The sequence below is a fragment of the Faecalibacterium sp. An122 genome, from assembly GCF_002160895.1.
Lineage (GTDB): Bacteria > Bacillota > Clostridia > Oscillospirales > Ruminococcaceae > Faecalibacterium.
On sequence record NZ_NFLL01000001.1, the window covers coordinates 230,687 to 288,019 of the forward strand.

Genomic DNA, 57,333 nt, shown 5'->3' on the forward strand with positions numbered 1-57,333 from the left:
CAGCTCGATCCCTCAGGTCGAGGAGCCGGACGATCTGGCCAACCACTATCAGGTGGACACCCAGTCCTCCGCTCTGCTGACCGAGACGGCAGACGCCGGAGAGGCCTACCTCAATGACACCCTGTTCCTGGGCGATTCCAACACCGTTCGTCTGTACAACAACGGCCTGATCACCCTTCAGCAGTTCTGTGCCAAGGAGGGCATCGGCATCCAGAGCGCCCTCTCGGAGGAGCTGGTCACCTTTAAGGGGACCGATCAGCGCTACACCATGGCCCAGGCCGTGGCGATGATGAAGCCCCGCCATGTGGTTATTACCCTGGGCACCAACGACAACGCCATGGAAGTGGAGACCTTCATCGGCTATTATTCGCAGCTGATCCAGGATATCCAGGCCAGCTATCCTTATACCGATATTATTGTCAACACCATTCCGCCAGTCCCCCAGGCCCACTCCAACTATCCCTCCATCTCGCAGCAGAAGATCGATGACTTCAACATGGCCCTGCTGACCATGTGCGAGAACCTGGGTGTCAAGTTCCTCAACAGCGCCGAGGTGCTGAAGGATCCCTCCACCGGCTTTGGTCTGGATGACTACTATATCGGCGGCGATATCCACCTCAAGAGCAGCGGCCTGAAGGCAGTTCTGAACTACCTGACCACCCATGCTTATGAGACCGAGGACCGCCGTCCCGATACCAGCAACATTCCCACCCGTACCCTGGAGTACACCAGCAATCCCAGCGATCCGGTTGCGTCCAGCTCTTCCGAGGCGACCGACGGCGAGACCTTTGAGGCCCGCTACCGCATCGACCAGACCGGCGGCACCCTGACCAGCGGCGATTCCTCTGGCCAGACCTCTCTGCTCTTCAATGTGTCTGCGGATGAGTCTGTCACCGTGACGGCTGTCCCGGCCGAGGGCTACTTCTTTGTCAACTGGAGCGATGGCGTCACCAGCCGCACCCGTACCGACAGCGGCTTCAAACAGAATCTGGATGTGACCGCTGTGTTCTCCCGCGCCTCGGTGGAAATCTCCGGGCAGGGCTCCGGCATCTTCGGGATGAACTACACCCTGAAAGCCAAGCTGAGCGGCCAGTATGCCAAGGCCGAAAACCTGCGCTGGTATGTCAACGGCGTTGAATCGGAGGATGCCGCCGGCAAGACCTCCATCACCTTCATTGTGGACCCCGTTCTGGCCAACCAGACCTACAGCGTCTATGCTGTCCTGACCTACAACGACAGCCAGGTGGTCAGCAACACCCTAAACATTTCCTTTGACAGCGGCGTGAGCTCTGGTTCTAGCTCGAGCTCCAGCTCCAGCAGCTCTTCCAGCTCGTCGAGCTCGTCCTCTAGTTCTTCTGGTTCTTCGTCCAGCTCGTCCGGGTCCTCCAGCTCGTCGTCTGAGCCCTCGGAGGAGGCTTCCGCTTCTTCGTCCACCAGCTCCAGTTCCAGCAGTTCTTCGTCGAGCAGCTCCTCTTCTTCCGGCAGTTCGTCCAGCTCCGGCAGCTCCAGCAGCAGTTCGAGCTCTACTAGCTCCAGCTCCAGTTCCAACTCTGGTTCAAGCTCCGGGTCCAGCTCGACTTCGAACTCCAGCTCCAATTCCAGCAGCAAGCCTTCTTCCAGCAGTTCCTCGTCCAGCTCCCAGGCAAGCTCGGTCAATGACGATCCCGAGGCCCCGCGGCCCGGTTCGTCCTCCAGCAGCTCCGCCTCCCGGGGCGACAGTTCGGATTCTTCCGACAGCGTGCTGGGTGAAGTGATGGACGGCCTGTTCCGGGTGGACTGATTCCACAGGCACCTCCTGGCTCCTGCCTGCATAGGCTGAGGTATATCCGGATGGCGTCCCCGCAAGGGTGTACAGCCATCCCCAAAGCCCTGTAGGAGAGGAGGAACCCCAAGGATGCAGCAGGAAGATTTTGTCGTCAGCAAGCCTGGCTTCGGCAATGTGACCGACGGCAGCGTCGATTTCTATGAGATGGAATGGGAGATTGTAGATCCCGGCCCCATCGAGGATGATGGCTGCGGCTGTGGCGGCGAGACACCCGTGGATCGCCGCTGCATTGACAACCGGCCCCAGCAGACCGACGATGCGGGCGGGTACGCGATGGTAAACGAGTGATACGACAGGGCCAGCTCTGCGTAAACGGGGCTGGCTTTGCCTTGTAAAAGACATTTGAAAGAGAGGGAAGACGTATGGCAAAATACTACTGCATTTTATTCGATGCAGACAACACCCTGCTGGACTTTGATGCGGCCGAGAGCAAGGCTCTGGCCGAAACCCTGGCCCAGTACAACATTGAGCCTTCCAACGAGAACGTACAAAAGTACCGCGAAATCAACGAGGGCCTCTGGCGTCAGCTGGAAAAAGGCCAGATTCGCCGCGACAAGCTGATGAATGAGCGTTTTACCCGCTTTTTGAAGGAGATCGGCGCAGCCGGCAACGGCGCAGAGATGAACCGCTATTATCTCAATCAGCTGTCCACCCATCCCGACCTGATGCCGGGCAGCGTTTTGGATGTGCTGCATGAGCTGGCGGAGGTGTCCACCCTGGCCATCGTCACCAACGGCTTTGACAAAGTCCAGAGCCGCCGTGTGAAGGAGTCCGGCGTGGCGGCTTTCATGGAGGAGGTCTTTGTGTCCGAGCGGTCGGACAGCGAAAAGCCCAATCGCAAGATTTTTGATACCTCCCTCAAAACCCTGGGGGTGGAGAACCGCGAGCACGTGCTGGTGGTGGGCGACAGCCTGACCAGCGATATCCAGGGCGGCATCAATGCCGGGCTGGATACCTGCTGGCTCAACCGGGCCCATGCGGAAAATCCGGGCCAGGTCAGCCCGACCTATGAGATCGACGCCCTGGAGCAGCTCTATCCCATCGTCATGGAACCGGATGAGCTGGCCCGCGTGGGGCAGAAAAACCGGCGTCATCAGGTCTGAGGTTTCTGAACACAGAACCCCGGACCCCGACGCAGAGTGTGGGGAAGAAAAACGATGTTGATGAATCTGGAACATATCGGCAAGACGTTTGGGGAGAAGATCGTGCTGGAGAACGTGACGGCCAGTGTCGAGCGGGAAGACCGCATCGGCATCGTGGGCCAGAACGGCGCCGGCAAGACCACCCTTCTCAAAATCCTGACCGGTGAATACACCGACTATAACGGCGAGTTCAGCCTGACTCACGGCGTCACCCTGGGGTATCTGGCCCAGAACGCCAAGCTGGACAACACCCTGGATGTCTACGGCGAGATGCGCTCCACCTTTGCGCCAGTGCTGGACGCCATGGCGCAGATGCAGATTGTGGAGAAAAAGATGGCCGTCAACCAGACGGACCCGGCCCTTTTGGAGCAGCACGCCGCCCTTCAGGCGGTGGTGGACGCCGCCGACGGCTACCACATGGATGTAAACATCAAGAAGGTGCTGGGCGGCATGGGATTTCCTCAGGATACCTGGGGGAAGAACGTAGGGGTCCTGTCGGGCGGCGAGCTGACCCGTCTGCGGATTGCAAAGCTGCTGCTGGAAAAGCCCGACATCTTGATCCTGGATGAGCCCACCAACCACCTGGATTTCACCACCATGGAGTGGCTGGAAAATTACCTGAAAGGCTATTCCGGCGCGGTGCTGGTGGTCAGCCATGACCGCTATTTCCTGGACAACGTCTGTACCAAGATCTGGGAAGTCTCGGGCCACAGCATGACCACCTATAAGGGCAACTTCTCGGCCTATCTGCCTCAGAAAGAGGCTGCCGATGCCCTGCGCCAGAAGCAGCACGACGCCGACGTAGCCCTGGCGGAGAAACTGCAGGACTATATCGACCGGAACCTGGTACGGGCCTCCACCACCAAAATGGCCCAGAGCCGCCGCAAACAGCTGGAGAAGCTGGAGATCACCGAAGCGCCCAAAGACGAAACCAACAAGCTGAATTTTCGCTTTGAGTACGACGTGGAGCCCTGGAACGAGCTGGTCATCCTGAAAAACCTGACCATCCGCATCGGGGACCGGGTTTTGCTGGAACCCTTTACCTATACCGTCTGCCGCGGCCAGCGTCTGGTGATTGCCGGCCCCAACGGCGCAGGCAAGTCCACCCTGATGCAGGTGCTGGACGGCCGCCGGCGTCCCTCGGGCGGCATGGTCCGTCTGGGCACCGGTGCACGGCCCAGCATCTTTGAACAGCAGCAGCACCGCGCCGGCGCAGGCCGAGTGATCGACGCCATCTGGGACAAATACCCCCAGATGACCGAGCTGGAAGTCCGCAGCCACCTGGCGCGGCTGGGCTTCCGGGGGGAGAACGTCTTTAAGGACTGCGCTTCTCTGTCGGGCGGCGAGCTGGCCCGTCTCCGCTTTGCGGAGATCGTGCTGGAGCGGCCCAATCTGCTGTTCCTGGACGAGCCCACCAACCACCTGGACATCTACACCCGTGAGAACCTGACCGAGGCCCTGATGGCCTATACCGGCACCCTGCTGCTGGTCACCCATGACCGTCACCTGATGAACAGTCTGGCCTGCCCCATCCTCTATCTGGAGGACGGCAAAGCCACCCTCTATCCCAGCTACGACGCCCTGATGGGCCGTGCCGCCCCGGCTGCGCAAGTCCAGGAAAAGGCCGACACTGTGAAAGTCGGCTACGGCAAAGAGCAGCGCCGCCGCCGTGCCGAGCTGCGGGCCAAGATCAAGGCCTGTGAAGAGGAGATGGAGAAGTGCGGCGCCCGCGAGGTGGAGCTGGACAACGAAATCAACTCGCCGGAGGTCTACAACGATCCCCAGCTGCTGCGCCAGAAGAGCGACGAGCTGGAAGATCTGCGTTTCCATCAGGAGGAGCTCTTTGCCGCCTGGGAGGCCGCCGTCGAGGAGCAGGAGCAGTATGAACGTTCGCTTGAATCAACCGAGAGCAGCGGGGACTGATGCCCCGCAGGAGGCAGCCCATGCGTAGGCAGGAGAGAAGTAAAGCCAAACAGATTGCCCTTTCGGGGATGCTCTTTGCCCTGGCCATGGCCCTTTCTTTCGCCGAGGGCACCCTCACCATCCCGGGCCTGCTGCCCGGCATGAAGCTGGGTCTGGCCAACGTGGTGGTGATGTACGCCCTGCTGTTCATGGGCCCCAAACAGGCCCTGATTCTGGATCTGCTCAAGGCGCTGTTTGTCTTTCTGGTTTCAGGTCCCACGGCGGGATTCCTCTCCCTGTGCGGCGGCCTGCTGTCGCTGCTGGTGATGTGGCTGCTGTACGATGTGCTGCCGCTGCGTCCCACCTGGTTCATCCTGTCGGTCTGCGGCGCCTTTGCTCACAATGTAGGCCAGCTGCTGGGGGCGGGAGTGATTATTTCCTCCTCCATGTCCCTCTACTATGCGCCGGTGATGCTGGTGCTGGGCTTGGCGATGGGCGCCCTGACGGCCCTGATTCTGCGGGCCCTGTTGCCGGCACTGGACAAGCTGGGCTATAATATAAGGGAACGGAAGCAAGGATAAAGAAGGCTGCGGCGGATGGAAAAACTTTGCGGCCCCGCTTCGCTGGCAAAAGCAGTGGGACCCATTGCAACCGCCGCCGCAACCCGTTATAATACAGGGACAAGGCAGCACACTGCTGCCGGACCCTGCAAAAGAACAAAAGGCTGTGCCCATTGTCAAACCGGGGCACAGCTTTGGGAGGTTCACAATGTCTGAGAAAGTAACGATCAAGGTGGAGCGGCAGACGCTTCATCTTCCTGCCATTGCCCTGCGCGGGCTGGTGGTCTTCCCAAACAACCTGGTTCACTTTGAAGTGGGCCGTGAAAAGAGCATCGCCGCCATTGAGTGGGCGATGAGCAACAATTCCAATGTATTTCTGGTCGCCCAGAAACGGATGGACACCGACGAGCCCACCCACGACGACCTGTTTACTTATGGCGTGGTGTCCGAGATCAAGCAGATTCTGCGGGTTTCGGACGACCTGGTCCGGGTTCTGGTGGAGGGCAAGTACCGCGCCAAGATGATCGACCTGGACAGCGACGGCAAGTTCCTGCTGGCAGCAGTCCAGCAGGCCCCGGTCCGCGGCGCCAAGGAGGAGAACGCTCTCCAGACCGACGCCCTGGTCCGCACCCTCAAAAGCGTCTTTGACGAGTACCTGTCCCTGAACCAGCGTCTGGCCAAGGATGTGGTGTTCGCCATCGTCTCCAACGACGACCCCGTCTTTTTGAGCGAATATGTCCCCGCCAACCTGCTGCTCCGCTATGAGGACAAGCAGGCGGTGATGGATGAAAACACCCTGACCGGCCGTCTGGAAAAACTGATCGAGCTGCTGCGCCGGGAGTGCCAGGTCATGCAGATCGAAAAAGAGATCTCGGACAAGGTCAATGAGTCCATGGACAAAAACCAGCGGGACTACTACCTCCACGAGCAGTTGAACATCATCAGCAGCGAGCTGGGGGAAGGGGATGACACCCACGCTGAGGCCGACGAGTACCGCCGCCGGATCACCGAGCTCCATCTGGAAGCCGACAGCGAGAAAAAGCTGCTGAAAGAGGTAGACCGTCTGGCCAAGATGCAGGGCAGCAACCAGGAGGCAACCGTCATTCGCACCTACCTGGACACCTGCCTGGATCTGCCCTGGAACACCTTCACCGAGGACGACCTGGACATCGTCAAGGCCCAGCAGATTCTGGACCACGACCACTATGGCCTGAAAAAGGTCAAGGACCGGATTCTGGAGCTGCTGGCCGTCCGTAAACTGGCCCCCGACGTCAAGGCTCAGATCATCTGCCTGGTGGGCCCTCCGGGCGTGGGCAAAACCAGCATCGCCCGGTCCATTGCCTCCTGCCTGAACCGCAAGTATGTCCGCCTGAGCCTGGGCGGCGTGCGGGATGAGGCGGAAATCCGCGGCCACCGCCGCACCTACATCGGCGCCATGCCGGGCAAGATCATCAGCGCCATGATCACCGCCAAGAGCCAGAATCCCCTGATCCTGCTGGACGAGATCGACAAGCTGGCCGGGGATTTCCGCGGCGATCCGGCAGCTGCCCTGCTGGAAGCTTTGGACCCCGAGCAGAACAACACCTTCAAGGATCATTTCCTGGATATTCCCTATGACCTGAGCCACGTTCTGTTCATCACCACCGCCAACGACCTGGGCAGCATTCCCGGCCCGCTGCGGGACCGTATGGACGTCATTGAGCTGCCCAGCTACACCCGCGTGGAGAAGTACAACATTGCCCGCCGCCATCTGCTGCCCAAGCAGCTGGAGCTCTGCGGCCTGACCGGCAAGGTGACACTGTCCCAGGGTGCGCTGTACGGCATCATCGACGGCTACACCCGGGAAGCAGGCGTCCGCAGCCTGGAGCGCACCATTACCAGCGTCCTGCGCAAATGCGCCCGCAAGATTGCCGCAGGGGAGACCGAGAGCGTCTCGGTGACCACCTCCATGCTGGAGGAACTTCTGGGACCCCGGATGGTCAAGCCGGAGTTCCTCAACCGGGACAACGCCGTAGGCATCGCCAACGGCCTGGCCTGGACCAGCGTGGGCGGCGAGACCCTGCCCATTGAGGTACAGGTCATTGAGGACGGCTCGGGCAAAATCACCGTCACCGGTTCTCTGGGCGACGTGATGAAGGAGAGCGCTCAGCTGGCCATCACCTACGCCCGGGTTCACGCTGCAGAGTACGGCATCGACACCGAGAAGCTCAAGAAGTGCGACCTGCACATTCACGCCCCCGAGGGCGCCATTCCCAAGGACGGGCCTTCGGCCGGCGTCACCCTGACCACGGCTCTGATTTCCTGCCTGTCCGGCCGGCCGGTGCGGGGCGATGTGGCCATGACCGGCGAGATCACCCTGCACGGCAACGTGCTGGCCATCGGCGGCCTGCGTGAAAAGAGCATGGCAGCCTACCGCGAGGGGATGAAGCTGGTGCTGATCCCCAAGGACAACGAGAGCGACCTGTACGATGTGGACGACGAGGTCAAGGAGAATATCCAGTTCATGCCGGTTTCCAACCTGAAACAGGTGCTGGACACCGCCCTGCTCAAGACCCCTCAACCCATGCCCGCACGGCGCACCCGCGCCCGCAAAACCAAAACCCCGGACGCCATCCTGCCGCCGGCGGACAAGACGCCGCAGCCGGGAGTCGTCTGCTGAACCAGACCGGATGAGGAGAGAATATGAACTACAACAAAGCGGACTTTCTGGCCAGCTATGGCATTTCGAGCCAGCTGCCTGCCAGTGACCGGCCGGAGATCAGCTTTTCGGGCCGGTCCAATGTGGGCAAATCCAGCTTGATCAACAAGCTCTGCAACCGCAAAAACCTGGCCCGCGTGTCCAGTACGCCGGGCAAAACCGCCACCATCAACTTCTATGGGGTGGATAACTGCTACTTTGTGGACCTGCCCGGGTACGGCTACGCCAAGGTCAGCAACGCCGACCGCCAGCGCTGGGACGAGCTGATCAACAGCTATTTTGATGCAGCCCGCCACCACACCCTGCTGGTCCAGCTGATCGACTGCCGCCACGACATCAGCGCCGACGATGCCCAGATGCTGCGGTATCTGCACTATCATCGGATTCCCTATGTGGTGGCCCTGACCAAGGGTGACAAGCTGAAAAAGAGCCAGATGGAGTCGACCCGCCAGGCCTTTGAAAAGGTCTGTCTGGCCTATGGCTGCCAGGCGGTGGTCCTGACCAGCGCCGAGAGCGGCAGCGGCATTCCTGAGCTGCAGGCAATTCTGGACGCCGCCGTGACCGGCGCTCTGGCGGATGGGGAGCAGACCGATGGCGTATAACGAGTTTGCCTATTTCTACGACTCCTTCAACGAGGACGCCGACTACGAAACCCTGTACCGGCACGTCCGGCAGGAGCTGGAAAACCACGGCATCTGGGACGGCATTCTGGCTGACTTGGGCTGCGGCACCGGAGAACTGACCCTCATGCTGGCCCAGGCCGGCTATGAGATGATCGCCATTGACCAGTCGGAAGAAATGCTCTGTGTGGTCCGGGACAAGGCCGACCAGCTGGAGCTCACCAATCATCTGCTGCTGCTCCAGCAGGATCTGTGCAGCCTGGATCTGTACGGCACCATCCGGGGCGCGGTGTCCACCTTTGATACCTTCAACCATCTGCCGTCGCTGGATGCTGCCATTGCCAACGCCGCCTTTTTCATGGAGAAGGGCGGGGTACTGCTGTTCGACATGAACACCCCCTACAAGCATCAAAACGTTCTGGGCAACAACACCTTCACCTTTGAAGGGGAGGAAGCCGGCTGTGTCTGGCGCAACCAGATCGAGGACGGCGGCAAGCGGGTCCGGATTTCTCTGGACATCGACGACCGCGAAAACGGTGAATCCTTCCATGAGGAATTCTGCGAGTACACCTACGAGCTGGCCGAGATCCGCGCCGCGCTGGAGCGGCACGGCTTCACTTTGGAGTCGGTCTGCGATGGGGAGACCTTCGGCCCCCTGACCGAGACCAGCGAACGGTACTTTTTCTGCGCGGTCAAAAACTACACACAGCTGGAGGGAGAAGAATGTCTGAACTGATTCGCGGCCTCTCTGAAAACGGAGGCGTTGTATTTTGCGGCATAGATTCGACGGATATTGTCTGTAAAGCAGAACAGCTTCACAAGACCAGCGCCACCTGCAGCGCCGCACTGGGTCGTCTTTTGACGGGGGCTTCTCTGATGGGCGCCATGCTCAAGGACAGCCGGGACAGCATCACCCTGCGGGTGAATGGCGGCGGCCCTGCCGGCCTGGTGATTGCCTGTACCGATGGCACCGGCAACGTCAAGGGCTGCATCGACCACCCCCTGGTGGAGCTGCCGCCCCGGGCCGACGGCCACCTGGATGTGGGCGGTGCTGTGGGCAAAGACGGCGTCCTCACCGTCATCCGGGACAACAAGCTTCAGAAAGAGCCCACGGTAGGCCAGGTGCCGCTGGTGTCGGGCGAAATCGCCGAGGATCTGACGGCGTACTATGCCTACAGCGAGCAGATTCCCACCGTCTGCGCTCTGGGTGTTCTGGTGGACCCGGACCTCACCATCCACTGTGCGGGCGGATATATGGTGCAGCTGCTGCCCGGCGCCACCGACGCCGAGATCACCCAGCTGGAGCAGAACATCGCCGCCATGCCCTCGGTGACCGAGATGCTGCGCGCCGGCGCCACCCCCAAGGACATGATGGAAAAGGCTCTGGCAGGCTTTGCACCGTCGGTGCTGGATACCCGCCAGGTGTCCTATCGCTGTGACTGCAGCGAGGAGCGCACCAAGGCCATGCTGCTCAGTCTGGGCCGCAAGGAGCTGGAAAAGCTTCGGGACGAGGACCCCCACTGCGAAGTGGTGTGTCACTTCTGCCACAGCAAGTACAACTTTGATTTGAACCAACTTTTGAAGGAGCTGCCGGAGACCTCCGAGGCCGCCCCTGAGGAAGCACAGTAAACCCCATACATAAGAAAACGGCTGACCCCGCTGCAGAGCACGGGCCGGCCGTTTTTGTGTGCGATATTATCCCTCTACAATATTGTCCAGCAGGGTATAGGTGACAGCATAGTGCAGCTGGTGCGCCTTTCGTTCTACCGTTTCCTGCTGGGCCACAATTTCAGCCCCCGACCATTCCTCTTCCAGTTCCTGCAGGCAATGCAGCCGGGCCATGGCCAACGCCAGGTCATCCGAGTAGTTCACCGATCGGGTCCGCCGTTGATAGCGGACGGTTTCCTCCACCGCTATGGGCAGCGGCAGGCCCCCCAGCTCCATCTGGACGTGACGGGTGATTTCCACATCGTTGGAGGTCGGCCCCACCAGCCCGCCGTCCAGCCCCGGAAGGGTCAGATGAAATCCCCCGCAGGACAGGCGAAGCTTGGTGTGGGTCCGGCCGGTCAGAAGGGGCACTTCCTCCGTCAGAGACTGGTCGTATTGGGCGCTCCACTCAAACCGGGCCATCACCACGCCGGCAGCCGGGGCAAAAATGGGCGTTCCGTCCCGTTCGGTGCGGCTTGTACCGATGAGCGGCTGACCCGTTTCCACCTGCTGGCCCGGCACCACCAGAGCGGTGCCGCTCTTCAGATTGACCTCGGTTACAACGCCGCCAATCCGGGCGCAGAGGGTTTGCAGCTTGCCCGAAAAGATAGCGGGCACCTGTTTGGCGGCTGCGGCCTCCACTTCCAGACGGCCGCCGAAGAAATTGAGGCTTGCCCAGGAGAATTCGCCGCTCTTTAAAAGTGCGTATTCGCCCGCGGTCAAGAGATCCTGGGTCACACGGACGCCGGGTTCCAGGCCGGTTTCCTCCCGCAGAACCAGCGCCGCCCGGGCCTGCTGCCCGGCGGTCAGGCTGCCATAGTCCACCGACCAGATCAGTCCCCGGCTCCAGAGCAGAAGCGGCACAAAAACCACCAGTCCAGCCCACAGTCCTTTCCGGCGAAACAGGGGCCTCAGACGGAAAAACAGTCCTTTCCGCCGCCGTACCTGCAAACGCACCCTGCGCCGCCGGGCCAGTGCGGCCAGTTTTTGATAGCGCCAGGCCGCGCAGTGCCCCGAAAAGCCGCCGGGCTGGGGACAGATGCGGGACAGATGTATGCCTGCCTGGGCTGCATCGTTCAACAGACCCTCGGTGTCGCCGCTGAGGGCGGTGAACACAACCCCCGCCCAGAGCTGTACAACCTCCATCCAGCCGCCTCCTTTTATTCATTGATGCTGTCGGTAAAATCCGTCCTTACAAACCGCCCCTGCAGGGTGATCCGGTGCGCCGCCAGTGAGAGAATCCGCATCTGATCTCCATAGACGGTGAAGGTGCCGCCGTACAGTTCCAGACAGAGTTTGCTCTCATCGTAGGTGCGAATCCGCCGGAAATGCTCAATTTCCATCTGGGTCCCGGTCATGTAGACGGATGGACGGCGGTACATCCCGGCGGGGGGCTGGCCAAACAGCAGCTTGAGCCAGCTCTGCGGCGTAAGCCGTCTTTTGCGTTGTTTTGACACCTTTTCCCCTCCTGTTTGCGGCCCGTGCAGTCGGCAACGCCGCACCGCTTGGGCCGGTATGGCCCGCCGCCTCTGTCCATATATATGGAAACAGGGGGGCTGCTTATGCGCTATTTGCAAAGGACGTTGTTTGTGTGCATCGCTCTGCTGACCGGCATTTTGCCTTTTTGGGCGCCCGAGGCCTGTGCCCAGGCGCTTCGGGAGGGGCTGGCCCTCTGTGGAGCGCCGCTGCTGCTTTCATTGTTTCCCTTTCTGATTGTTTCCACGCTGCTGGTCCGCAGCGGCGGGGGAGATCTGCTGGGGACATTGCTTCGCCCGGCGGCCCGGCTGGCCGGGGCAAACGCCTCCTGTGCCGGGGGCGTGCTGCTGATGGGCTTTACCGGCGGATTTGCGCCGGCTGCCAATGCGGCAGCCCAGGCTGTCCGTGCCGGCCGATTATCTCCGCAGCAGGCCGCCTGTCTGCTGCCTGCCTGTATCTGCTCCGGGCCATCCTTTGTCATTTTGACGGTGGGCCAGGGAATGCTGGGCAGCACCGGACTGGGGATTCGGCTGTTTATGGTACAGGCTCTGGCTGGGTGGATCTCGGCAGTCATCCTTTGCCGTGTGCATCCTCCTGCGGCCCAGAACTCAAATGTCATGGTTCCGGCTCCGGCTGCAATGCCGCCGCTTCGGCTGGATACCGTCATTGCCGATGCCGCCATAACCTATTGCAAGCTGTGCGGGTTCATCCTCTATTTTCGCCTGATGACCGGGGGACTGGGGGCCATCTGGCCCAAGATTGGCCTGCCCGCCGCCATGGTTTTGGAGGTCTGTTCGGGCTGCGATCTGGTTTCCCGCGCCGGACGCTGGGCCAGCTGGCTGTGCTGTGCCGCCATCAGCCTGCAGGGAACGTCGGTTCTTTTGCAGGTACGCACCATCTGCCCGGCAGAAATCTCTTTCCGCCCGCTCTTGACCGCCCGGCTGCTCCATCTGCCCTTGTCGTTGCTGCTGTTCCGGCTGAGCCTCTGGCTGCCGGGAGGAAATGTCTCCGCCGGGGCGGTTCTCCATCCCGCGCCTGTGGTCCTGCGGCGGGTTCCGCCGGACTGTGCCGTGCTGGTCTTTCTGGGCTGCTGCCTGCTGGCCTGCCAGCTCTGCCGCGCCGTTCCGGAAACATAAAAATCCCCGGAACCGCTTAATGCGATTCCGGGGACATTCTATGGAGCTACTGATCCGATTCGAACGGACGACCTGCTCATTACGAGTGAGCTGCTCTACCGGCTGAGCCACAGTAGCACGCTGCGTTGGCTGCAACGCAAGTTATTTTAGCATAAAAACCGGTCAGTGTCAAGGGATTGCACCCGCAGCGGGCCAGACCTGCATTCAGTGGGGACAGGCTCGACCTCCACATGGAAAAGCGCTTTAATGTGCGCAAATAATTTTGTACAGTTTTCACAGTTTCCACTGCAAAGTTTTGGTGATATAATAAATACAAGAACCATTTTGGGTCGAACCCGGCGGACACACAGCCTGTGCCGCGCCGGATGCATCGGGAGGAATCACATGGCTGAAAAAAGCATCGAACTGGACAGTGTAGAGATTGCCGCCGCAGTGTTTGGAAACTGCGACTGCAACATTCGTCTGCTGGAGAAGGAGTTTTCTGTCACGGCTACCTGCCGGGGCACCATGCTGCGCCTGTCGGGCGAGGATCAGAATGTGGAGGCCGCAGCCCGCGCCGTCGAGGGAATGCTGCTCCTGATCGAGAACCACACGCCATTGGAGGATCAGACCGTCCACTACTGCATGAGCCTGGCCCACGACGGCGAGGAGAAGCGGGTGCGGGAACTGACCGAAGATTTTGTGGCGGTCACCGTCAAGGGCCGGCCCATCCGTCCCAAGACGCTGGGGCAGAAGGAGTATCTGGCTGCCATCCGCAACCATCCCATCACCTTCGGCGTAGGCCCTGCCGGCACCGGCAAAACCTATCTGGCGGTGGCAATGGCGGTCAAGGCGTTCAAAGCCAAGGATGTCTCCCGGATTATCCTGACCCGTCCCGCCGTGGAAGCAGGAGAAAAGCTGGGCTTTCTGCCCGGCGACCTGCAGCAGAAGGTAGACCCGTATCTGCGGCCCCTCTACGACGGCCTGTTTGATATGCTGGGAGCCGAGACCTTTGAGCGTCTGGTGGAAAAGCAGCTGATCGAGGTGGCCCCGCTGGCCTATATGCGCGGCCGGACGCTGGATGATTCCTTCATCATTCTGGACGAAGCACAGAACACCACCCCCGAACAGATGAAAATGTTCCTGACACGCATGGGCACCGGTTCAAAAGTCGTGGTGACAGGCGATGTGACCCAGATCGACCTGCCCGACCACACGCGCAGCGGTCTGGTGGATGCGCTGCAGGTGCTCAAGAACATTTCCGGCATTGCACAGTGTTACTTCAATGAAAAAGACGTGGTGCGTCACCGCCTGGTGCAGGAGATCATCAAGGCTTATGAATCCGCCGCACATCCCGCCAAGCGGTGAGCCCTCAGCGTCTTATAAAAGAAAGGAGCGGACCTAGATGTCCAACAAAGTACTGATTACCAACGAGCAGAAAACGGTCAAAGTCCCGTCCGGCCTGCGGATTCTGATCCGTCGGGCCTGCAACGCAGTGCTCGAATACGAGCATTTTGAGGGCCCCGCTGAAATCAGCGTAACCTTTGTCGATAATGCGGCCATTGCCGAGCTGAACAACCAGTATCGCAACAAGCCGATGCCCACCGATGTGCTCAGCTTCCCTCTGGGGTCGGACGGCCAGTATGACATCAACGAGACCAACGGCTGCAAGATGCTGGGAGATATCGTCATCAGCATGGAGCGAGCCATGGAACAGGCCAACCTCTACGGCCACTCTCTCCAGCGGGAGGTGGCCTTCCTGACGGTGCACTCGATGCTTCACCTGCTGGGCTACGACCACGAGAACGGCGGCCTGGAGGCTGTGCGGATGCGGGAGCGAGAAGAAGCTGTCCTGCTCCAGCTGGGCCTGCCCCGGACGGTGAGCTACACCGAATAAGCGGCGTTCGTTTTGGGATATTTGGGATAACGGAAAGAGAGAATGACCCTTGAATCACACGGATAAAAATGCAATCGAATCGACCATCCACTACGACACTTCCTCGGTGTTTGTGGCCGTCATCGGACGGCCCAACGTGGGCAAATCCAGCCTGACCAATCTGCTGGTGGGAGAAAAGGTGGCCATTGTCACCTCCAAACCCCAGACCACCCGCACCCGGATCACCGGCGTCATCACCCGCGGGCCCCTGCAGTATGTCCTCCTGGACACCCCCGGCGTCCACAAGGCCAAAAACAAGCTGGGCAAGCGGATGGACAAGACGGCCAGCGATTCGGTGGGCGATGTGGATGTGTCCATGATGCTGTTTGAGCCCCATCCCGGCCTGAACGAGTCGGAACAGATGCTGATTGACGCGCTGCGCCGCAGCGGTCCCGCCATTGCAGTCATCAACAAGATCGACCTGGTCAAAGACCCGGCGGAGCTGGAAGCCCGCAAGGCCGAACTGGAAGCCCTGGGCGTCTTTGATGCGGTGTGCACCGTCAGCGTCCGGGACAACAAGAACTGTGAGGACCTGTTTGACCTGCTGGCCCGCTATGCGGTGGAGGGCCCCCATTACTTTGAGGACGACGCTTACACCGATATGCCTGAGAAAGAGCTGGTGGCCGAGCTGATCCGGGAAAAAGCCCTGCTGTTCATGCGGGACGAGATTCCCCACGGCCTGGCCGTGGTGGTGGAGCGCTTCAAGGAGCGGCCCGGCACCGACCTGGTGGACATTGATGTGAACATCTACTGTGAACGGGAGAGCCACAAGGGCATGGTGATCGGCAAAGGCGGCGCCATGCTCAAAAAGATCGCCAGCGCCGCCCGGGTGGACTGCGAAGAATTCCTGGGCTGCCGGGTCAACCTGCAGTGCTGGGTCAAAGTAAAGCCCGACTGGCGGGACAATGAGTTTTTGCTGAACAGCTTCGGATTCCGTCAGGACCAGAACCGGAAGTAAACGCCTGCCAGAACAGGACAGATTTCCCGGGGATAAGGGGTTAAGATGGGGTCAACACTGAAACCGAAGGCGAGGTGCTGACACATGGATGCTGAAAGCTGCTGGAAGGCGTTTGCCTCGACGGGAAAAATCGATCACTATCTGGACTACAAGCGGGCTGCGGGCGAAAAACCTGCAGAGGAAACATACAATGGACGATTTTGTCATCAAGGGCCTGGTCATGCAGGAGATCGAATACGGCGAGTCGGATCGGATTCTCAAGATTCTGACCGCTGAAAAAGGTCTGATTACCGCATTTGCCAAAAACAGCATGCGGCTGACCAGCCATCTCTTTGCGGCCTGCGGACAGCTCTGTTATTCCGAGTTTGTCCTGCGGCCCGGCCGCAACACCGAAGAAAAAATGTACACCGTGGTGGAAGCGGGCTATGAGACCGACTTCCGGGACATAGGCTACAGTTTTGAGGCCCAGGGGGTCGCCATGTATATGGTGGAGTTCACCATGGCCCTCTCCCTGGTGGAGCAGCCGGCCGAAAAAGAGCTGAAACTCCTGATGAACTGCCTGTACAAGATCTGTCAGAAAAAGACCGATCCCAAAATCGTCAAGGCCGTGTTTGAGCTGCGGATGACCAGTGAGTGCGGGTTTATGCCCCAGCTGCTGGCCTGCCGGAGCTGCGGCGCCTACGACGGCGACCGCTTTTGCCTGGACGCAGAGGATGGCTGCCTGCTCTGTGGAGACTGCGCAGCCAAGGAAAACAAAACCTGTAACCTGGATAAGGGAGCACTGTTTGCGGTGCGGTACATCTGTCTGATTGAGGACAAGAAACTGTTTGGATTTCGGATTTCCGCCAACAGCGCCCGGCTTTTGTACAATGTGGCGGAACAGTATGCTCTGGCCCACATGGATAAATCGCTGAACTCCCTGAAATTTTTGCGGTCCCTTTCGGCCTGGGACCCGGACCTACAGCCTAAAAAGGATTGAATCAATGGAGACAAGTTACTTAAAAACACTGGAATTAAATAAAATCATCGAGCGGGCCGCCGCCGGCTGTGTCTGCAAAGAGGCCAGAGCCAAAATGCTGGAACTGACCCCTCAGTGTGACCCCGACGAAGTCCGCTTTATGCTGGATCAGACCGACGCCATCAATACGCTGCTCATCAAGAACGGTTCGCCCCGCTTTGGCGGCGTGGAAGGGGTCAGCGAGCTGGCCACCCGCGCGGTCAAGGGCGGCGTGCTGTCCATGGGTGAGCTGCTGCTGGTGGCGGGCGCCCTGCGCAACTTTCAGAACCTGAGCACCTGGTACGGTTCCACCGATCACGATGCTCTGACCACCGATGACCTGTTCTACGCACTGGCACCACAGCCCGGTCTGGAACAGCAGATTTCCGATGCCATCATTGCGCCGGATACCATGGCGGACACTGCGTCCCACACGCTGAACGAACTGCGGAAAAAGATCCGCGCCACTGAAAACTCCATCCGTGACCGTCTGGACAGCCTGGTCCACAACATGGAGTCCTCCAAGTACTTACAGGAGGCCGTGGTTTCCATCCGCAACGGGCGCTATGTCGTCCCGGTCAAGAGCGAGTACCGCGGCGAAATCAGCGGCATCATCCACGACGTTTCCTCCACCGGCGCCACCGTCTTTGTGGAGCCCCAGGCCGTCGTGGAAGCCAATGCTCGCATTCTGCAGTACCGCGCCCAGGAAGCCCAGGAAATCGAGCGGATTCTGACGGCCTTTACCAGCCAGGTGGCCGCCATTGAGCCTCAGTTCCAGTACAGCTACAAAGCCATGCTGGAAATCGATATCCTGCTTGCCAAGGCGCGGATGGCCATTGAGATGAAGGCCTTCAAGCCCTCGGTCAGCTATGAGAGCTCCTTCTCGCTGATTCGGGCTCGGCACCCCCTGATCGACCCGGCCAAGTGCGTGCCAGTCAACATCGCGCTGGGGCAGGATTATGATTCTCTCATCATCACTGGCCCCAACACCGGCGGCAAGACCGTCACCCTTAAGACGGCCGGCCTGCTGTGCGCCATGGCCCAGTGCGGCTTCCTGATCCCGGCGGACGAGCGCAGCGAAGTCTGTGTGTTCCAGGAGTATCTGGTGGACATCGGTGACGAGCAGAGCATCGAGCAGAGCCTGTCCACCTTCTCGGGGCACATGACCAAAATCACCGGCATTCTGGAACTGGCCGGTCCCGGCACTCTGGTGCTTCTGGATGAGCTGGGCGCCGGCACTGACCCGGCGGAAGGCGCCGCCCTGGCTGTGGCCATCATCGAAGAACTGCGCCGCCGGGGTGTCCTGCTGATGGCTACCACCCACTATGCGGAGCTGAAAGTCTTTGCACTGGAAACGCCCGGCGTGGTCAATGCCAGCTGTGAGTTTGACCTGGAAACGCTGCGGCCCACCTATAAGCTGAGCGTCGGCGTGCCCGGCAAATCCAATGCGTTCCTCATCAGCGAAAAACTGGGCATTCCGGAGCGGGTCATCGAGGCCGCCCAGCAGCATCTGTCGGCGGACGACAAGCGTCTGGATGCAGTGCTGGGCCAGCTGGATGATCTGAAACTCCAGCTGAAAGCCAGCCAGGACGAGGTGGAGAGCCTCCGCCATGAGGCGGCCCATCAGCTGGAAGCCGCCCAGAAAAAGAAAGAGGAACTGATCCGTCAGGGCGAAAACGAGCTGGAAGCCGCCCGTGCCAAGGCCCGCGCCCTGGCGCAGCAGGTGGAAAACGAGGCCTACCGCCTCACCGATGAGCTGCGCCAGCTCCAGAAAGACGAGAAGATGAGCGCCCAGCAGCGTGCCCAGCGCGCCCGGGAGATCGCCAAAAAAGAGTCCGCCAAGCTGTTTTCCAATTCGGATGTGGTGCACAACCCGGTGCGGGAGTTTGTCCCCCTCAAGGAAGTGCGGGTAGGGCAGGAAGTCTGCATCGCCGAACTGGGCCAGCTAGCCACTGTTCTGGCTCTGCCGGATCGAAACGGAGACGTTCTGGTCCGGGCCGGCATCGTCAAAACCAAAGTGCCCCTCAAGGGGCTCAAGCAGCCGGATAAGATGGAGAAGGCCCCCGCCGCACCCAAGACAAAGGCCCAGCAGCGCTATACCCGCCAGACTGGCGACGGCAGCCGCGCTGCAGGTGGTCATGTGGAACGGGTCCGTCGGGACGCCAAGATGGAGTGCAACCTGCTTGGTCTGACTGTGGACGAAGCCATCCAGGAGGCGGATTCTTTCATCGACCGCGCCATCTTGAACGGTCAGTCCACGGTCTATCTGATCCACGGCAACGGCACCGGCGCACTGCGCAACGCCATTCAAAAGCATCTGCGCGGACACCGGATGGTCAAGAGCTTCCGCCTGGGCCGCTATGGCGAAGGTGAAAGCGGCGTGACGGTGGTCGAGCTGAAATAAACACCAAACCGGACCTGTAAAAAGAAGGGAACAGCCGCCCGGCTGCAATGTGCGGGCGGTTTGTTTCGTTTTATTGGATGAAGTAAAAAGCGGAAGGTACAAAAACAGATGCAAAAGCGGCGAAAAGGCACAAAATCCAGACATGGGAAAAAGGGAGCGATGCGCTGGCAGTTGGCTGCCGCGGCCCTTGTTCTTGTCCTGCTTCTCGGCAAAGCCTGCCAGGCAGGTCTGGAATGGATGAATGCCCAAAACGCCATTCGGGAAGCCAGCGCTACGGAAGAACCGGGGGAGGACTTTCGCCCGGACGTAGGGGAACCGCCTTACACGGTAGCTGTGGATGCCGGTCATGGCGGGGATGACCCCGGCGCCACCGGTCTGATCGTGGAAAAGGATATGACGGCCGCTACCGCTGAAGCCCTGATGGCCTGGCTGCAGGCTGACGCCAACTACATACCGGTGACCACCCGGGACAGTTACGATGTCACCGCCACCCCCATGGAGCGGGCCGAGCGCTCCAACCGTCAGCATCCGGATTTGCTTTTGTCCATTCATGGCAACTCTGCCGCCACCGAAGCCAGCGGGTTTGAGTGTTATCCCATTACGCCGGGCCGGACCTGGCATCGGGAGAGTGTGTATTTCGCCCGGGAGCTGGCCGCAGGTATGGAAAACGCCGGGAGCTCTCTGCGGGGACAACGCGGCATCCGCTACATCTACTACGAAAACGGCGTCAAGGTCCTGGCAGAAGCCAACGACCTCCGGGTCCGGGAAGAGGAGACTTTCACCCTTTTGGAGGAATCCAACTGCCCGGCGGTATTGGCAGAGCAGTGCTTCATCACCAGCGCCGAGGACGTGGATCTCTTTGGAGATGAGGACGGCTGCCAGCGGACAGCCCGTGTCTATTACGAAGCCATCTGCGCTTACTTTGGCACCCAGCCGCTGACTTCTCTGGGAGAGTAAATAAAAACTTTCGGGCCGCTCGGGTCAAAACGTAAAGAACGTTTTGCCGGGCGGTCTTTTTCTTTTCAGCGCGTCCGTATGATCCCCGGCGGCGCAGTGTTTTGATCCACCGAAAAAGCCGTTACGAATATTCGCCATTTTTTGAATTGGGTGTATAAAAAGTGAAAGGATTTGTATTCCATACCTTGACAAGTAAAAAAAACATGGTACAATGATGGCAAAGCGTGTACCGATGTACACACAAATAGATTAGGCCGGGCGCTCTTTTTGGGCTGCCTAAAGCTCATCGGACAGGGCTGGCCGCTGCCGCGTGTGGCGTAAAGCGCCACAACATTATTGAACGGGTGGGTCACCCGGAAATTTTATAAGTTGGTCACTTTTTATAACCTCGTGCGGACGCACACCACTTGTGAAACGTCAATAAGAGCAGCAGAACCGCCCCTCGATCTATTTGCTGAAGTTCTCTTCCAAAAGGCATGGCCGGACATTGCAGAATGTCGTCTCCTCTGTGTGATGAGGAGTCAGGCCGCCTCGACTGTATCTCACAGGCAGTGTGCCCGAAAGGGTGCGCTGCCTTTTTTGTTGCAGTCAGAAATGTCTTTCCGCCGGAGCATGGTTCCGTTTCAGACCATGCACAGGAGAATCCGGCGGCCCGTCCGGGATGGGAGCAGACTTCCGCTTGACTCAAAACCTGAAAAAGAGAGGGATGTTATTTGAACCGGGATCGTCAAAAAAGAGCGCCCATCTATGAGGCGCTGGAAAAGTTCCGCCGGCAGCGGGTCGTCCCGTTCGATGTGCCGGGCCATAAGCGCGGCCGCGGAAACCCCGAGCTGGTCGAACTGCTGGGGGAACGATGTGTCGGCATCGATGTCAACTCCATGAAACCTCTGGATAACCTGTGTCATCCGGTTTCAGTCATCAAGGAGGCAGAGGAACTGGCCGCCGACGCATTCGGCGCGGCCCACGCCTTCCTGATGGTGGGCGGTACCACCAGCAGTGTCCAGAGCATGGTCCTGACAGCCTGCAAGCCGGGGGACAAGATCATACTGCCCCGCAATGTCCACAAGAGCGCCATCAACGCCCTGGTTCTGTGCGGCGCGGTGCCCGTCTATATTGATCCCAAGGTGGATACCGATCTGGGCATCCCTCTGGGTATGGAAGTGGAAGATGTGCGGGCCGCCATTGAGGCCAACCCCGATGCCGTGGCCATTTTTGTCAATAACCCCACCTATTACGGCATCTGCTCCGACCTGCGCAGTCTGGTGGATCTGGCTCACGCCCACAATATGCTGGCTCTGGTGGATGAAGCCCACGGCACCCATCTGTATTTCAATCCCAGTCTGCCTCTCAGCGGCATGGCAGCCGGGGCCGATATGGCCGCCGTTTCCATGCACAAGTCGGGCGGCAGTCTGACCCAGAGTTCGCTCCTGCTCTGCGGGCCCGGGGTCAATGCGGGATATGTGAGCAATATCATCAACCTGACCCAGACCACCAGTGCATCCTATCTGCTGATGTCCAGTCTGGATATCAGCCGGCGCAATCTGGCCATGCGGGGCAGAGAGAGCTTCGCCCGCGTGATTGATATGGCCGAGTACGCCCGGCGGGAAATCAACGCCATCGGCGATTACTATGCTTTCGGCTCCGAGATGATCAACGGCGGCAGCATTTACGACTTTGACGTCACCAAGCTGGCTGTCAATACCCGCGGCATTGGTCTGACCGGCATTGAGGTTTATGACCTGCTCCGGGACGAGTATGACATCCAGATTGAGTTTGGCGACCTGTCCAACATTCTGGCCTATATCTCCATCGGCGACCGCATTCAGGATATTGAGCGTCTGGTGGGTGCTCTGGCGGATATCCGCCGCCTCTACTCCAAGCCCCGCAGCGATCTTTTCACGGCGGAGTACATCACGCCGCAGGTAAAGGCTACTCCCCAGCAGGCGTTCTATTCGCCCAAGGAGAGTTTGCCTTTGCGGGAAACCGCCGGCCGGATCTGCACAGAGTTTGTCATGTGCTATCCTCCGGGAATTCCCATCCTGGCTCCCGGCGAAGTGATTACCCCGGAAATCATCGATTACATCGAGTTCGCAAAGGCCAAGGGCTGCTCCATGCAGGGCCCGGCCAGCGAGGATATCTCGGAACTGAACGTTTTGGTATAACGGATTGAAAAGAAGGAGGGAGTCTCTTGCAGGAAATGGATTACTGGTTTGGCGAACTGCATACCGCCAACGTCAAAACTTCCATTCGGGTGGACCGGCAGCTCTACAGCGGAACAAGCGACTTTCAGCGGATCGATGTCTTTGACTCGCCGGAGTTCGGACGGTTCCTGACTTCGGACGGCAGCGTGATCTTCTCGGAGAAAGACGAGTTCACCTACGACGAGATGATCGTCCACGTTCCTATGGCCGTTCACCCCGATGTCAAGCGGGTTCTGGTCATCGGCGGCGGAGACGGCGGCGTAGCCCGTGAGCTGTCGTATTACCAGGAGATCGAAGTCATCGATGTGGTGGAACCGGACAAAATGTTCGTGGATGTCTGCCGCAAATATTTCCCCGACAATGCCTGCGGTCTGGATGATATCCGCGTCCGCGTCTATTACGAGGACGGCCTGCGGTTTCTGCGGGGCAAAGAGGATGAATACGACCTGATCATCAACGACTGTACCGATCCTCTGGGCCATGCAGCCGGCCTGTTCACCAAGGAATTCTATGGCAGCTGCTACAAGGCCCTCCACGAGGACGGCATCATGGTGTATCAGCATGGCAGCCCCTTCTTTGATGAAGATGAGGAGACCTGCCGCGCCATGCACAAACGGGCTTACCGCTCGTTCCCCATCAGCCGGGTGTATCAGGCACACATCCCGACCTGCCCGGCGGGGTACTGGCTGTTTGGCTTTGCCAGCAAAAAGTATCACCCCATCAAGGACTTTGACCCCAAGCGCTGGAACAAGCGGGGGATCAAGACCTGGTATTATACCACCCACCTCCATCGTGGAGCCTTCATGCTTCCGCGCTATGTGGAGGACCTTCTGAAAGAAGAAGAAGACTGAAAACAGACGAAATCAAGAAACGGATTGTATTTGAAAGGAGCTATTTCCATGAGCAAACTGCTTGTCATTGGCTGCGGCGGCGTCGCCTCGGTTGCGATCCAGAAGTGCTGCCAGAACCACGAGACTTTCACTGAGCTGTGCATTGCCAGCCGCACCGTCTCCAAGTGTGACGCCCTGAAGGCCAAGCTGGAGGCCGCCGGCACCCCCGTCAAGATCACCACCATGACCGTCAACGCCGACGATGTGGAGGACGTCAAGCGGGTGATTGAGGCTTACAAGCCTGAGCTGGTTCTGAACGTGGCTCTGCCTTACCAGGATCTGACCATCATGGACGCCTGCCTGGCCTGCGGCGTTCACTATGTGGATACCGCCAACTACGAGCCGGAAAACACCGACGATCCCGCCTGGCGCGCCATCTACGAGAAGCGCTGCAAGGAAGAGGGCTTCACCGCATACTTCGACTACAGCTGGCAGTGGGCTTACGCCAAGAAGTTTGAGGAGGCTGGCCTGACCGCCATCCTGGGCTCCGGTTTCGACCCGGGTGTCACCAGCGTCTTCACTGCCTATGCTCTGAAGCACTACTTCGATGAGATTCACACCATCGACATCCTGGACTGCAACGGCGGCGACCACGGCTATCCCTTCGCCACCAACTTCAACCCCGAGATCAATCTGCGTGAAGTTTCGGCCAACGGCAGCTACTGGGAGAACGGCCACTGGGTGGAGACCAAGCCCATGGAGATCAAGCGGGAATACGACTTCCCCCAGGTGGGCAAAAAGGATATGTATCTGCTCCACCACGAGGAGATCGAGAGCCTGGCCAAGAACGTCCCCTGCGTCAAGCGGATTCGCTTCTTCATGACCTTCGGCCAGAGCTATCTGACCCACATGAAGTGTCTGGAGAACGTGGGCATGCTCTCCACCAGCCCCATCCAGTTTGAGGGCCGCGAGATTGTGCCCATCCAGTTCCTGAAGGCTCTGTTGCCTGATCCCGCATCCCTGGGCCCCCGCACCGTCGGCAAGACCAACATCGGCTGCATCTACACCGGCGTCAAGGACGGCAAGGAGCGCACCATCTATATCTACAACGTCTGCGATCACCAGGAGTGCTACAAGGAGCTGGGCAGCCAGGCCATCAGCTACACCACCGGTGTTCCGGCCATGATCGGCACTGCTCTGGTAGCCAATGGCCAGTGGCGTCAGCCCGGTGTCCACAACCTGGAGGAGATGGACCCCGATCCCTTTATGGAGATGCTGAACCAGTACGGCCTGCCCTGGGTTGTGGATGAGCATCCTGTGACGGTGGAATGATGGAGCATTTGAAACGGCATGAACCCGGGCTGCAGACACCGGTCTATGTGGTGGACGAGACAGCTCTGGTTCACAACCTGGAAATTCTGCAGGGGGTACAGCAGCGTACAGGCTGCCATATTCTGCTGGCCCAGAAAGCTTTCTCCATGTTCCGGGTTTATCCGCTGATTGGGCAGTATCTGGCAGGCGCCACCGCCAGCGGCCTCTTCGAGGCCCGGCTGGCCCACGAGGAAATGCCCGGCAGGGAAAACCATGTTTTCTGCCCGGCCTATACCCCGGAAGAAATGGAAGAGATTGTACAGATCTGCGACCATATCAGCTTTAATTCGCTCGCTCAGCTGGAGGCACACCGTCCGGTCTGGGAAAAGGCGGGTGTCAGCGTCGGCCTGCGGGTCAACCCGGAGCACTCCACCCAGGAAGGCCACGCCATCTACGATCCCTGTGCACCGGGCAGCCGGCTGGGCATCCGCCGGCAGAATCTGCCGGACCAGCTGCCAAAAGGGGTGGAGGGACTGCATTTCCACACCCTGTGTGAGCAGGACGCTGCCCCTCTGGTGGAGACCTTTGCCGCCTTTGAGGAAAAGTTCGGGCAGTATCTGCCGGGGCTGAAGTGGATCAATCTGGGCGGCGGGCACCACATCACACGCCCGGGCTATGACATTGCCGCCCTGGAACAGCTGATCCTTTCCATCCGGGAAAAGTACGTTCTGGAAGTTTATCTGGAACCGGGGGAGGCCATCGCCCTTTCGGCCGGCACCCTGATTACCACCGTGCTGGACATTGTACAGGCCACCGATATGCCTGTCCTGATTCTGGACACCTCGGCGGCTTGTCACATGCCCGACGTGCTGGAAATGCCCTATCGTCCGCCCCTGTACGACAGCGGACTGCCGGGCGAAAAGGCATGTACCTGCCGTCTGGCATCCCGGACCTGCCTGGCCGGAGATGTCATCGGCGAATACAGCTTTGATTCCTGCCCCCAGATTGGGGACAGGCTGGTTTTTGGCGATATGGCGATTTATTCCATGGTGAAAAACAACACTTTCAATGGAATGCCGCTGCCGGATATTGCGCTGCGCCATCTGGATGGCAGCTGCGAGGTAGTGCGCCATTTCGGCTATCAGGATTTCAAAACGCGTCTGTCCTGACGCGGTCCAAAGGAGTTTTCTATGTACAGAATGCCGGCTGAATACGAGCCGCACCGCGCAACACTGATGATCTGGCCGGTACGCCCGGGCAGCTGGGGAAAAGATCCTCAGGCTGCACAGGACGCCTTTGTGCGGGTCTTTGAAGCCATCACCCAGAGTGAAGATCTTTATCTCTTGGCTGATCCGGACCATTTGGAGCAGGCCCGCGCTGCAGTGGCGCATTTAGATCGGGTGCACCTGATCTGCATGGATTCCAATGATGCCTGGGCGCGGGATGTTGGGCCTACCTTCGTCAAAAATGACAGGGGAGAGCTCAAGGGCATCAGCTGGAGCTTCAACGCCTGGGGCGGTACGGTTGACGGCCTCTATGCCGACTGGCAAAAAGACGACGCCATTGCGTCCGCCTTTTGTCAGGAACTGGGTTTGCCCTGGGACGATGCGGCTCCGTTTGTACTGGAGGGCGGCAGCATTCATACCGACGGCGAGGGGACCGCTCTCGTCACCGAGAGCTGCCTGCTTTCGGCCGGGCGGAATCCGTCCATGAGCCGCGAGGAAATCGAGGCAGAACTTTGCCGCCGTCTGGGAGTCGAGAAAGTGTTGTGGCTGCCGCGGGGCATTTACAACGACGAGACCAACGAGCACGTGGACAATGTCTGCGCTTTTGTCGCCCCTGGCGAGGTAGTTCTGGCCTGGACCGACAACGAATCCGACCCGCAATACCCGCTTTCTGCCGCAGATCTGGCTTATCTGCAGAGTGCAACCGATGCCAAAGGGCGGTCTTTAAAGATTCACAAGCTGCCCATCCCGGATCAGCCCATCCTCTGCAGCGAGGAGGACTGCGCATCCTATTCGTTTGAACCGGGTGAGGACATTCGCGAGCCAGGGGAGCGCCTGGCGGCCAGCTATGTGAATTTCTATTTCACCAACGGCGCCGTTCTGGTTCCTCAGTTCGGGGGCGAAAACGCCGCCAGCGACGCCCGCGCCTGCAAGATCCTGCAGCAGCTTTGCCCAAACCGTCAGGTTATCGGTCTGCCTGCGCGGGAAATCCTGCAGGGCGGGGGAAACATCCACTGCATTACACAGCAGATTCCGCTGTAAAAGGAGGGAATATCCATGCCACAGACCACTGTTGCGGCCATTCAGATGACCTGCTGCGCCGATCCGGCCCAGAACATCGCACACGCCGAGGAACTGGTGCGTCAGGCCGCCGCCAAAGGGGCACAGATTGTTCTGCTGCCCGAATTGTTCGAGCGGCCTTACTTCTGCCAGGAGCGCCGCTATGAATACTACGATTATGCGCTGCCCATGGAAGAAAATCCGGCGATTCAGCGTTTTTCTGAGGTGTGCCGTGAACTGGAGCTGGTGATGCCCATCAGCTTTTACGAAAAGGACGGCACACGCCTGTTCAACAGCGTCGCCATGCTGGACGCAGACGGCAGCATCCTGGGTATTTATCGAAAGACCCACATCCCGGACGACCACTATTATCAGGAGAAATTTTATTTTACCCCCGGAAACACCGATTTTCAGGTGTTCGATACACAGTATGGCCGGGTAGGCGTGGGCATCTGCTGGGATCAGTGGTTCCCGGAGACGGCCCGCTGCCTGGCACTGGCCGGGGCTGACATCATCTTGTATCCAACAGCAATCGGCAGTGAACCCATCCTGGATGTGGACAGTGCCGGTCACTGGCAGCGGACCATGCAGGGACATTCGGCAGCCAACATTATGCCGGTCGCTGCGGCAAACCGCTACGGAACCGAAGTGGTCACGCCGTGCAGGGAAAATGGCGGCCAGCAGAGCGCACTGCGGTTTTACGGTACCAGCTTCTTGACGGATGAGACGGGAGCTGTCATTCAGCAGGCCGGCCGGGACGAAGACGCCGTCCTGACCGCAAGCTATGACTTTGCGGCCATTCGGCAGGCCCGTCTGGAATGGGGCTTGTTCCGGGACCGCCGGCCTGAGTGTTACGGTGCCATTTGTGATCTGGATTGATAGCAGTCCAATTCAAACCTGCAGCCATATCATAGAATAAGGTTTTTGAAACGCATCCCAAAATCTGTGCGGGGCACAGGTGAGGGGTGCGTTTTTTGTTGGCTGGCGTTCTGGACGAAAACAGCCGGACAGTCTAAATCGGCTCAAAAGAACCCAAGAGAGAAGGGCCCTTTTTGCCTGTATATAAATTTCGTATAATGTAGGTTATACGAAAAACAGGGAAGTGAAAAAGCCCTTTTAAGCCGCTTTTGGGTCTTTCGGCCAGTTTTGGCCGCCGCCAGCCGTCCGGACCGGTTCAAACTGGTCCAAATCGCATTTTTTCAAAATATGCTCATTTTATGATTTTTTAAATAAAAACAGACTCCAGATTTTGCTCTGGAGTCTGCGTGGTTCTTTTTATGGTCAGCCCAGCTTCAAGCAAGCCGGCCATCTGTTTTTCATTCAGTACACTCGGTTCATCACGGTGTGCAGTGCATCATGAATGGATTCTTTTAGATTCGCTGCAAATTGCTCTGCGCAAATCGGTTATAAGCTGAGCCTGCTGCTTTTTCAGGTATCCTTTTACAAACGGCTTCATCCAGACCTTCTTCACCGATACGTACTCTGTGAAGTCCACCACCGTCGCCAAGCCTCGCTGCCGGAATCTTCCAACCCAGCGGCCATGCAGATTGGTGTTGTCCATCTCCAGTTCCCAAAGCTGCCCCGGTTTTGCCCTTATGATTGTGAATTTTGTGACATATCCGTCTGCTGTGTATTCCAGAAAAGCTTCCGGGCCAAGGATTTGCACGCGGCTTAGATCAGTCCGCCACCTTGGATATTCGCTTGCTGTTGTCACAACGCTCCACGCCTTGTGTACATCACCAGGAAGAACAGATTTTAAATTTGATACCGTCATTTTTGTCTATCCATCATCAAGTCATCAACATCCAAACCTTCAGACCCTAGGCTCAGAATTTCTCTTTAACCCGATCCAAATCTTCCTGGTCAATCCATTCTTCAATAAAGCCGCAGGTGCAGCAAACATAGCGATGGACCGGCGCCGTCGAAAAAATCGACAAGCCCAGCGGAATGTAATTCCCGGAACCATAAGCGCCCGCTTTGCCTGGAACGCGGACAATCTCATGGCTGCCGCATTTGGGACAAGTATGGGTATTCTTCATTGTATCATCCGCCTTTCCGACGGTACATCGTCATCTTTTTCGATAGCAAAGGATCTCTGGATCTGAACCGTTGGGGCCATATTCGGACACCAGAAGGTATTTTTCATCAGCAACCACCCCATAACAGCGGTCACTGCCCGGGATTTCAACCTGATTTCCGAAATAGATATTCTGGTCTGTCAGCAACTTGACGGTTTCCCCATTTGGCAGCGGATACGCCAGATTGACATAAAAGCCATTCAGCAAATACAGATCCTTCACAGCCAAGCCGGGAATCCCCAGCGCCTGAATCTCCCGAATCAGAGACTGTTTCAGATTCTGATAGGCATCAAAGCTCGAATCCTGAATGCATTTTGCTGCGACGCAAACACCACCGAAGGGATGGCCGCCTGTCTCCTGACAGCCGCCGCAATCCGTTTTTCTTGGACAGGCTTCACAGCAGTCCGAACCACAAATGGACTTCATAGGAGTTCCTTTCCATTCTCAAGGAATTTTATACCTTCAGTTCAAGATATGCCTTGCGGACGTACCAGACCACAGCGGCGGTCATTGCAGCAACCACAATTTCCGTCAGTGCGATGGAAACATTCGACAGCAAAACCGCTGCAAAATCCACCACGAAATGTGCTCCAAAGGCGGCCCAATACCACCGGCCATTCTTTTCCTTGACAGCACGGTAGATCAAAACCGACAGCGCAATCTGCAAACAGACCGCCACAATCCGCTCAAACCCAGCGGCAAAAAAGAGCAAAGCCGGCGTCTCCCAGAGTGCAGACAGTCCCTGAATGGCTGTCTGGCGGGTCGCTTCATCCAGACCTTCCAGAACGCCGTTCATGGAACCGCTGTTGATCATGGTGGAGTTGACCAGGTTGTTGATGGATGCCAGGCCCAGCAGGAGGATCGCTTCAATTCCTCCATGGCCCACACCATACATCAGTGCATTTTCTTTGGTGAGATAGTTCCGCATGACAAATTTCATGCCCAGGTACCGCCCGGTTTCCTCAAAGGCCGCCGCCATCAGGGCACCATACAGCGCATAGAGAAAAGGATTCCCGGTGATCAGGTCTCCGGTCGCCTGGAAAACCATCGAATGCACCATGCTTTCCAGCGTCAGCGCAAAGATCACGAACACCAGCAGGCCGGTGCCGAAACTAAAGAAAGCCGCCTTCTTTTTGCGCCACAGGTAGATAAAAAGACCGATCGGCAGGCCAAAAGCCGCCACCAGCGAAAACATCATGCCGACAACATTGCCGACTGGTACAGGTTGCAGTTCCATTTCCGTTTACCTCCTTGAATGTCAACCACATCGCAGTGAACGATTAACTTTTAGCTTAATCGTTAATCGTTGACTGCATTATAACAGGCCTCTGTCCTTCTGTCAACGCCATGGAACAGAGGTCTGTTCAAACCTGTTTTTCTTACTGCTGCTTGTCCGGGTCGTCTGTTTCCTCCTTAAAATCCTCTGTCATGGATGGGAGAATCTCGGGCAGCGCCTCCCCTGTCCACTCCCCTGTTGGCTGCATCTCTTCTTGGATACCAGTTTCCTCTTGGGGGACTTCTGTTTTCAGAGCTTCGGCAGATTTGGGGTTCTTCACAGCCCCCAGCGGGTTAGCTTCGATGGCAGCACGCACCTGTGCATCCTGCAGATGGGTATAGATTTGGGTGGTTCCCACATTGCTGTGGCCTAAAAGCTCTTTCAGGGTCAAAACATCCACCATGCCGGTCTGATACATCAGGGTGGCGGCAGTATGGCGCAGCTTATGGGTTGAGTATCCCTTCAGCCCCGCCGCTTTCATGGCGCCGGTAATCAGCTGTTCCACCCGCCGGTTGGAGATGCGGTCTTTGCGCCGCCGGGTGATGAAGACGGCCGGTTCCTTGGGCGAAAGCCCCTCAACCGCTCCCCTCTTTTGCAGATAGAGATCCAGCGCATCGATGCAGGCGTCGTTCAGATAAACCATCCGCTCCTTATGCCCCTTGCCAAAGAGGCGGATCTGACGCCCGGCCAAATCGATGTCCTCCATATTCATCCCTACCAGCTCAGACAAACGCATTCCGCAGTTCAGGAATAAAACCGTCATGCAGTAATCCCGTTCCGGGAAATCGCTGAGGGTTCGGGTAGCTTCCAGAAGATCCCGCGCCTGCTCTGCAGTCAGATACTTGGGCAGAACCTTATCCAGTTTCGGAGGGCTGACCGCTGCGGTGGGATCGTTTTCCAGACGGCTGGCGTGGTTAACCATAAAATCATAAAACCCATGAAGGCTGGCCAGCCGCCGGGCGGTGGAAGATTTCTTGTTGCCGCAGGTCTGGTTCAGATAATAGAGATACTCATATATATCTTCCTTGGTGACACTGCCCCAAAAAGCGGTATCCAGTCCTTTGGGGTCAATCTCCTGCACAGGCGCATCCTCTGATACAAGGCCTTTCCTCTGCTTCATGAATTTGCTAAAATTCCGCAGGTCGCAATAGTAGTTGAAGGCCGTGTTGGGGCTTTTGCCTGCAATTACCTCCAGATACCGCACGTAATCCACAATATCCTGCGAGGCATCCTGAAAGGGTTTGTGCTTGGATGGATTTTTCTCGTCCAAATAAATCGACATAACCGTCCTCGTGTTTCTATGTATTCGCCCTCATAAAAGGGCTAACGCTTTAGAGTGCAAGGGCTTTCTTTAAAAAGGCAACCACCCGTCTGCGGTATTCCCCGACAATGATGCTGTCGCCGGACAGGTCTTCGTCTTCATCGTCTACGAAATAACGCATGGTCCGGCAGTCCAGAGACAGAGAGTCCAATGGCCATCCCGGTTGCCGTTTGGGAGAAGGACAATCTACCATATAGAAAGCGGAGTCTTTTACGTCTTCGCTGCTTCCCATGAATGACTCGACCTTTCCCCTGTTGTAAACAGCAATTCCGTCCAGATAATAGGCCAGGACCTTTCCTCCCAGCGCGTGAACCAAATCTGCATAATGGGCGATCATCTCCTCGTCGTTCAGACGATGGACCCCGCCGGGCGTCCGGACATGGAGTCCCGGCTGACGCGGATCATCCAAAGGAAGCCCATCAAAGTATAATCCTGCATCGTTGCAAATGACACGGTCAAAGTAGGCTCCATAAAACTTCGCCTTGAGGATGGCGTTTTCCTCCGGAGTGTTCCCTATCTCCTCGGGTTCTTGGTCGATCTGCAAATCCTGCAAAGTATAAAACGTAATGTCACAGCCGCTGAGCAGAGCTTTAAACCGTTCCACTTTGGATGGGTTGGTGGTGCCAATCAATACTTCCACATCGTTTCTCCATTCTGTTCCGGTATCTCGTTTCGCGGGTTACCCCTGACCGATATTCAGCGCCGCAATGGCATCGGATACATAGGCCGCACCGATCAGCTTCAGACCCGGATAATCGGCGGGGCTGAGATGCCGCAGGCTGTGTCTCGGGATCACTGCCTGCTCAAATCCGATACGCTCCGCCTCATGCAGGCGCTGTTCCAGATTGGGCACACTGCGCACCTCGCCGCCGAGGCCCACTTCGCCAATGGCGATCAGCTTATCGCTGACCGGCTTATCCAGCAGAGACGAAATCAAACTCAGACAGACCGCCAGATCACAGGAGGTATCCCGCAGGGCAATGCCACCCACGATATTGATATAGACATCCAGATTCCCGAAGAAATACCCTGCCCGCCGTTCCAGCACAGCCAGAAGCAGATTGATGCGGTTGTAGTCGTAACCAGTGCAGGCCCGCCGGGGCGACGGGAATGTGGTTTTTGCTGCCAATGCCTGAATTTCACTCAGGATAGGCCGGGTGCCTTCCATAGTGCAGGCCACGCAGTTTCCCGACACACCCAGAGGCCGCCCTTCCAGAAGCATCTGGGAGGGATTGGCGATCTCGGTCAGTCCCTTGCCTGTCATATCGAACATGCCCAGCTCATTGGTGGAACCATAGCGGTTTTTGGCCGCCCGCAGAATGCGATACGGCAGCATCTTGTCCCCTTCAAAATAGAGAACCGTATCCACAATGTGCTCCATGACCTTGGGTCCGGCAATGGCACCATCCTTGTTGACGTGGCCCACCAAGAACATGGGGATTTCCTGCTTTTTGGCCACTGCCAGCAGACGGGCGGTACTCTCCTTGACCTGGCTGACGGTACCCGACGAAGAAGAGATGTCCACGCACCGCATGGTCTGGATGGAGTCAATCACCACCAGGTCCGGTTTTTCCTTTTCTATCAGGCCGCAGATTTCATCCACATCGTTTTCCGCCGCCAGATAGATGTTGTCCTGGGCGATGTTCAGCCGGGCGGCGCGGAGCTTCACCTGCCGGACCGATTCCTCGCCGGTGATATACAGAACCGTATACCGGTCCGAAATCGCCCCGCAGAGCTGAAGCAGCATAGTGGATTTGCCCACGCCCGGCTCACCGCTCAGCAGAACCACTCCGCCCAGCACGATACCGCCGCCCAGCACCCGGTCCAGCTCGGTGATGCCGGTGACGATCCGGCTTTTCTCCTCGGTGGTGCTGATCTCCGAAAGGCGCTTGGCGGTCAGGGTGGTGACCCCTTCCTGGCGGGGCGCAGCCTTGGCCGCTCCGCTGCCCGCTTTGGGCGCCTCTGCAATGACATCTTCGCTCATGGTGTTCCAGCTGCCGCAGCTGGGGCATCGGCCCATCCAGCGGGGGCTTGTCTCACCACAGTTGGAGCAGACATAGACGGTTTTCAGTTTGGGCTCTTTCATCTTGCAACTTCTCCTGACTCTTTTTACGTTATAATACCACGGCATGGGCAGACCTGCAAGCTCAGCCGGCCAGGCGATTTCCCACCTGATGAGCCAGGCAGACCAAGGCTGTCGATACACCGCAAATCGGCACAAACAAAACATTCAAAACCAGATACTGGCCCAGCAGACGCCGCGCGCCGGACCCCGCCGCAAGGTTCTTTCTTCCAAAGGCGGCGCGCTGCAGCCGGCCGCTGACCCCCAGCGCCGACGCACCAAACAGGCACAGGCAAGTCACGGCGGCAGCGGTGGGAATTCCTGTGATAAACAGGCCAAACAAGGCGCTCTGCCATCCTGATTCCAAGAACAGGCGCAGCTCAATGACCCCCATTCCCATCCCAAAGAGCATGGCAAAGAGGTAAATCATTACCGGGCCAATGGCGGACAGACCCAGCATCAGCAAAATGGTCGCGCCCCCGGCCACGGTCAAATATTCTGCCCCAAACAGTGTCCAGATCGCCTTTGGCTCGTCCAGCGTGAAAAGTCCCGACCAGTTATCCAGATAGACCGACAGCGCATCCAGTTCGCCGCTGCGGCTGAGTCCCAGGACCACCCCCGACAGCAGTGCGCCGAAGAGATACGACGCCGCCAGGGCGACGCAGTCCCGGGAAAGTTTTTTGCCCCGCATTCCGATGGGGCGTTCTGCCCGGCGGGGCAAGTCCACCACCGGACGCGAACTTTTTTCAGGCACAGGCTCCATCGTTTGGGGTTTCTGCGGCGCAGAGGCAGAAGATTCCACCTGTGCCGGTATGGCGAGCGATTTTTCGGCTGATTCCTGATAGACCCACATACAACTTGTCCTCCCGTCCGGAGCCGGCCGATTGGACCGGCCCCGGATTTTTCTCTGTGTACAGCTGCGTTCAGTGATGACGTTTCTTCCTGGTGCAAAGCATTCCTGCATAACCGCCCAGAGCCCCCATCAAAACCAGAAGCCCCAGCCGCACCAGCTGTTCCGTGTCAGGTGTGCTGTCGTTGGACAGCTGAAGTCCCAGCAAAGTCACGGCATACAGGATGCCCAGCATTCCGCCCCAGAGCAGTCCCCGGCTTTTTTGGAGCAGGGCCAGCAGCCAGCTGCCCAAAAAACTCCCTGCGCAGATGGCCGCTGTTGCCAGTGGGCCGGCTGCAGACAGCCCCAGGCCGCGCGCCACCATCAGCGACGCAAACGCCGCCCCGCAGCCGACGGCGGCCGCGCAGCCCACCGCAAAAGCAGCCACCAAATGAATGGGTGCAGACAAACGAATGGTATTTCCAGACATAAAAACGCGCCTCCCTGCACTACTCTATGCAGGAAGGCGCGCTGGATATGCTTGGGAACTTATTTCTTGGAGGAAGTGGCGGGAGCGTTGTCCATGTTCAGCTTTTCCACCGAGCCGATGGCGGTCTTGGTGAAGCGAATCTTGACGCGGTCGCTGCCGGTCTCCAGGACGAAGGTGTCGTCCTTGATGGCAACAACGCGGCCAATGACACCGCCGATGGTGGTCACCTGATCACCGATCTCAAGGCTGTTGCGCATGGCGGCGTCCTTCTTCTCCTGCTTCTTCTGGGGACGGTAGATCATGAAGTAGAGCAGAACCACCATCAGTGCGAGGGTAAAAAACAAGCTGAGATAGCTTTCTGTGCCGGTCATTGTAAAATTCTCCTCTCGAATTTCGTTTATCGTTATTATACCGGTTTATACGTCTGGATGCAAGGCCAAAAGCGCAAATCGTGCAAAAAAGCACCAGCTCTTTTAGATACGGGTATCCAGCAGCTTGACATACTTGTCGTGGAACTGGGTAAAGGTGCCGGCGTCCAGCTCATCCCGGATGCGTTCCATCAGGTGATTGTAGAACCAGAGGTTGTGCATGACAGCCAGACGCATGCCCAGCAGCTCCTCCGCCTTGAACAGGTGACGGATATAGGCGCGGGAATAATTCCGGCAGGCCGGGCAGCCGCAGGCCGGGTCGATGGGGCGCTCGTCCCGCTCGTATTTGGCGTTCTTGATGTTGATGATGCCGCCCCAGGTGTTCAGATGGCCGTGACGGGCGTTGCGGCTGGGCATCACGCAGTCAAACAGATCCACGCCGCGGGTGACCGCCTCAATGATGTTGCCAGGGGTGCCCACTCCCATCAGGTAGCGGATCTTGTCCTTGGGCATATAGGGTTCCACCTTGCTGATGATGTCGTACATCACCTCGGCCGGTTCACCCACAGCCAGGCCGCCAATGGCGTAGCCGTCCAGGTTCATGTCGGCGATCTGCTTCATGTGCTCCACCCGCAGATCCGGGAAGGTGCAGCCCTGGTTGATGCCGAACAGCAGCTGGTCCGGATTGACCGCCTTGCCTTCATGCTTGAGGCGGGCCATCTCGGCCTGGCAGCGGGCCAGCCAGCGGACGGTCCGGTCGCAGCTGGCCTTGGAGTAGGCGTGCTGGGCCGGGTTCTCGACACACTCATCAAAGGCCATGGCGATGGTGGAACCCAGATTGGCCTGAATCCACATGCTCTCCTCCGGACCCATAAAGATCCGGTGACCGTCCAGATGGGAGGCAAAGGTGACGCCTTCCTCGGTAATCTTGCGAAGCTTGGCCAGGCTGAACACCTGGAATCCGCCGCTGTCGGTCAGGATGGGGCCGTTCCAGCGGGTGAACTTGTGCAGGCCGCCCAGATCGGCCACCAGCTGGTCCCCCGGACGCAGATGCAGGTGGTAGGTGTTGCAGAGCATGACCTGTGCGCCGATCTGTTTCAGATCGTGGGCGGACAGGCCGCCCTTGATGGCGCCGGCCGTGGCCACGTTCTGGAAAGCGGGGGTCTGAACGGTGCCGTGAACGGTGCGGAACTCGCCCCGCCGGGCGGCGTGCTCTTGTTTCAAGAGACGGAATGTGGTGAGTGATGCCATGTGTTGTAATTCCTTTCTTATGCGCAGAGAACAGCTGCGCGCTCCTGCAGGCAGTGCTGCATCAGATGCATACTGAAATATTATACCTTCTGCGCGGCTTTTTTTCAACTGCAGAGCCGGCATTTTTGCATGTTTTTCCCATTTGGGTGATGCTCCTGTTTTACCATGAAAAAGGGCTGGCAAATCCGCCGCCTTTCTCTTATAATAGAGCCGTACAAACGCCACACAACAGGGAGGGCACATCCAATGACCGAACGTGAAAAGATGCACACCACCGACTTGTATCTGCCGGGCGACCCCGACATTGTCAAAGAGCAGACCGCTTGTCTGGATAAGCTCTACGACTTCAACCAGACCCGTCCCACCGAACTGGAGAAGCGTACCGCCATGCTGCGGGAGATGTTCGCCGAAATCGGCGAGGACTGCTACATCGAGCCGCCGCTCCACGCCAACTTTGGCGGACGTCATATCCACTTTGGACGGAACGTCTACGCCAACTTCAACCTGACTCTGGTGGACGACACCCATATTTATGTGGGCGACTACACCATGCTGGCCCCCAACGTGGTACTGGCCACCGCCGGGCATCCCATTCTCCCCCAGCTGCGGGAAAAGAGCTATCAGTATAATGCTCCGGTCCGCATCGGCCGAAACTGCTGGCTGGGCGCAGGGGTCATCGTTCTGCCCGGCGTCACCATCGGGGACAACACCGTTGTGGGCGCAGGCAGCGTGGTCACCAAGGACCTGCCCGCCAATGTTCTCGCGGTAGGCACGCCCTGTCGCGTCGTGCGTGAGATCGGCGAACACGACCGGACCTACTATTTCCAGAATCGCACCATTGAACCCGCCCTGCTGAAGGATCTCTGAGCAAAACAAAAACCCGGGCGCATCGGCGTCCGGGTCAAGGATGGACTGGATTAGAGAATCAGCATGGCGTCGCCAAAGGAGAAGAAACGGTACTTCTCCTCCACGGCCACCTTGTAGGCAGCCATGGTCTTGTCGTAGCCATAGAAGGCCGACACCAGCATGATGAGGGTGCTCTCGGGCAGATGGAAATTGGTGATGAGGCCGTCAATGCAGTGGAACTCCACACCCGGGTACAGGAAAATGCTGGTATTGCCGCTGCAGGGCTTGATCTCGCCATATTTGGCGGCCACCGCCTCCAGGGTTCGGCAGCTGGTGGTGCCCACAGCAATCACCCGATGCCCGGCGGCTTTGGTCTCCTGAATCCGGCGGGCGGTCTCCTCGCTGATGGAGTACCATTCACTGTGCATCTTGTGGTCGGTGATCTCGTCCTCCTGAACGGGGCGGAACGTCCCCAGGCCCACGTGCAGGGTTACCTCGGCAATGCCCACCCCCTTGGCGCGGAGAGCATCCATCAGTTCCGGGGTGAAGTGCAGGCCGGCGGTGGGGGCCGCCGCGCTGCCCAGTTCCTTGGCATAGACGGTCTGGTACTGGCTCTGGTCCTCCAGCTGCTTGGTGATATAGGGCGGCAGAGGCATCTTGCCAAATTCGTCCAGTTTTTCGTAGAGGGTCTCGGTGTCATAGTGGAAGGTAACCAGCTTGTTGCCGTCCTCCATGGTCTCGTCCACCGTGGCCGTCAGGGTGCCGTCTCCGAAGGTGACGACGTTGCCGGGGTGCATCCGCTTGCCGGGTTTTGCCAGGCACTCCCACTGATCTCCCTTGACCTGGCGCAGAAGCAAAAGCTCACAAACTGCGCCGGTGGGCTGCTTTACGCCCACAATTCGGGCCGGAAGAACCTTGGAATTGTTCACGACCAGCAAGTCCCCCGGCATAAGATAATCCGGGAGGTCATGGAATATACGGTGCTCCATGGCGTCATTGTCCCGGTGGAGAACCAGCAGCCGGGCTGCGTCCCGGGGACTGACAGGCTCCTGGGCAATGAGCTCTTTGGGTAAATCGTACCAAAAATCTTTTTTCAACATGGGATGTATTCGCCTTTCCAGTGGGTTGACACGGAAGCCGTATCAATGATATCATAAGTTTTATACAACTGGTCTTTATTATATTGCAACACAATCCGGTTTGCAAGCCGCCGAGGCATCTAATTCGGCAAATGAAGCGAAATTTCGATCCGGGTTTGAAAGGAAAGGTGCTTGGAAATGAATAAGCAGTCTTATAAGGTAGGCATCGTTGGTGCCACCGGCATGGTCGGCCAGCGGTTTGTGACGCTGCTGGAGAATCATCCCTGGTTCAAATTGACCGTTGTAGCGGCATCCGGCCGCAGCGCGGGCAAAACCTATGAGGACGCCGTGGGCAGCCGCTGGGCTATGACCTGCCCCATGCCCGAAAGCGTCAAGAAGATGGTCGTCCAGGACGCCTCGGAAGTTGAGAAGATCGCCAGCCAGGTGGACTTTATCTTCTGCGCCGTCAACATGCCCAAGAACGAGATCAAAGCACTGGAGGAGGCCTACGCCAAGGCCGAGTGCCCTGTGGTCTCCAACAACAGCGCCAACCGCGGCACCCCTGACGTGCCCATGGTGGTGCCTGAGATCAACGCCGACCACATCGAGATCATTCCCGCTCAGCGCAAGCGTCTGGGCACCAAGCGCGGCTTCATCGCTGTCAAGTCCAACTGCAGCCTGCAGAGCTATGTGCCCGCCTTCCATCCCCTGATGAAGGACTTCGGCGTCAGCAAGGCGCTGGTCTGCACCTATCAGGCCATTTCGGGCGCCGGCAAAACCTTTGACCGGATGCCGGAGATCATCGACAACGTGATCCCCTACATCGGCGGCGAGGAGGAAAAGAGCGAGCAGGAGCCCCTCAAGCTGTGGGGCCACATTGAGGGCGACCGGATCGTCAATGCCGAAAAGCCTGTCATCACTGCCCAGTGCTTCCGTGTGCCCGTCTCGGACGGCCACACCGCCGCAGTCTTTGTCAGCTTTGAGAAGAAGCCCACCAAGGAGCAGATCCTGGAGGCATGGAAGAACTTCCGCGGCCCCGCTCAGGAGCTCAACCTGCCCAGCGCACCCAAGCAGTTCCTGCACTACTTCGAGGAGAACGACCGTCCCCAGCCCAAGCTGGACCGCGACACCGAGCACGGCATGGCTGTCTGCATCGGCCGCCTGCGTGAGGACACCCTCTTCGATTACAAGTTCGCCTGCATGAGCCACAACACCCTGCGCGGTGCTGCCGGCGGCGGTGTGCTGCTGGCCGAGCTGCTGGCCGCCAAGGGCTATCTCGACTAACTGCAAATTCATTTTTCATAACTGCAAAAGGAGAGCCTTGTTATGATGAAGAAGCCTGTTTTTACAGGTGCGGGTGTGGCCATCATCACACCCATGCACCAGGACGGCAGCATCAACTTTGAGGTGCTGAGGCAGATTCTGGAGGATCAGATTGCCCGCGGCACCGACGCCATTGTAATCTGCGGCACCACCGGCGAATGCTCCACCCTCATCGATCAGGAGCAGCTGTCTGCCATCAAGTTCACGGTGGATACCGTGGCCCATCGCGTGCCTGTGATTGCAGGCGCAGGCTCCAATGATACCGCTCACGGCTGCGCACTGGCAGCCGGGGCCGCCGCCTGCGGCGCAGATGCCCTGCTGATGGTCACCCCCTATTACAACAAGACCAGCCAGGCCGGCCTGGTGGCCCACTTCACCGCCATGGCAGAGGCCGGCGGCATTCCGGTGATTGTCTACAACGTGCCTTCCCGCACCGGTGTCAACATCAAGCCGGAGACCGCCAAGAAGCTCAGCGAGCATCCTCTCATCAACGGCATCAAGGAAGCATCGGGCAACATCTCTCAGGTGGCCCAGATTGCCGCCCTCTGCGGGGATTCTCTGAACATCTACTCGGGCAACGACGATCAGGTCCTGCCTCTGCTGTCTCTGGGCGGCAAGGGCGTCATCAGCGTTGTGTCCAATGTGGCCCCCACGCTGGTGCACGATTGCTGCCAGGCCTGGTTCGACGGCGATACCGACAAGGCTCGCCGCCTCCAGCTGGAGATTCTGCCTCTGTGCGACGCCATGTTCTGTGACGTCAATCCCATCCCGGTCAAGTACGCCATGAATCTGCTGGGCTGGCAGGCCGGCGCATGCCGTCTGCCCCTGGTGGAGCCCGGCGATGCTCAGAAAGTCAAGATTGAGCAGGCTCTGCGTGAGCACGGTCTGCTGTCATAACAAACGCAGCAAATGCCCGGAGAGTCTATGGAGTCCCGGGCATTTGCCTCATCAAACAGAAAGGAATCACGAAATATGACGGATATTGTCATTCAAGGCATCGGCGGCCGGATGGGCCATGTCCTCTGCGATATGATTGCCCAGCGGGAGGACTGCCGCGTGGTGGCGGGCATCGACCTGCACGCCGGCGAGCAGAACGGCATTCCTGTGGTCAGCAATCCTGAGGATCTGGTCGGCCGCGGCGATGTCATCATCGACTTCAGCTCCCCCGCCGCGGTGGAGAAAATTCTCCCCTACTGCGAGGCCCACAAGGTGCCCATCGTTCTGTGCACCACCGGCATGTCGGATGAACTGAATCTGAAGATTGTCCAGCTGTCCCGCAGTGTCCCCGTCTTTAAGAGCGCCAATATGTCCCTGGGCATCAACCTGCTGGCCGAGCTGTGCAAGCGGGCATCCGCCATCCTGGGCAGCGCTTACGACGTGGAAATCGTTGAGCAGCATCATCACAACAAGCTGGACGCTCCCAGCGGCACCGCTCTGATGCTGGCCGACGCCGTCAACGAGGAGAACAACGGCGCCTATCACTATGTCTACGGCCGCTCGTCGGTGCGGGCCAAGCGCGATCCCATGGAAATCGGGATCAGCTCGGTGCGCGGCGGCAGCATCGTGGGTGATCATGAGGTGTTGTTCTGCGGGCCGGACGAAGTCATCACCCTCAAGCACACCGCCTATTCCCGCAGCGTGTTTGCCAACGGCGCCATCAATGCGGCGATCTACCTGGCCAAGAAGGAGCCGGGTCTGTACAATATGAGCGATCTGATCTCTGAGCGCTGATGGCCCGGCGGCTTCAGCCGCACAAGCCGGAAGCTTTTCCGGCAGGAGAACAAGACCATGAGCAATCATTCTTCCAGACCTTCCGAGGGGAAGCACGTCCCTCACTCCACAGCATCTTCCCGCAGCCGCCTTCCCTATTGGTGTGTCCTGGTAGCCCTTCTGGCAGCTTTGGGGTTCTGTTTTGGATTCGGCGGCTTTCAGTCGGATGCCCCCACCACGACCGAACCGGAAGCTTCCAGCATTCTGCCGCCGGAGCCAGAGCCGGAACCGGAACCTCAGCCCGTGGTACAGACGGTGGACTTTTCCGCCACAGGCGACAACCTGATCCACGCAAAAATCTATCAGCAAGCCGCTGAGCGGGCGGTGGGCGATGCGCAGTACAGCTTCGACTACTGCTACCAGAACCTGGTCTCCTTCTACAGCGGCTACGATGTGAACTGGATCAATCAGGAAACCCTCTGCACCGATGAGCTGGAGCCCTCCACGTATCCCTGCTTCTCCACTCCGGGCGACTGCGCCCGGGCGCTGTACCGGGCAGGCATTCGGGTGTTCAGCCTCTCCAACAATCACACCTATGACAAAGGCACCAGCGGCATTGCCGCAACTCTCCGGTTTTGGGCATCCATGCCGGATGATGTGGTGACCACCGGTCTGTGGCGGGGCGAGGCGGACTATGGCTACATCCCGGTGCACACGGTGAACGGCATTACCATTGCCTATCTGTCCTACACCGAGCACACCAACGGCATCCCCCGCAAGGATTCCATGGAGGCCAACATCATCTACACCAACCAGACCGATGTCATTGAGCAGCAGGTCAAGAAGGCTGCCGAGCTGGCAGACTTTGTGGTGGTAGGCACCCACTGGGGTGTTGAGGACAGCCACACCGTCACCGAGGCGCAGCAGACTCTGGCTCAGCAGCTGGCAGACTGGGGCGCCGATGTGGTGGTAGGCACCCATCCCCATGTGGTGCAGAATGCAGAGTGGCGGACTGCAGCCGACGGACGCCCGGTCTTTGTGGCCTACTCTCTGGGCAACTTCCTCAGCACCCAGAGCAAAAAAGACCAACTGATCGGCACCATCCTCACCCTGCGGTTCCAAAAGACCACCGATCCCGACGGTACCGTCACCCTGGAATTACTGGACCCCAAGCTTCACCCCACCGTCACCCACTACGGGCCCAGCAAATCCGAGGTCCGCGCCTACCTCTATCGGGATTACACCCCTGAGTTGGCCAATGCCCACGGCGTACGGGCCAACTACAGCGACTTCAACTACGATTACATCCGAGCTACCGTAGAAAAGTACATTGATCCGGCGTTTTTGGATTTCACCTGAACGCATCACACCAGTGTAAAGCACAATCACTTTACGCCTCTTTGCAGGCAGAATGGAGCGTAATTATGTACGGAGTATCGAAAATCAGCGTCGAGCCCGGCGTCATGATGATTAGTGTGCAGGATGCAGCATTCAGCGCTGACAGCCTGGCACGGTATCTCAAGATTTTTGCGGACATCGGCATCGTCGTGGACATGATCAGCCAGAGCGCCCCTCACGGCACCCAGCTGGATTTTAGCTTTACGGCCTCCAGCAATGACCTTCCCCTGGTGATGAAGGCCATTTCCACCGCACAGCTGACCCCCGGCTCCAAGGCCGCTCCCCTCATCAGCGTGGGCTACTCCAAACTGAATCTGTTCGGCGAGGAGATGGTCACCAGCTGCGGCGTGGCTGCGCGGGCTCTGAGCGCCCTGGCCTCTGCCGGCATTGAGGTTCATCTGATCACCACCAGCGATCTGGATATTTCTCTGCTGGTCCGCAGCGAAAACGAGGACGCCGCCTATGAGACTCTGCGCCAGGCCTACGAACTGTAAAACAGCCGCCGACTTGTCAATGGTTGATTTTTACAAAAAAATCCACATTCTTTTAGGCTGATTCACGAAATCTAAATCTTGTGGCCTTTTCTGCTGTAAATCACTGAAAAATGTGGTAGAATTGCATATGAAATAGGCTGTTTTCCGGATGAATCACATCATCCATACAGCAAATCTGGCAATGATAAGGAGAAAAGCTTTATGGGATTCTTTTCCAATCTGTTCCACAAAAAAGAGGCTGCACCCGCACCCGCTGCAAAACCCGCCGCACCTGCCGGCGATAAGATCATCTACTCTCCCCTGGAAGGCGAAATGCGCATTCTGAGCGAGATCGATGACCCCGTCTTCTCCAGCGAGGCTCTGGGCAAGGGCTGCGCCATTGAGCCTTCCAAGGGCGAAGTGGTGGCTCCTTTTGACGGCACCATCGAGCAGGTCGCCGAGACCAGCCACGCTGTGGGCATGATGGGCGACAACGGCATCGAAATTCTGATCCATGTGGGCATGGACACCGTCGAGCTCAAGGGCAAGGGCTATGAGCCCAAGGTCAAGGTCGGCGACAAGGTCAAGAAGGGCCAGCTGCTGCTGAAGTTTGATATGGCTGCTATCTCGGCTGCAGGCTACAAGCTGACCACTCCGGTGGTTGTCACCAACACCGACGACTTCACCAGCGTCGAGCCCATCGCAACCGGCAAGGTTACCCAGGGACAGGATGTTGTCCTGGTTAAATAAGGCTTCCTTGTGGTGTAGGGATCTTGCATTGTGGAGGCGGGGCTTTTCGGAGCCCCGCTTCCCGCATGTCATCCCCCGTTCATAGGTTCCAACAAGCGGCGTCTCCCCTTCCCATCTGCGGCCGGGGCAAGGCGCCGCTTCTTTTTGTGATGCAAATATGAAAAAGAGGAATCCATCCTGCACTTTTGAGGCACAGGACAGATTCCTCTTTTATGATTTTTATGGTCGCAGCGGCTTACGCTTACAGGGTGATCTTGTGGTAGACCTTCTTGCCCTTCTTGATCACCAGGCCCTCGGCCAGCTGATCGGAAGTGAAGCTGGCGGTGGGAGCAGCCACCTTCTCGCCGTTGACCAGGACACCGCCCTGGGTCACCAGACGGCGGGCCTCGCCATTGGAGGCGGCCAGACCGGCCTTGACCATCAGGGTCAGGATGCCGATGCTGCCGTCGGTCAGGTCCTCAGCCGAGAGAACGGTGGTGGGCATATGCTCGGTGTCGGCGGCGTTGCCGCTGAACAGAGCACGGGCTGCATCCTGGGCCTTCTCGGCTTCTTCCTTGCCGTGGACCATGCTGGTCAGCTCATAGGCCAGGATCTCCTTGGCCTCGTTCAGCTTCTGATCCTTCCAGGTGCTCATCTCATCGATCTGCTCCAGCGGCAGGAAGGTCAGCATGCGGATGCACTTCATGACATCTGCATCGCCCACATTCCGCCAGTACTGGTAGAACTCGAAGGGACTGGTCTTATTGGGATCCAGCCAGACGGCATTGCCGGCGGTCTTGCCCATCTTCTTGCCCTGAGAGTCGGTCAGCAGGGTGATGGTCATGGCGTAGGCATCCTTGCCCAGCTTGCGGCGGATCAGCTCGGTGCCGCCCAGCATATTGCTCCACTGATCATCGCCGCCAAACTGCATGTTGCAGCCGTAGTGCTGGAACATGTAGTAGAAGTCGTAGCTCTGCATGATCATGTAGTTGAATTCCAGGAAGGACAGGCCCTTCTCCATGCGCTGCTTGTAGCACTCAGCACGCAGCATGTTGTTCACCGAGAAGCAGGCGCCCACCTCACGCAGCAGCTCAATGTAGTTCAGCTTGAGCAGCCAGTCGGCATTGTTCAGCATCAGGGCCTTGCCCTCGCTGAAATCAATGAAGCGCTCCATCTGCTTCTTGAAGCAGGCGGCGTTGTGGTCGATGTCCTCTTTGGTCAGCATCTTGCGCATATCGGTGCGGCCCGAGGGGTCGCCGATCATGGTGGTGCCGCCGCCGATCAGAGCGATGGGCTTGTTGCCGGCCATCTGCAGACGCTTCATCAGGGTCAGGGCCATAAAGTGGCCAGCGGTTAGGCTGTCGGCGGTGCAGTCAAAGCCGATGTAGAACGTGGCTTTGCCCTCGTTGATGACATCGATGATCTCCTCATCGGTGATCTGGGCCACCAGGCCGCGGGCCTTCAGTTCGTCGTAGAGTTTCATGAAAACATACCTCCTGTGTCTCACTTCGGGCAGAGGGCAAAAAGAAACACCCTCCGCCAACCTTAAAATTGGCAGAGGGCGAGAAATTCGCGGTACCACCTCTGTTTGCTGCCCCCTCACGGATGACAGCCTCACAAGTGCAACCCCCTCAGAGTATAGGAGTACACTCTGCGTCTATAACGCTCGCACGCGGCGGGGCCTACTGAGACAACATCTGTTCAGCCTGCAGCTCCGGGAGGTAGTTCGCCTGCGGCTCTGCACACCCCTTTCACCAACCGGGGCCTCTCTGGGCAGAGTGCATCAGGGTACTTGTTCCCATCAACGCCTTTACAAGTGTTAATTGTAAAGGAACTATTCGAAAATGTCAAGAGGTAAAATGGCCGTTTTGTTTTTTGAGCACAAACAAAAAGAGTGACCCTCCCAAAGGGGCCACTCATTGGCTTCCGTTTTCCCTCTTATGCGGAGGCGCGGGAATTCCTCATTTTGCTTTCTGCTCCGCCAGGGCCAGCATCTCCCGGGCATTGGCGCGGGAAAGTTCGGTCACATGGTCGCCCGAGATCAGATGGGCCAGGGCGTCCACCCTGCCCTCGGTATCCAGAGGCATCACCTGGGTATAGGCCCGGTCCCCTTCCACCCGCTTTTGAATCAGCATATGGCAGTCAGCCAGCGCTGCAATCTGTGCGGTATGGGTGATACAGAGAATTTGATGGCCTTTGGCGCTTTGCCGCAGAACCTGTCCAATCTTCCCTGCCGCCTTGCCCGAGACGCCGCTGTCAATCTCATCGTAAATGACGGTGGGAACGGCATCCCGGTCAGCCAGAGCATTTTTGATGGCCAGAGTGATGCGACTCAGCTCACCGCCCGATGCAATCTTGGACAAAGGCTTGGGCGGCTCACCGGGGTTGGTGGCAATGTAAAACTCAAGGCTGTCCTGGCCGTGGCTGGCCAGCGGCCCCCGGCTATGGCGAAGGCTCAGCCGGACCCCCGGCATGTTCAAAAAGTCCAGAGTATCCGAAATGCGGCGGTTCAAATCCTCAAAAGCCCGCAGACGGGTCTGGGTTAAGATTTCGGCCGCCTCCCGCGCTAGACCATAAAGCCGCAGCTTCTCGGCCTGAAGGCGCTGGTGATGTTCTTCGGAGAACTGGATGCGTTCCAGCTCCTCCCGCGCCTTTTCTCCAAAGGCCAGAACATCCTCCACCGTGTCGCCATATTTCCGTTTGAGCTTATAGATCAGATCCAGCCGCTGCTCGATTTCATCCAACTCACCGTCGTTGCTCTCGTAGTCCTCCAGGCGGGAGGCCAGATCGGCGGACAGATCCTTGGCGGTATAATACAAATCCAACAGCTGGCCGGCCCCATCCGCCAGACTTTCGTCCAGCTGAGCGGCCGTGTCCATGGCATTGGAGGCCTCTCCCAGCAGGTCTACCCCGCCGACGGCCTCATCTCCGCCCGAAAGGGCGGCATAAGCCCTGGCAATCTGTTCCCGAATGGTGGACGCATTGGCCAGAACCTTCCGGCGGCTTTCGAGGCTTTCCTCCTCGCCGGCGGTCAGAGCCGCGTCGTCAATCTCATTGACCTGATACTGGAGCAGATCGGTCTTGCGGCGCTTTTCCTCCTCATCGGTGATGAGGCTGTCCAGCTCCCGCTTGACAGCGATCAGCTCCTTGTAAATTTTGTAGTAGTTCTGAAACTCGGTGCGGTTCTGGGCGTAATCGTCCAAAATTCCCTCGTGGTGCGCCGGGTTAAGCAGGCCCACCGAGTCATGCTGGCCGTTGATATTAATCAGCCCGCCGCACAGTTCCCGCAGGATGGCCGCCGTGGCGGGCATCCCGTTGATGCGGCAGTTGCTCTTTCCCTCGGCTGTGATTTCACGGGTCAGGAGCAGTTCTTCACTGCGCTCATACCCCGCTTTTTCCAGGCTGTCCTGGACAGCGGCGGGCACCTCCTCAAAGGCTGCGCGGATCACCGCCTTGGAAGCTCCGGCCCGCACCAGCTCCCGGGAGGTTCGATTGCCCAGGATGGCGTTGATGGAATCGATCAGGATTGACTTGCCCGCGCCGGTCTCGCCGGTCAGCACGTTCAGCCCTTTTTCAAAGTGGACATCGGCCTTTTGGATGACGGCCACATTTTCAATCTGCAAGCTGCTCAGCATTTCAATGCCTCATCTTCCACTTTTACTTGCGCACAATATAGCGTTCCAGCTCGGCGCTGATGTTTTTGGCGTCCCGCTCGGAGCGGACCAGCACCAAAAACGTGTCGTCACCCGAAAGCGACCCCACCACATTTTTCCACTGCATCGAGTCGAACACCTGGCAGGCCGCATTGGCCATGCCGGAGTAGCACTTAATCATCACAATATGGCCGGCATAGTCCACCTGCAGCACCGACTCCCGGAAAATGGTCTCAAAGCGCTCCTGCACTTTGGGGTCATACCGGTCGCTGTGGCTGGACACATAGCGGTATCCCTCGTCGGTGGCAGCCTTCACCAGGCACAGTTCCCGAATATCCCGGGAAATGGTGGCCTGGGTCACCTCATAGCCCTCTTTGTTCAGGTACTCCTGCAGTTCTTCCTGACGGCTGATGGGGTGTTCACGGATCAGCCGAAGAATGGCCTGCAGCCGTTCCGTTCTGGTTTTTGTATCTTCCTGCGGTTTGCGGCTCATGGGAATTCCGCCTCCTTCTCATTTACCTACCATAGACTTTTCAAACGGTTCAAAATCAACTTCCGGCGGGAATTCCTGCACTTGGAATGCATCAGAACCTGGGCAAGGTCGACACAGCTCCCCGCCCGGGCCCTTTCCTCTCAAAAACACCCGCAAAACCAACCCTCACATAAACTGTGAGCGTTTTCGTTCCGATCTGCAGCTTTAAAGCTGCTGTTATCTCCTGCTGCGCAGTTTCTGGTCGATGGCCTGGAACTGTTCCGCCTTGCTGAACGTCACCAGCTGAATGACCTGATCCGACAGGCGGACCATGGCGGTCGCTCCTGCCCGGAGGGGGTAATTGTTGTCGCCGTCGCAGCTGATAAACACCTCATGATCGGCCACCTGCCCCACACAAATGTGGATTTTGCGCTCCTGCGCAAAGACCATGGCGGGGGTGGCCAGACTGTGGGGACAGATGGGGGTGACCACGATGCCCTTGGTCTGGGAATCCAGAATGGGCCCACCGGCAGCCAGAGAATAGGCCGTGGACCCGGTAGGGGTTGCCACGATGACGCCGTCGCCGCGGAAATGTTCCACCAGAATGTCGTCGCAGTAAACGCTGAAATCAATGGCCTGCTGCAGGCGGCCTTTGGTCACCACCACATCGTTCAGGGCGTGGCCCTCCCAGGTCTCGTCCCCCAGCACCCGCACATACAGAAGCATCCGAGTGTCCAGGTTGAAGTGCCCATGAGCCACCGCGCTGAGCTTGGCCTCCAGCTCGTCCACCTCGCAGGTGGCCAGGAAGCCGCACCGGCCCAGGTTAATGCCCAGGATAGGCTTGTGATAGTTCAGGGTCTGGTTGGCTACCTGGAGAATGGTGCCGTCGCCGCCGATGGTCAGGATGACATCGGTCTTTTCCAGGCATTCCGCAAAAGGCAAATACTGCACACCGGCAATGTTGCAGCTGGGGCGGAGCTCCTGATCCATCAGGACGGCGGCGCCGTGGGTCTGAAGAATCTGAGCCGCCCGCAGAGCGACTTCTCCGGCCGAGCTTTTGCCGGTGTTGGGGGCAATGTAAACCGTCATAGGGTCCCACCTCCTGATTGGGGCTGCCGTAAAGATCGGTCAGCGGTCGAGGGTCTGGTGGCTGGCCGCCACCACAGCGGCGGCAGCCTCCTCGTCCAATGTACAAGGTTCTGTGCTCTTTTCCACAAACATCAGATACTCGATGTTGCCCTCGGGTCCCTTCACCGGGCTGAAGTCCAGGCCGCGCACCGCAAAGCCGTTGGCGGCGGCATAGCCCATGGCGTTGAGGAGGACCTCTTTATGGGTGGCGGGATCACGGACAACGCCGTTCTTGCCCACCTTTTCCCGGCCGGCCTCAAACTGCGGCTTTACCAGGCAGACGCCCATGGCGTCCGGCGTGGTGACCGCCTGCGCCACCGGGAAGATATGGTGCAGGGAGATGAAAGACACATCCACACTGAAAAACTCCACCGGCTCCTCCAGCTGGTCGGGCGTCACATTGCGGATGTTGGTCCGCTCCATATTGACCACCCGTGGATCGGTCCGGAGGCTCCAGGCCAGCTGGCCATAGCCCACGTCCACCGCATACACCTTGGAGGCACCGTTCTGCAGCATGCAGTCGGTAAAACCGCCGGTGGATGCGCCGATGTCCATACACACCTTGCCCTTGGGGCTGAGGGGGAACACCTGCATAGCCTTTTCCAGCTTGAGGCCGCCGCGGCTCACATAGCCGATATCATGGCCCCGCACTTCCACCACGGCGTCCTCTTTCACCATGTCGCCGGCTTTGTCTGCCTTCTGGCCGTTCACATAGACCACGCCGGCCATAATCATCGCTTTGGCGCGCTCCCGGCTCTGGATCAGGCCGTGCTGCACCAGATATTGGTCCAATCGAGTTTTCAAGATTACTGCTCCTTTTTCTCTGTCAGGGCTTTCTCCACATCCTGAACCAGGTGTTCTTCGTCAAGGCCCAGGATCTTTTTCATCTGGGGAACGGTGGCATGGGTCAGCTTGTTGTTGTCCACCGCCCGGTGGATAAAGGTGCCATGCCATCCGCGTTCCGCAAGGCAGGACACCAGCTGTTCCCCGATGCCGCCGCGCTGGACGCACTCTTCTGCAAACAGAATCACGTCGAATCGTTCGATATCATGCAGAAAATCATCTGTAAAGGGAAATATCTTTACAAGCTTACAGACACTGCAGGGAATGCCGCGCGCCTCCAAATGGCTGCCGGCGGCCAGGACATCCTCCACTTCGCTGCCATAGCTGACCAGAACAGCCCGGGCCTCCGGCGAGTTGATCAGGAAATCATACTCCCGGCCGGTGCAGCCATACTGTGCCAGAACGTCCGCCTCCCCGCCCCGGGGATACCGGATGGCCTGGGGGCCGGTGAAATCCTGGCCCAGCAGTTTGATCAACCAATAGCGCAGCTCAGCGTAATTGGAAGGCGAATAGGTGGGAATGCCAATCTGGCTCAAGAAAGCCGGGTCATAAACACCCTGATGGGTCTCCCCGTCCGCCGGCACCAGGCCGGCCCGGTCAATGGCAAAGAGAACCTTGACCTTCAGCAGTTCCACATCATGGATGATCTGGTCGTAGGCTCGCTGCAAGAAGGTGGAGTAAATGGCTGCCACCGGGATCATCCCCTGGCTGGCAAGGCCAGCCGCAAAGGTGATCTCATGCTGTTCCGCCATGCCCACATCAAAGAAGCGATTCGGATACGCATGCCCAAAGAACTGCAGCCCGGTGCCATACTTCATGGCTGCGGTGATGGCGCAGATTTTGGAGTTGGCAGCGGCTGCTTCACACAGAGCCTTTCCGAAAATGGTGGAGAAGGATGCCGGTGCAGCCACCTCGGGGTCCGGAATGACGCCCGGTTTGGCCCCGGAAACGCCATGGTATTCACCGGGGTTCTCTTCCGCCGGCTGGTAGCCCTTCCCTTTTGTGGTGACCACATGGAGGAAAAGCGGCCCTGAGCGGACCATGATGTTCCGCATGGTCTGTTCCAGTTCCCGGACGTTGTGGCCATCCAGAGGGCCCAGGTACTGGAACCCCATGTCCTCAAACATGGTGGAATCGTACATGGAACGCCGGATGATGGTTTTTGTCCGGCGCAGGAACGCCCGCAGGGGCGGCCCCACCACCGGGATCTCACTGAGAGTATCGCTCAAATGGCGGTTCATCCGGAAATACTTGGGATTGGCCCGCAGGTGGGTCAGATACCGGGCCATTGCCCCCACGTTTTTGGAGATGGACATCTTGTTGTCGTTCAGGATGACCATCAGGTTGTTCAGGGAGGCAATGTTGTTCATTCCCTCGTAGACCATGCCGCCGGTGAAAGCGCCATCTCCGATGACGGCCACCACCCAGCCCGGCTCACCCTTGAGCTTTTTGGCCCAGGCCATGCCGATGGCCAGAGAAAGCGCGGTATTGCCATGGCCCGCGATGAAGGAATCGTGGACGCTCTCCCGGGGATTGGGAAAGCCGGAAATCCCATCCAGCTGCCGCAGATGGGCAAAGCCGGCCTTGCGGCCGGTAAGAAGCTTATGAGTATAGCACTGATGCCCTACATCAAAGACAATTTTGTCCTGGGGCGAGTTGAGCGCCCGATGCAGGGCCACCGTCAGCTCAATGGTGCCGAGGTTTGAGGCAAGGTGCCCGCCGGTGCGCAGAACACTGTCCACCAGGAAGCAGCGTATCTCCTCGCACAGTTGGACCACCTGCGTCTCACTCAGCTGTTTGACGTCCTCCGGACCTGTAATCGCATCCAGCAGAGGTGTATCCATCCTATCGTCACCTAACTCTCTGTTGTTTCCATTAACCGACCATCACGGACAGCGGATACAAAAAGCCCACAACTGCCCCGACGATCATGCCTGCGTAGACCTGCAGGGGGGTGTGGCCCACCATTTCCTTCAGGTGCATGTTCTGCAGGAAGGGAGAATGGCGCTCGCCCTCCTCCAGCCACATCTCAATGATGTTGTTCAGGACTTTGGCCTGTTCGCCGGTCTCATGACGGATGCCCATGGCGTCGTGCATGGTGATGATGGCGATCACGCATGCAATGGCAAACAGAGAGGAGTGCACCCCCTCGATCCGGCCAGTGGCCACCACCATGGCGCAGACCGTCGCGCTGTGGGCGCTGGGCATGCCGCCGTCCCCTACCATCCGCTCCAGCTGCAGTTTGCCTGCCAAAATAGAGCTGATGGTGGTTTTCAGCAGCTGGGCTGTCAGCCAGCCCAGAATCGAGACGGTCAGGATCTCATTCCAAGACAAAATGTTTCGAATCAATTCCATCGTCCGCTTCCCTTCTTTTCCTAAATCATTTTTTCTGCAGCAAAAATCAGCTGCGCCGCTCCAGCATGGCTGCTGCCAGCTGTTCCAGGAACGCTGCCTTTTCGCCAAAGGCCGTATGTACGGCCTCGCATGTGTCCTGATTGACCTGTTGTGCCAGAGTCATGGCGCCGTCCGCGCCATAGAGGGTCACAAAGGTCGTCTTGCCGTTGGCCTGGTCACTGCCGGCCGGTTTGCCCAGCTGCTCGGTGGTGGCGGTGGCGTCCAGGATATCGTCGATGATCTGGAACACCAGCCCCAGGCCAAACGCATACTGTTCCAGCGCTTCCCTCTGGGCGGCGTCAGCGCCGGCTGCTGCGGCGCCCATCTGGACGGCCGCATTGATGAGGGCGCCGGTCTTATTGCGGTGGATCTGAAGCAGCTGGCTCTCGGTGGTGTCCAGAACCTCATACTTCAAATCCAGCTCCTGACCGTAGACCATGCCGCGGCTGCCTGCACCGGCTCCCAGAGCCCGGTTCGCCTGGATACAGACCTCCGGCGAAGCGGGAGCCTGTGCCACCGCCTCAAAGGCCTCAGTCAAAAGAACATCTCCGGCCAGCAGCGCCGTCGCCTCTCCAAACGCCTTGTGGCAGGAAGGGCGACCGCGGCGCAGGTCGTCGTCGTCCATGCAGGGCAGATCGTCATGGATCAGAGAATAGCAGTGCAGCATCTCCACCGCGGCGGCAAACTGTTCCGCCGCTGCATCGTCGCCGCCCAGCATATCGCAGACACTGAGCACCAGCACTGCCCGCACCCGTTTGCCGCCGCCCATCAGGCTGTAGCGGGCTGCCTGGCAAACCTGCGACTCGGCCGGCAGATACCGCCGGCAGGCGTCCTCCAGCGCCCGTTTGGCTCGGGCTAGGTAAGCATCATACTGCTCCTGGTAATTCATGTCTGTTCCTCCACGTCTCTTTCCACATCCAGCCCGTTCTGGGCCTTTTCTGCGGCCGCCAGCCGGCCGTCTATCTCGTCGATCTGCAGGGATACCTTGCCCAGCGTCCGGCTGCAGTATTCCACCAGGCCGGCAGCCTCGGCATAGAGTTTCACCGAGTCGGCCAGGGTGGTTTCTTCGCTCTGCATCTTGGCAAGGATATCTTCCAGTCGGGACATACCTTCTTCAAATGTTTTGGGTGCTTTCATCGGTTTCCTCCACTGCTGTGACAAGGCATCGGGCCCGGCGATGGGCAGTGATGAGCTGAATAGTCTCCCCTTCCGCCAGCTGGTCCGCCGGACGGATTTTGCCATCCGTGCCGGCCACCATTCCATAGCCCCGGGCCAACACCTGATAAGGACTCAAAGATGCGGTCAGCTGGACCGCGTGGGCCAGCTGACGGTTTTTGTCCTTCCAGCATATGCGGCTGTTGGTGCGCAGTGCCTCACCCAATGCCGCAAGATCTGTTTTACCTGCGTACAGTTTTCGCCGCGGCAAGTCACCGGCCAGGGCATCTGCACAGTCTTTGCATTTAGTATAGCATATTTCCCGGCGTTTTTGCATATTTTCATGCATATTTCTTTGGATTTCCCACAAATGCCGCTTCTGCTCCTCCCGGTCGGGCACAGCAAGCTCGGCGGCAGCCGAGGGCGTCGGGGCACGGCAATCGGCCACAAAGTCCAAAATGGTGTAGTCAATCTCGTGGCCGATGGCACTGATAAGGGGTGTCTTGCAGCGGTAAGCTGCCCGGGCGATGACCTCGGCATTGAACACCCACAGGTCCTCCCGGCTGCCGCCGCCCCGGGCCACCAGAATCTCATCCACGCCCAGCCGGTCCAGCCGGCCGATGGCGGCAGCAATCTCCTCCGCCGCCTCAAACCCCTGGACATTCACCGGGCAGAGAATCAGCCGCACCGCAGGCCACCGGCGGCCAATGACGTTTTTGATGTCCTGCAGCGCGGCGCCGGTCCGGCTGGTGACAAGGCCGATCCGCTCCGGGAACGCCGGCAGCGGCTTTTTGTGCTCCGGGGCAAAAAGTCCCTCGGCCTGCAGCTTGGCCTTGAGCTGTTCCAAAGCCAGCTGGGCCTCCCCGATTCCATCGGGAAACATGGCGTTGACATAGACCTGAAAGGCGCCGTCCCGCTCATACAGGGTCACGCGGCAGCGGACCACCACCCGCATCCCCTCCTGAGGACGAAAGGCCAGCCGCTGGGCGTCCGAGCGGAACATCACCGCCTTGACGCTGCACTGGCCGTCCCGCAGAGAAAAATAGCAGTGGCCGCTCTTGGCGTTCTGGACAAAATTGGCGATCTCGCCCCGGAGAGCGAGGTCATAGAGTATGTCGTTGCGGTCCAGCAGGGTTTTCACATAGCGATTCAGGGCGGTGACGGTGATTACTTCAGCCATAAACCAGCCTCCCGGGCGGCGAGCATGGACACGCCCATGGCGTTGTCGCTTGCGAACTGAGCCGGCACAAACATCACTGCCGGCAGGCGTCTCTGAACCCATTCCCGAATGATCCCGCTGCTCATAACGCCGCCGGCGCAGACCACCGGCAGGTCGGGATAGACCTTCAGGGCGGCGCGGGTCATTTTGACTACCGTATCGGCCACGCAGAGCAGGCAGTACTTGCAAACATAGGCCGGGCTGCGGCCCTGGTCCAGCAGGGCGGTGCACTGGTTTTCCAGCCCCGAAAGGCTGCAGGTCATCCCCTTGACGGAAGATTTCGGTTTGATTTCCTCCTCACAAGAGGCCGCCAGCCGGGACACCTCGGCCCCGGCCGGAAACGCAAACCCCAATTTCACCCCCAGGCGGTCCACCGCCTGGCCTGCATACAGGTCACTGCTGGAGCCCAAAAGATCAATCTGCCGGACCTGGTCGCAGAGGAGCAGATCGGTGGTGCCCCCCGAAATGTGGAACAGCAGCACTTTTTGGTCGAACAGTTCCGCCCCTTTCGCGGCGAACAGCGCCGCGGCAGCATGGCCCTGCTGATGGGTGGTTCGAATCAGGGGAATATCCCGGGCCAGGGCAAAGGCCTGCCCGGCACTGACCCCTGCCAGAAAACAGGGCATATAACTGCCCTCCACCGGACGGGGCTTCTCAGAGACACCCACCGCAGAAATTTGAGTCAGGTCAAATTCCGTTCCCAGTTCTGCCAGCATTCCGGGCAGAGCGGCGGTGTGATGAAAGAGTGCGTCGCTCTGGCGCAGCCCCAGCTGGCCCTCTTTCACCGGCAAAAAACGCTTTTTTGCGCAAACAACCTCCCCGGCTGTATCAAAAACAGCCAGAGAGGTCGCATAGTTGCTGGTATCAATGCCCAGTGTATAGCTCACGACTTTGCAGGCTCCTCCTGTGCGTCGATGTCCTCATCGACAAGGCCGGACTCACGGGCAACGCTGCCCAGCAGGCCATTGACGAACTGATAGTCCTCTTCTGCGCCGTATTTCTTGGTGAGCTCCACCGCCTCGTTGATAGCGACGCTGGGCTTGTGCTCCTCACCATACAGCATCTCGGCAATTGCCAGGCGCAGGATGGTGATGCTCACCCGGGGAATGCGCTCCATGGCCCAGCCCCGCAGATGATCCCGGATCAGGTCGTCCACTTCGGCCGAGTGGTCATAGTAGGTGCGCAGCAGGCAGGCGCCAAAGGCATCCACCGGATGCTCCTCATCATTTTCGCGGTTGGCTTCCAGCGCCTCATCAAGGGGCAGCTCGCCGAACGTCTGAGAAAAGGCCAGCAGGAACGCATTCTCGCGGGCCTGGCGGCGAGGCATCAGATTTTCCATAGTATTCCTCTCACAACATCAAAGTCCTCTCTGCAGGACGCACCTGCAGAGAGGCCGGTTTTTCTGGTTTGATTCTATTTTGGGGTTATTCAGCGGCTGCGTCCGCCTGCTCGGCGGCAAGGCCTGCAATGATCAGGTTGACCCGGCTGACCGTGACCCGCGTCATGTTCTGGACGGCGTTCTTCACGTTCTTCTGGACCTTTTCGGCCATGACCGGAACGCAGGTGCCAAAGCGGACGATCAGGTTCAGGGTGATGTCCGCCGTGCCTTCCCGCATTTCCACCGTGACCGGCGACTGAATGTTGACGATCTCCAGCAGCTCCTTGGCCTTTTTGCTCTGCTGTCTGCCGCAGGAAACATCAGCCACCCCGTCAATCTCCATCGCTGCACAGCGGGCGATCTTGGCGATGACGTCGGTAGAAATCTGAAGGCTCCCGCCCATAAGATCCATGTTCTGCATATCCATTCTACGGTCCTCCGTTCATTCCGGCTCGATTGAATGCTGTTGCTTGTGTCAGGCTACTGCACACCCCGGCCTTTGTTTTGTTCTGCCCCGCACCGCAGCCTGCGCTGCGGCTCCCAGCGCCAGCCGACATCCCGCCTGCTGGGTGCTGTCCGGATTTTGGGGGCAATGAACCATTCTGCAGTTATTATACCATCCTTTTTTCATTTTCACAACACTCAGACCATCAAAAATGTATTTTGAAATTGGACTGACTGCAAAAAGCTTCTCTTTATGCCGGTCTGTATCGCGCTGGAACGTGCCCTTTCGGCAGAAAGGTGATTTTTACTTTACCTCCACCACCGTGATGTTCTGGGCGGTCACGTTGCTCTTGCTCATGACGATATCCCGGATCTGTGCCACCTGGGCCGCTGTCAGCGCCTCTCCCGAGGTCATCACTGTCAGATCGGCCCGCCCCGACTGGAGGAAGCACAGGCAATCGGCAAAGCCTTTGGCCTTGATGAGGGTCTC

At 58.5% G+C, this 57,333-nt stretch carries 57 protein-coding genes, 1 tRNA gene and 1 other annotated feature (2 of these 59 only partly in view); of the genes, 29 read left to right on the forward strand and 29 right to left on the reverse strand.

Going from position 1 to position 57,333, the window contains the following annotated elements:
• From B5E67_RS01040 to hslO, 9 genes are all read left to right on the forward strand, one after another.
• A protein-coding gene (locus tag B5E67_RS01040; protein WP_242956695.1) for an SGNH/GDSL hydrolase family protein crosses the window boundary here: on the forward strand, positions 1-1,780 show its 3' portion. It extends 134 nt beyond the left edge of the window; 1,780 of the gene's 1,914 nt are visible here — the last part of the coding sequence; its start codon lies beyond the left edge, outside the window; the stop codon is at positions 1,778-1,780.
• Between the two features lie 114 nt (positions 1,781-1,894).
• Entirely contained in the window at positions 1,895-2,113 is a 219-nt protein-coding gene (locus tag B5E67_RS01045) for a hypothetical protein (RefSeq protein WP_087245654.1), read from the forward strand.
• Positions 2,114-2,187: 74 nt separating this feature from the next.
• Positions 2,188-2,928 (forward strand): YjjG family noncanonical pyrimidine nucleotidase, encoded by a 741-nt coding sequence (locus B5E67_RS01050; protein ID WP_087381921.1) that lies wholly within the window; start codon positions 2,188-2,190, stop codon positions 2,926-2,928.
• Between the two features lie 54 nt (positions 2,929-2,982).
• Positions 2,983-4,890: an ABC-F family ATP-binding cassette domain-containing protein gene (locus tag B5E67_RS01055; RefSeq protein ID WP_087245658.1), complete on the forward strand. Its 1,908-nt coding sequence runs from the start codon at positions 2,983-2,985 to the stop codon at positions 4,888-4,890.
• Between the two features lie 20 nt (positions 4,891-4,910).
• Entirely contained in the window at positions 4,911-5,450 is a 540-nt protein-coding gene (locus B5E67_RS01060) for a Gx transporter family protein (RefSeq protein ID WP_087245660.1), read from the forward strand.
• Positions 5,451-5,637: 187 nt separating this feature from the next.
• A complete protein-coding gene (gene lon, locus B5E67_RS01065; RefSeq protein WP_087381924.1) occupies positions 5,638-8,088 on the forward strand; it encodes an endopeptidase La in 2,451 nt (816 codons plus the stop codon).
• A gap of 23 nt (positions 8,089-8,111) precedes the next feature.
• Positions 8,112-8,729: a ribosome biogenesis GTP-binding protein YihA/YsxC gene (yihA, locus tag B5E67_RS01070; RefSeq protein WP_087364483.1), complete on the forward strand. Its 618-nt coding sequence runs from the start codon at positions 8,112-8,114 to the stop codon at positions 8,727-8,729.
• The gene (locus B5E67_RS01075; RefSeq protein WP_087381927.1) at positions 8,719-9,483 is read left to right on the forward strand and encodes a class I SAM-dependent methyltransferase; all 765 of its coding nucleotides are present in this window, start codon (positions 8,719-8,721) and stop codon (positions 9,481-9,483) included. The genes yihA and B5E67_RS01075 overlap by 11 nt, the downstream gene beginning before the upstream one ends.
• Entirely contained in the window at positions 9,471-10,376 is a 906-nt protein-coding gene (hslO, locus tag B5E67_RS01080) for an Hsp33 family molecular chaperone HslO (protein ID WP_087364478.1), read from the forward strand. Before B5E67_RS01075 ends, hslO begins: the two co-directional genes overlap by 13 nt.
• A gap of 66 nt (positions 10,377-10,442) precedes the next feature.
• On the opposite strand, the gene B5E67_RS01085 is transcribed toward hslO, so the two are convergent.
• Together B5E67_RS01085 and B5E67_RS01090 are read right to left on the reverse strand one after the other, a co-directional pair.
• Complete coding sequence (locus tag B5E67_RS01085; RefSeq protein WP_087381930.1) at positions 10,443-11,600, reverse strand: sporulation protein YqfD; 1,158 nt, start codon at positions 11,598-11,600, stop codon at positions 10,443-10,445.
• Between the two features lie 14 nt (positions 11,601-11,614).
• A complete protein-coding gene (locus B5E67_RS01090; protein WP_242956696.1) occupies positions 11,615-11,911 on the reverse strand; it encodes a YabP/YqfC family sporulation protein in 297 nt (98 codons plus the stop codon).
• 105 nt (positions 11,912-12,016) lie between these two features.
• Between B5E67_RS01090 and B5E67_RS01095 the strand changes: the two genes are divergently transcribed.
• Entirely contained in the window at positions 12,017-13,066 is a 1,050-nt protein-coding gene (locus tag B5E67_RS01095; RefSeq protein ID WP_087381933.1) for a hypothetical protein, read from the forward strand.
• Positions 13,067-13,107: 41 nt separating this feature from the next.
• Here B5E67_RS01095 and B5E67_RS01100 read toward each other — a convergent pair.
• Positions 13,108-13,183, reverse strand: a tRNA-Thr gene (locus B5E67_RS01100).
• A gap of 267 nt (positions 13,184-13,450) precedes the next feature.
• Between B5E67_RS01100 and B5E67_RS01105 the strand changes: the two genes are divergently transcribed.
• The 12 genes from B5E67_RS01105 (at position 13,451) to aguB (ending at position 27,803) form a co-directional block, all read left to right on the forward strand.
• Positions 13,451-14,413, forward strand: a complete 963-nt coding sequence (locus tag B5E67_RS01105; protein ID WP_087381936.1) for a PhoH family protein — start codon at positions 13,451-13,453, stop codon at positions 14,411-14,413.
• A gap of 37 nt (positions 14,414-14,450) precedes the next feature.
• Positions 14,451-14,942: an rRNA maturation RNase YbeY gene (gene ybeY, locus B5E67_RS01110; protein WP_087245676.1), complete on the forward strand. Its 492-nt coding sequence runs from the start codon at positions 14,451-14,453 to the stop codon at positions 14,940-14,942.
• Between the two features lie 112 nt (positions 14,943-15,054).
• The gene (gene era, locus B5E67_RS01115) at positions 15,055-15,939 is read left to right on the forward strand and encodes a GTPase Era (protein WP_087364525.1); all 885 of its coding nucleotides are present in this window, start codon (positions 15,055-15,057) and stop codon (positions 15,937-15,939) included.
• Positions 15,940-16,129: 190 nt separating this feature from the next.
• Entirely contained in the window at positions 16,130-16,918 is a 789-nt protein-coding gene (gene recO / locus B5E67_RS01120; RefSeq protein WP_087245678.1) for a DNA repair protein RecO, read from the forward strand.
• A 4-nt stretch (positions 16,919-16,922) separates the two neighbouring features.
• On the forward strand, positions 16,923-19,340 hold the full coding sequence (locus B5E67_RS01125; RefSeq protein WP_087381939.1) for an endonuclease MutS2: 2,418 nt from the start codon (positions 16,923-16,925) through the stop codon (positions 19,338-19,340).
• 159 nt (positions 19,341-19,499) lie between these two features.
• A complete protein-coding gene (locus B5E67_RS01130) occupies positions 19,500-20,297 on the forward strand; it encodes an N-acetylmuramoyl-L-alanine amidase (protein WP_242956698.1) in 798 nt (265 codons plus the stop codon).
• Between the two features lie 713 nt (positions 20,298-21,010).
• Positions 21,011-22,459 (forward strand): aminotransferase class I/II-fold pyridoxal phosphate-dependent enzyme, encoded by a 1,449-nt coding sequence (locus B5E67_RS01135; protein WP_087381942.1) that lies wholly within the window; start codon positions 21,011-21,013, stop codon positions 22,457-22,459.
• A gap of 35 nt (positions 22,460-22,494) precedes the next feature.
• Positions 22,495-23,349: a polyamine aminopropyltransferase gene (gene speE / locus B5E67_RS01140; RefSeq protein WP_087245903.1), complete on the forward strand. Its 855-nt coding sequence runs from the start codon at positions 22,495-22,497 to the stop codon at positions 23,347-23,349.
• 48 nt (positions 23,350-23,397) lie between these two features.
• Positions 23,398-24,660 (forward strand): saccharopine dehydrogenase family protein, encoded by a 1,263-nt coding sequence (locus B5E67_RS01145; RefSeq protein ID WP_087381945.1) that lies wholly within the window; start codon positions 23,398-23,400, stop codon positions 24,658-24,660.
• Complete coding sequence (gene nspC / locus B5E67_RS01150) at positions 24,660-25,808, forward strand: carboxynorspermidine decarboxylase (RefSeq protein ID WP_204246512.1); 1,149 nt, start codon at positions 24,660-24,662, stop codon at positions 25,806-25,808. The genes B5E67_RS01145 and nspC overlap by 1 nt, the downstream gene beginning before the upstream one ends.
• Positions 25,809-25,829: 21 nt before the next feature.
• Positions 25,830-26,906, forward strand: a complete 1,077-nt coding sequence (gene aguA, locus B5E67_RS01155) for an agmatine deiminase (RefSeq protein WP_087381948.1) — start codon at positions 25,830-25,832, stop codon at positions 26,904-26,906.
• A gap of 15 nt (positions 26,907-26,921) precedes the next feature.
• The gene (aguB, locus tag B5E67_RS01160) at positions 26,922-27,803 is read left to right on the forward strand and encodes an N-carbamoylputrescine amidase (protein ID WP_087381951.1); all 882 of its coding nucleotides are present in this window, start codon (positions 26,922-26,924) and stop codon (positions 27,801-27,803) included.
• A 475-nt stretch (positions 27,804-28,278) separates the two neighbouring features.
• Here the strand turns inward: aguB and B5E67_RS01165 are convergent, their stop codons facing one another.
• From B5E67_RS01165 to tgt, 11 genes are all read right to left on the reverse strand, one after another.
• Positions 28,279-28,698 (reverse strand): SRPBCC family protein, encoded by a 420-nt coding sequence (locus B5E67_RS01165; protein WP_087381954.1) that lies wholly within the window; start codon positions 28,696-28,698, stop codon positions 28,279-28,281.
• 52 nt (positions 28,699-28,750) lie between these two features.
• Entirely contained in the window at positions 28,751-28,963 is a 213-nt protein-coding gene (locus tag B5E67_RS01170; protein ID WP_087245695.1) for a hypothetical protein, read from the reverse strand.
• Between the two features lie 30 nt (positions 28,964-28,993).
• On the reverse strand, positions 28,994-29,428 hold the full coding sequence (locus tag B5E67_RS01175) for a hypothetical protein (RefSeq protein ID WP_087381957.1): 435 nt from the start codon (positions 29,426-29,428) through the stop codon (positions 28,994-28,996).
• Positions 29,429-29,456: 28 nt separating this feature from the next.
• Positions 29,457-30,239, reverse strand: a complete 783-nt coding sequence (locus B5E67_RS01180; protein WP_087245699.1) for a YhfC family glutamic-type intramembrane protease — start codon at positions 30,237-30,239, stop codon at positions 29,457-29,459.
• A gap of 142 nt (positions 30,240-30,381) precedes the next feature.
• Positions 30,382-31,560, reverse strand: a complete 1,179-nt coding sequence (locus B5E67_RS01185) for a tyrosine-type recombinase/integrase (protein ID WP_087245701.1) — start codon at positions 31,558-31,560, stop codon at positions 30,382-30,384.
• Between the two features lie 49 nt (positions 31,561-31,609).
• On the reverse strand, positions 31,610-32,239 hold the full coding sequence (locus tag B5E67_RS01190; RefSeq protein WP_087381961.1) for a non-canonical purine NTP pyrophosphatase: 630 nt from the start codon (positions 32,237-32,239) through the stop codon (positions 31,610-31,612).
• 39 nt (positions 32,240-32,278) lie between these two features.
• The gene (gene radA, locus B5E67_RS01195; protein ID WP_087364452.1) at positions 32,279-33,685 is read right to left on the reverse strand and encodes a DNA repair protein RadA; all 1,407 of its coding nucleotides are present in this window, start codon (positions 33,683-33,685) and stop codon (positions 32,279-32,281) included.
• Positions 33,686-33,746: 61 nt separating this feature from the next.
• On the reverse strand, positions 33,747-34,514 hold the full coding sequence (locus B5E67_RS01200) for a hypothetical protein (protein ID WP_087381964.1): 768 nt from the start codon (positions 34,512-34,514) through the stop codon (positions 33,747-33,749).
• Positions 34,515-34,584: 70 nt separating this feature from the next.
• Complete coding sequence (locus B5E67_RS01205; protein WP_087381967.1) at positions 34,585-34,980, reverse strand: TIGR04086 family membrane protein; 396 nt, start codon at positions 34,978-34,980, stop codon at positions 34,585-34,587.
• A gap of 59 nt (positions 34,981-35,039) precedes the next feature.
• Positions 35,040-35,351, reverse strand: a complete 312-nt coding sequence (yajC, locus tag B5E67_RS01210) for a preprotein translocase subunit YajC (protein ID WP_087245711.1) — start codon at positions 35,349-35,351, stop codon at positions 35,040-35,042.
• Between the two features lie 102 nt (positions 35,352-35,453).
• Positions 35,454-36,599: a tRNA guanosine(34) transglycosylase Tgt gene (gene tgt, locus B5E67_RS01215; RefSeq protein ID WP_087381970.1), complete on the reverse strand. Its 1,146-nt coding sequence runs from the start codon at positions 36,597-36,599 to the stop codon at positions 35,454-35,456.
• A 246-nt stretch (positions 36,600-36,845) separates the two neighbouring features.
• On the opposite strand from tgt, the gene B5E67_RS01220 reads away from it, so the two are divergent.
• A complete protein-coding gene (locus B5E67_RS01220) occupies positions 36,846-37,466 on the forward strand; it encodes a sugar O-acetyltransferase (RefSeq protein ID WP_087381973.1) in 621 nt (206 codons plus the stop codon).
• 50 nt (positions 37,467-37,516) lie between these two features.
• On the opposite strand, the gene queA is transcribed toward B5E67_RS01220, so the two are convergent.
• On the reverse strand, positions 37,517-38,545 hold the full coding sequence (gene queA / locus B5E67_RS01225; protein WP_087381976.1) for a tRNA preQ1(34) S-adenosylmethionine ribosyltransferase-isomerase QueA: 1,029 nt from the start codon (positions 38,543-38,545) through the stop codon (positions 37,517-37,519).
• Between the two features lie 177 nt (positions 38,546-38,722).
• Here queA and asd point away from each other — a divergent pair, with 177 nt between their 5' ends.
• The 6 genes from asd (at position 38,723) to B5E67_RS01255 (ending at position 44,178) form a co-directional block, all read left to right on the forward strand.
• Positions 38,723-39,808 carry an aspartate-semialdehyde dehydrogenase gene (gene asd / locus B5E67_RS01230; protein WP_087381979.1) on the forward strand — a complete coding sequence of 362 codons (1,086 nt, stop codon included), beginning with the start codon at positions 38,723-38,725 and terminating at the stop codon, positions 39,806-39,808.
• A 45-nt stretch (positions 39,809-39,853) separates the two neighbouring features.
• Positions 39,854-40,744, forward strand: a complete 891-nt coding sequence (dapA, locus tag B5E67_RS01235) for a 4-hydroxy-tetrahydrodipicolinate synthase (RefSeq protein WP_087382337.1) — start codon at positions 39,854-39,856, stop codon at positions 40,742-40,744.
• 75 nt (positions 40,745-40,819) lie between these two features.
• Entirely contained in the window at positions 40,820-41,578 is a 759-nt protein-coding gene (dapB, locus tag B5E67_RS01240; protein ID WP_087381982.1) for a 4-hydroxy-tetrahydrodipicolinate reductase, read from the forward strand.
• Between the two features lie 57 nt (positions 41,579-41,635).
• Positions 41,636-42,916, forward strand: a complete 1,281-nt coding sequence (locus tag B5E67_RS01245) for a CapA family protein (protein WP_087381985.1) — start codon at positions 41,636-41,638, stop codon at positions 42,914-42,916.
• Positions 42,917-42,981: 65 nt separating this feature from the next.
• A complete protein-coding gene (locus tag B5E67_RS01250) occupies positions 42,982-43,449 on the forward strand; it encodes an ACT domain-containing protein (RefSeq protein ID WP_087381988.1) in 468 nt (155 codons plus the stop codon).
• Between the two features lie 201 nt (positions 43,450-43,650).
• The gene (locus B5E67_RS01255; protein ID WP_087245727.1) at positions 43,651-44,178 is read left to right on the forward strand and encodes a PTS glucose transporter subunit IIA; all 528 of its coding nucleotides are present in this window, start codon (positions 43,651-43,653) and stop codon (positions 44,176-44,178) included.
• Between the two features lie 241 nt (positions 44,179-44,419).
• Here B5E67_RS01255 and tyrS read toward each other — a convergent pair whose 3' ends face one another.
• The 14 genes from tyrS to B5E67_RS01325 form a co-directional block, all read right to left on the reverse strand.
• On the reverse strand, positions 44,420-45,640 hold the full coding sequence (gene tyrS, locus B5E67_RS01260; RefSeq protein ID WP_087245729.1) for a tyrosine--tRNA ligase: 1,221 nt from the start codon (positions 45,638-45,640) through the stop codon (positions 44,420-44,422).
• Positions 45,641-45,711: 71 nt separating this feature from the next.
• Positions 45,712-45,971: a binding site (T-box leader), on the reverse strand.
• 147 nt (positions 45,972-46,118) lie between these two features.
• Positions 46,119-47,792 (reverse strand): DNA repair protein RecN, encoded by a 1,674-nt coding sequence (gene recN, locus B5E67_RS01265; RefSeq protein ID WP_087381990.1) that lies wholly within the window; start codon positions 47,790-47,792, stop codon positions 46,119-46,121.
• Between the two features lie 22 nt (positions 47,793-47,814).
• Positions 47,815-48,303 (reverse strand): arginine repressor, encoded by a 489-nt coding sequence (locus B5E67_RS01270; protein ID WP_087245733.1) that lies wholly within the window; start codon positions 48,301-48,303, stop codon positions 47,815-47,817.
• Positions 48,304-48,519: 216 nt separating this feature from the next.
• Entirely contained in the window at positions 48,520-49,371 is an 852-nt protein-coding gene (locus B5E67_RS01275) for an NAD(+)/NADH kinase (RefSeq protein WP_087364433.1), read from the reverse strand.
• 39 nt (positions 49,372-49,410) lie between these two features.
• Positions 49,411-50,214 (reverse strand): TlyA family RNA methyltransferase, encoded by an 804-nt coding sequence (locus B5E67_RS01280; RefSeq protein WP_087245737.1) that lies wholly within the window; start codon positions 50,212-50,214, stop codon positions 49,411-49,413.
• Positions 50,215-50,216: 2 nt separating this feature from the next.
• Positions 50,217-52,097 (reverse strand): 1-deoxy-D-xylulose-5-phosphate synthase, encoded by a 1,881-nt coding sequence (gene dxs / locus B5E67_RS01285; protein WP_087381993.1) that lies wholly within the window; start codon positions 52,095-52,097, stop codon positions 50,217-50,219.
• Between the two features lie 31 nt (positions 52,098-52,128).
• The gene (locus tag B5E67_RS01290) at positions 52,129-52,608 is read right to left on the reverse strand and encodes a divergent PAP2 family protein (protein ID WP_087381996.1); all 480 of its coding nucleotides are present in this window, start codon (positions 52,606-52,608) and stop codon (positions 52,129-52,131) included.
• Between the two features lie 46 nt (positions 52,609-52,654).
• Entirely contained in the window at positions 52,655-53,536 is an 882-nt protein-coding gene (locus B5E67_RS01295; RefSeq protein WP_087381999.1) for a polyprenyl synthetase family protein, read from the reverse strand.
• Positions 53,533-53,784, reverse strand: a complete 252-nt coding sequence (gene xseB / locus B5E67_RS01300) for an exodeoxyribonuclease VII small subunit (RefSeq protein ID WP_242956699.1) — start codon at positions 53,782-53,784, stop codon at positions 53,533-53,535. The genes B5E67_RS01295 and xseB overlap by 4 nt, the downstream gene beginning before the upstream one ends.
• Positions 53,762-54,982: an exodeoxyribonuclease VII large subunit gene (gene xseA / locus B5E67_RS01305; RefSeq protein WP_087382002.1), complete on the reverse strand. Its 1,221-nt coding sequence runs from the start codon at positions 54,980-54,982 to the stop codon at positions 53,762-53,764. The genes xseB and xseA overlap by 23 nt, the downstream gene beginning before the upstream one ends.
• Complete coding sequence (locus tag B5E67_RS01310) at positions 54,970-55,908, reverse strand: glycoprotease (RefSeq protein WP_087382005.1); 939 nt, start codon at positions 55,906-55,908, stop codon at positions 54,970-54,972. Before B5E67_RS01310 ends, xseA begins: the two co-directional genes overlap by 13 nt.
• Positions 55,905-56,360: a transcription antitermination factor NusB gene (nusB, locus tag B5E67_RS01315; RefSeq protein ID WP_087245749.1), complete on the reverse strand. Its 456-nt coding sequence runs from the start codon at positions 56,358-56,360 to the stop codon at positions 55,905-55,907. Before nusB ends, B5E67_RS01310 begins: the two co-directional genes overlap by 4 nt.
• Positions 56,361-56,445: 85 nt before the next feature.
• Entirely contained in the window at positions 56,446-56,826 is a 381-nt protein-coding gene (locus tag B5E67_RS01320; RefSeq protein ID WP_087245751.1) for an Asp23/Gls24 family envelope stress response protein, read from the reverse strand.
• A gap of 321 nt (positions 56,827-57,147) precedes the next feature.
• On the reverse strand, positions 57,148-57,333 hold the 3' end of the coding sequence (locus tag B5E67_RS01325; protein ID WP_087382008.1) for a SpoIIIAH-like family protein. It continues 456 nt past the right edge of the window; the window shows 186 of its 642 coding nt (coding positions 457-642); the start codon falls outside the window, past its right edge; it ends in the stop codon at positions 57,148-57,150.

Coding starts and splice junctions, on each gene's coding strand:
- tgt (WP_087381970.1), bottom strand. CDS start 36,599: ATGGCATCACTCACCACATTCCGTCTCTTGAAACAAGAGCACGCCGCC.
- recN (WP_087381990.1), bottom strand. CDS start 47,792: ATGCTGAGCAGCTTGCAGATTGAAAATGTGGCCGTCATCCAAAAGGCC.
- B5E67_RS01130 (WP_242956698.1), top strand. CDS start 19,500: ATGCGCTGGCAGTTGGCTGCCGCGGCCCTTGTTCTTGTCCTGCTTCTC.
- B5E67_RS01050 (WP_087381921.1), top strand. CDS start 2,188: ATGGCAAAATACTACTGCATTTTATTCGATGCAGACAACACCCTGCTG.
- hslO (WP_087364478.1), top strand. CDS start 9,471: ATGTCTGAACTGATTCGCGGCCTCTCTGAAAACGGAGGCGTTGTATTT.
- B5E67_RS01185 (WP_087245701.1), bottom strand. CDS start 31,560: ATGTCGATTTATTTGGACGAGAAAAATCCATCCAAGCACAAACCCTTT.
- B5E67_RS01220 (WP_087381973.1), top strand. CDS start 36,846: ATGACCGAACGTGAAAAGATGCACACCACCGACTTGTATCTGCCGGGC.
- dapB (WP_087381982.1), top strand. CDS start 40,820: ATGACGGATATTGTCATTCAAGGCATCGGCGGCCGGATGGGCCATGTC.
- B5E67_RS01175 (WP_087381957.1), bottom strand. CDS start 29,428: ATGAAGTCCATTTGTGGTTCGGACTGCTGTGAAGCCTGTCCAAGAAAA.
- B5E67_RS01095 (WP_087381933.1), top strand. CDS start 12,017: ATGCGCTATTTGCAAAGGACGTTGTTTGTGTGCATCGCTCTGCTGACC.
- B5E67_RS01290 (WP_087381996.1), bottom strand. CDS start 52,608: ATGGAATTGATTCGAAACATTTTGTCTTGGAATGAGATCCTGACCGTC.
- nspC (WP_204246512.1), top strand. CDS start 24,660: ATGGAGCATTTGAAACGGCATGAACCCGGGCTGCAGACACCGGTCTAT.
- B5E67_RS01170 (WP_087245695.1), bottom strand. CDS start 28,963: ATGAAGAATACCCATACTTGTCCCAAATGCGGCAGCCATGAGATTGTC.
- B5E67_RS01320 (WP_087245751.1), bottom strand. CDS start 56,826: ATGGATATGCAGAACATGGATCTTATGGGCGGGAGCCTTCAGATTTCT.
- B5E67_RS01180 (WP_087245699.1), bottom strand. CDS start 30,239: ATGGAACTGCAACCTGTACCAGTCGGCAATGTTGTCGGCATGATGTTT.
- recO (WP_087245678.1), top strand. CDS start 16,130: ATGGACGATTTTGTCATCAAGGGCCTGGTCATGCAGGAGATCGAATAC.
- radA (WP_087364452.1), bottom strand. CDS start 33,685: ATGAAAGAGCCCAAACTGAAAACCGTCTATGTCTGCTCCAACTGTGGT.
- B5E67_RS01250 (WP_087381988.1), top strand. CDS start 42,982: ATGTACGGAGTATCGAAAATCAGCGTCGAGCCCGGCGTCATGATGATT.
- B5E67_RS01055 (WP_087245658.1), top strand. CDS start 2,983: ATGTTGATGAATCTGGAACATATCGGCAAGACGTTTGGGGAGAAGATC.
- asd (WP_087381979.1), top strand. CDS start 38,723: ATGAATAAGCAGTCTTATAAGGTAGGCATCGTTGGTGCCACCGGCATG.
- aguA (WP_087381948.1), top strand. CDS start 25,830: ATGTACAGAATGCCGGCTGAATACGAGCCGCACCGCGCAACACTGATG.
- B5E67_RS01085 (WP_087381930.1), bottom strand. CDS start 11,600: ATGGAGGTTGTACAGCTCTGGGCGGGGGTTGTGTTCACCGCCCTCAGC.
- yajC (WP_087245711.1), bottom strand. CDS start 35,351: ATGACCGGCACAGAAAGCTATCTCAGCTTGTTTTTTACCCTCGCACTG.
- tyrS (WP_087245729.1), bottom strand. CDS start 45,640: ATGAAACTCTACGACGAACTGAAGGCCCGCGGCCTGGTGGCCCAGATC.
- xseB (WP_242956699.1), bottom strand. CDS start 53,784: ATGAAAGCACCCAAAACATTTGAAGAAGGTATGTCCCGACTGGAAGAT.
- queA (WP_087381976.1), bottom strand. CDS start 38,545: ATGTTGAAAAAAGATTTTTGGTACGATTTACCCAAAGAGCTCATTGCC.
- ybeY (WP_087245676.1), top strand. CDS start 14,451: ATGTCCAACAAAGTACTGATTACCAACGAGCAGAAAACGGTCAAAGTC.
- aguB (WP_087381951.1), top strand. CDS start 26,922: ATGCCACAGACCACTGTTGCGGCCATTCAGATGACCTGCTGCGCCGAT.
- B5E67_RS01125 (WP_087381939.1), top strand. CDS start 16,923: ATGGAGACAAGTTACTTAAAAACACTGGAATTAAATAAAATCATCGAG.
- xseA (WP_087382002.1), bottom strand. CDS start 54,982: ATGGCTGAAGTAATCACCGTCACCGCCCTGAATCGCTATGTGAAAACC.
- B5E67_RS01045 (WP_087245654.1), top strand. CDS start 1,895: ATGCAGCAGGAAGATTTTGTCGTCAGCAAGCCTGGCTTCGGCAATGTG.
- B5E67_RS01200 (WP_087381964.1), bottom strand. CDS start 34,514: ATGTGGGTCTATCAGGAATCAGCCGAAAAATCGCTCGCCATACCGGCA.
- B5E67_RS01295 (WP_087381999.1), bottom strand. CDS start 53,536: ATGAATTACCAGGAGCAGTATGATGCTTACCTAGCCCGAGCCAAACGG.
- B5E67_RS01075 (WP_087381927.1), top strand. CDS start 8,719: ATGGCGTATAACGAGTTTGCCTATTTCTACGACTCCTTCAACGAGGAC.
- B5E67_RS01255 (WP_087245727.1), top strand. CDS start 43,651: ATGGGATTCTTTTCCAATCTGTTCCACAAAAAAGAGGCTGCACCCGCA.
- B5E67_RS01275 (WP_087364433.1), bottom strand. CDS start 49,371: ATGACGGTTTACATTGCCCCCAACACCGGCAAAAGCTCGGCCGGAGAA.
- lon (WP_087381924.1), top strand. CDS start 5,638: ATGTCTGAGAAAGTAACGATCAAGGTGGAGCGGCAGACGCTTCATCTT.
- dxs (WP_087381993.1), bottom strand. CDS start 52,097: ATGGATACACCTCTGCTGGATGCGATTACAGGTCCGGAGGACGTCAAA.
- B5E67_RS01245 (WP_087381985.1), top strand. CDS start 41,636: ATGAGCAATCATTCTTCCAGACCTTCCGAGGGGAAGCACGTCCCTCAC.
- nusB (WP_087245749.1), bottom strand. CDS start 56,360: ATGGAAAATCTGATGCCTCGCCGCCAGGCCCGCGAGAATGCGTTCCTG.
- B5E67_RS01105 (WP_087381936.1), top strand. CDS start 13,451: ATGGCTGAAAAAAGCATCGAACTGGACAGTGTAGAGATTGCCGCCGCA.
- dapA (WP_087382337.1), top strand. CDS start 39,854: ATGAAGAAGCCTGTTTTTACAGGTGCGGGTGTGGCCATCATCACACCC.
- B5E67_RS01270 (WP_087245733.1), bottom strand. CDS start 48,303: ATGAGCCGCAAACCGCAGGAAGATACAAAAACCAGAACGGAACGGCTG.
- yihA (WP_087364483.1), top strand. CDS start 8,112: ATGAACTACAACAAAGCGGACTTTCTGGCCAGCTATGGCATTTCGAGC.
- B5E67_RS01205 (WP_087381967.1), bottom strand. CDS start 34,980: ATGTCTGGAAATACCATTCGTTTGTCTGCACCCATTCATTTGGTGGCT.
- B5E67_RS01145 (WP_087381945.1), top strand. CDS start 23,398: ATGAGCAAACTGCTTGTCATTGGCTGCGGCGGCGTCGCCTCGGTTGCG.
- speE (WP_087245903.1), top strand. CDS start 22,495: ATGGATTACTGGTTTGGCGAACTGCATACCGCCAACGTCAAAACTTCC.
- B5E67_RS01165 (WP_087381954.1), bottom strand. CDS start 28,698: ATGACGGTATCAAATTTAAAATCTGTTCTTCCTGGTGATGTACACAAG.
- B5E67_RS01060 (WP_087245660.1), top strand. CDS start 4,911: ATGCGTAGGCAGGAGAGAAGTAAAGCCAAACAGATTGCCCTTTCGGGG.